The organism is Nocardioides sp. Leaf374, assembly GCF_916862475.1.
In the GTDB taxonomy this organism is placed as follows: domain Bacteria; phylum Actinomycetota; class Actinomycetes; order Propionibacteriales; family Nocardioidaceae; genus Nocardioides; species Nocardioides kribbensis.
In genome coordinates this window covers 1-56,887 of sequence record NZ_CAKASO010000015.1, presented here as the reverse complement: position 1 = coordinate 56,887, position 56,887 = coordinate 1, and the positions used below count along the sequence as shown (strand labels likewise).

Genomic DNA, 56,887 nt, shown 5'->3' with positions numbered 1-56,887 from the left:
CGACCGCGAGCAGGAAGTTGACGATCAGGCTGGAGAGGAACACCACGATCTCGTTGGACGGCAGGCCGGCGTCCTCCATCACCGAGTTGGTGATGATGCCGTAGATGCTGATCGGCGAGAACCCGCCGGCCTGCGCGCCGTGGACGACGAACATGCCCATCATCAGCGGGCTGATCCGGTAGCGACCGGCGAACCCGAGGGCGATCGGGCCGATGATGGCGCAGGCGGCCGGGCTGGCCGCGCCGATCGCGGTCAGCAGCGCGGTCACGAAGAACATCACCCACGGGATGAGCGCGACGCGCCCGCCCACGGCCCTGACCGCGCTGCGCACGATGAGGTCGACGGTGCCGTTGTTCCTCGCGATCGCGAACAGGTAGGTGACGCCGATCAGCGTGAGGATCAGGTCACCGCTGACCCCGGCCAGGATCTCCTTCTCGTCGAGCTCCAGGGCGTACATGCCCACCAACCACGCGGCGACGTAGGCCAACGCTCCCATGTTGATCGGCAGCAGCGTGCCGATCACGAACAACGCGACGAGCGCGATGATCGCTACCCATTCCGGTCCCATCAGGTCCCTCTCTCCCGAGCCCCGGCGGTCCCGGTGACCGCGATCACATCTGGCTCAGTGGCCTAGCCAATAGCCCAATGACCCATTAGTCAATACGCTGGCCGCATGTCCGACGCCGCCTTCCCGCGCCGCCTCGCCCGCACCCGGCTCTACGAGCAGGTGGCGGAGCAGATCACCGGGTGGGTGCAGGAGAACGGACTCGTGGCCGGCGATCGGCTGCCGCCCGAGCGCGAGCTCGCGACCCGGCTCGGGGTGAGCCGCGCGACGCTGAGCCAGGCCCTGGTGGCCCTCGAGGTCATCGGGGTGGTCGCGGTGCGCCACGGCGACGGCACCGTGGTGACCGGCTCCCCGGGCTCCCCGGGCGTGCCGGCCACCACCCGCATCACCGACGCGATCCGCGCCCACGCCGACCGGCTGCCCGAGATCCTCGAGACGCGCGACGCGCTCGAGACCAAGATCGCCTCGCTCGCCGCGGCGCGCCGCACCGACGACGACCTGGCGCGCATCCACGACGCCCTGGCCGCCATGGAGGCCGACATCGCCGCCGGTGGTCGCGGCGTGGAGGGCGACGAGCGCTTCCACGGCGCCGTCACCGCGGCCGCCCACTCGCTGCTGCTGGCCCGGCTGATGGGCGAGATCGGCGACCTCGTCCGCGAGTCGCGCATCGAGTCGCTCTCCCAGCCCGGGCGCCCGCGGGACTCCCTGGCCGGCCACCGCGCCATCGCCGACGCCATCGCCGCGGGCGACCCCGTCGCCGCGGCGGCGGCGATGCACCGCCACGTCGAGATGGTCAGCGACGTCGCCGTGCTGCGCGACGAGGAGCGGTGAGCGGGCTCGAGCAGCTGGCCGTGCTGGCCGCCGGCCTCGGGGCCGGCGTGCTCACCTCGACGGTGGGGGTGGCGTCGCTGCTGAGCTTCCCGGTGCTGCTCGCCGTCGGGCTGCCGCCGGTGGTGGCCAACGCCTCCAACACCGTGGGCCTCCTGCCCGGCGCCGTCAGCGGCTCGCTGGGCTACCGCGCGGAGCTGCGCGTGCACCCGCGGCTCACCTGGTCGGTGCTGCTGGCCTGCGGCACCGGCGCGGTGGCCGGGGCCTTCCTGCTGCTCTCCCTGCCGGCCGAGGTCTTCGGGGCGGTGGTGCCGTGGCTGATCCTCTTCACGTGCCTGCTGGTGGGCGTCCAGCCGCGCCTCTCGGCCCGGCTGCGGTCGCGCCACGACGGCGGGACCCCCGTGGACCGCACCGCGATGTCGCGCACCACCCGCGTCTTCTGCGCCCTCACCGGCGTGTACGGCGGCTACTTCGGCGCCGGCTCCGGGGTGATGGCGATGGCCGTGCTCGGCCTGGGACTCGACGTGGAGATGCGCGTGCTCAACGCCCTCAAGACCCTGGCGGTGATGGCCGGCAACCTCGTGGCCGGCGCGATCTTCGTCGTGGTCGCCGACCTCGACTGGACCGCGGTCGGGCTGCTCGCCCTCGGCTCGGTGGGCGGCGGCTACGTCGGCGCCCGCATCGGCCGGCGCCTGCCGCCGACCGTGCTGCGCTCCCTGGTCGTGGCCGCGGGCGTGGCCGCCGCCGTCGGGCTGCTGGTCTAGGGGCGGTCGGAGCCGCGCGCCGCGGCGGAGTCGGGGAAGCGCGCGTCGACGAGGGAGAACACCGCGTCGGAGAGCCGCGGGGCGGCGATGGTGACGATCTCGCCCAGCCGGCCCGCGAGGGTGTCGACGGTGACCGGGCGGTCCTCCAGCGCCCGCACGACCCGCGCGCCGGCCCGCTCGGGGGTCTCCCCCCGGCCGGCGTAGGCCTCGGTGGGGGCGATCATCGGGGTGCGGACCAGCGCGAAGCGCATGGCGGTGAAGGCGACGCCGTCGGCGTAGGTCTCGCGCCCGGCGATGCGGCCCCAGGTGTCGAGGGCGGTCTTGGAGGCGATGTAGGCGGAGAACTTCGGGGCCTTGACCTGCACGCCCCAGGTCACGACGTTGACCACGTGGCCGAAGCCCTGGGCCCGCATCGCGGGGAGCAGGCCCATGGTCAGCCGCACCGGGCCGAGGTAGTTGACCGCCATCGTGCGCTCCACGTCGTGCAGCCGGTCGTGGCTCAGGCGCAGCGAGCGGCGGATCGAGCGACCGGCGTTGTTGACCAGGTGGTCGACGGCGCCGTGCTCGGCCAGCACCTGCGCGACGAGGGCGTCGACGGCGTCGGGGTCGGTGAGGTCGCAGGGATAGGTCGCGGCCCGGCCGCCGGCCGCCTCGATCGTCTCCTGCACACGCGCCAGCTCCTCGGCCCGACGGGCGACGAGCAGCACCGTGGCGCCCTTGGCCGCGGCCTGCACCGCGGTGGCCTCGCCGATGCCGGAGGAGGCGCCGGTGACGAGCACGACCCGCCCGGCCAGGGGGCTGGGGAAGCCCAGCAGACGACGGACGCGGGAGACGGGCGTGGTCAGCAGCACCCGCGGAGTCTACGAGGGGGGAACGACCAGGGGCGTGCCGCCTCGAGCTGGGCGCTGAGGCTCAGCAGCGTCGGCTCGTCGTCGGTGCGGCCCACCAGCTGCACCGCCAGGGGCAGCCCGTCGGAGGCCAGCCCCGCCGGCACGGCGGCCGCGGGGTTGCCCGCGACGTTCCACAGCGCGGCGTAGGCGATCGAGGGCAGCGCCAGCAGCGAGCTGGCCACCGTGCCCCGGCCGTCGAGGACTCCGGCCCGGGCGGGACGGTGGGCCGTGGCGGGGGTGAGCAGCACGTCGACGGCGCCGTCGCCCTCGAAGACCCGGTTGGCCAGGGCCGAGACGGTGCGGGTGCGCCGCAGGGCGGCCTCCCGCACCCGCGGGGTCACCCACGCCCCCAGCCGCAGCGTCTCGCGCGTGCGACGCTCCAGCCGCTCGGGGTGCTGCACCAGCTCGGCCTCCGAGCGGATGCCGGCGAGGAACTGCGGCACGAAGGCAGCGGTCGGGTCGGGGTAGCGCGGGTCGACCTCGCGCACCTCGTGGCCCAGCTCGGCCAGCAGCCGCGCGGTGTCGTGGACGGCCGCGACGTGCTCGGGGTGCGGGCGCACGCCACGGGTGACCGGTCGCACCGACCAGCCGACCCGCAGCCGTCCCGGAGCACGGCCGGCCGCCTCCACGAAGGACCCGGCCTCCCCGGCGTGGTGGAGGTCGGAGGGCAGGCTGCCGCGCACCACGTCGTAGACCAGCGCGGCGTCCCGGACGCTGCGGGCCAGCGGGCCGGTCGTGCCCAGCGCCCACCACAGGTGCGGCTGCGGCGCCGCGGTCACCCGCCCGCGCTGCGGCTTGAGGCCGAAGAGCCCGCAGCAGGCGCTGGGGATGCGGATCGACCCGCCACCGTCGCCGCCGACGGCCACCGGCACCATGCCCGTCGCCACCGCCACCGCCGTGCCCCCGCTCGACCCGCCCGGGGTCCGCGAGGGGTCCCAGGGGTTGCGGGTCAGCCCGCGCGAGGCGCCCTCGGTGAACGGGAACGCGCCGAACTCCGGCATCGTCGTCTTGCCGACCACCACCGCGCCCGCCGCGCGCAGCCGACGCACCAGCTCCGCGTCGGCCGGCGCCGCGGCGGAGTTGGCCTCGCCGCCGTACGTCGTCACGGCGCCGGCGACGTCGAGCTCCTCCTTGACCGCCACCGGCACCCCGTGCAGCGGCCCCAGCGGCTCCCCCGCCGCCTGTGCCGCGTCGCGCGCGTCGGCCTCGGCGCGGGCCGCCTCGGCGAGCACGACCGAGAAGGCGTTGAGCGGCGGGTCGAGCCGCGCCACCCGCGCGAGACTCTCCTCGAGCACCTCCCGCGCGCTCGCCCGTCCCGAGGCGACCCGCTCGGCCACCGCCACCGCGTCGTGCTCGTCGACGCCCCTGCGCTCGTCCATGACCCGACCCTAGACCCGACCCTGGGGCCTGCTGCTTGACTCGGGCACGACCCGTCACCGCCGACCCCACCACCCCGAGGAGACCCATGCCGCTCGTCAGGATCGACGTCACCGCCGGCCGCACCCCCGAGGAGCTGCGGCGCCTCGCCGACGTCGTGCAGGAGGTGATGCTCGACGTCTTCGCCGCGCCGGCCCGCGACCGCTACCAGGTGGTGACCGAGCACCCGGCCGGGCAGATCATCGCCGAGGACACCGGGCTGGGCTACGAGCGCACCGACGGCATCGTCGTCGTGCAGGTCTTCCAGCAGGGCCGCGACGCCGAGCAGAAGCAGGCGCTCTACCGGGCGCTCGCCGACCGGCTCGAGGAGCACTGCGCGGTGCGCCCGCAGGACCTCATCGTCTCGGTGAGTGCCAACGAGAAGGAGGACTGGTCCTTCGGCGAGGGCAGGGCGCAGTTCCTCGACGGCGGCCTCTGACCCGCGCCGCGCTCAGGCCAGCGACTCCACCCAGGCGTCGTGGAGGGCGGAGTAGCGCCCGGTGCCGCCGGCGACCAGGTCGCCGGGCGCGCCGTCCTCGACGATGCGTCCGTGCTCCATCACCAGGACCCGGTCGGCGATCTCCACCGTCGAGAGCCGGTGGGCGATGATCACCGCCGTCCGGCCCGCCAGCACGGTGCGCAGCGCCTGCTGCACCAGGCGCTCGGAGGGCACGTCGAGCGAGGACGTCGCCTCGTCGAGGATGAGCACCGCGGGATCGGCCAGGAAGGCCCGGGCGAAGGCGACCAGCTGGCGCTGGCCGGCCGAGAGCCGACCGCCCTGGTTGGCGACGTCGGTGTCGTAGCCGTCGGGCATCGCGGCGATGAAGTCGTGGGCCCCCAGCGCGGTGGTCGCCTCGACCACCTGCGCCATCGTGGCCCCCGGGCGCCCGAAGCGGATGTTGTCGGCGATGGTGCCGGAGAACAGGTAGCTCTCCTGGGTGACCATGACGACGTGGTCGCGCAGGGTGTCGGAGGTCAGGTCGCGCACGTCGACCCCGTCGAGCAGCACCCGGCCGCCGGTGGGGTCGTAGAAGCGGGTCGCGAGCTTGGCCAGGGTGGTCTTGCCCGCGCCGGTCGTGCCGACCAGGGCCAGGGTCTGGCCCGCCGGCACGACGAGGTCGAGGTCGGGCAGCACCGGGCGGTCCTCGACGTAGGCGAAGCGCACGTGGTCGAAGCGCAGCTCCCCGTGGGCGGTGGGCAGCGCGACCGGTGAGGTCGGCTCCGGCACGTCGGGCTCCTCCTCCAGCACCCCGGCGAGCTTCTCCAGCGCCGCGGAGGCCGACTGGAAGGTGTTGTAGAACTGCGAGATCTCCATCATGGGCTCGAAGAACTGGCGCAGGTAGAGCAGGAAGGCGGCCAGGACGCCCACGGTCACGTCGCCGCGGTAGGCCAGCAGGGCGCCGTAGAGCAGCACGACGGCGATGGTGACGTTGCCGATGAGGCGGATGCCGGGCATGAACCACGCGACGAGACGGAACGCGACGAGGTTGGCCGCGCGGTACTGCTCGTTGACGTCGTCGAAGATCTCCTGGTTGCGCGGCTCGCGCCGGAAGGCCTGCACCGCACGGATGCCGCCCATCGACTCCACGAAGTGGACGATGACCAGCGCGACCTTCTCGCGGGTGGCGCGGTAGCTGCGGGCCGAGGCCTTGCGGAACCAGTTGGTGAGCAGCGCCAGGAACGGCCCGCACAGCAGCGCCACCAGGCCCAGCTCGACGTCGAGGAAGAGCAGGATGGCCGCGGTGCCGACCAGGGTGAGCGCCGCGGTGACGAGCCCGTCGAAGCCGGTCTCGAGCATCTCGTAGACGGCGTCGACGTCGGAGGTCTGGCGCGAGATGACCCGGCCCGAGGTGTAGCCGTCGTGGAAGGCGGGGCTGAGGTCCTGGAAGTGGCCGAAGACCCGGCGCCGCACCTGGAGCAGGACGTCCTGGCCGATGCGCCCGGAGCGCACCAGGAAGAGCTGGCGCGCGACGGCCTGGAGCAGGGTCGCGCCCAGCACGGCGCCGACCACCACCAGCAGCACCGTCAGGTCGTCGTCGCGACGGATGGGCGGGATGCCCGAGTCGATGCCGACCTTGACCAGGTAGGGGATCGCCAGGCGCGCGGCGTTCTCGACGACGACGACCGCGACGAGCAGCCACAGCGCCCGTCGGTAGGGCGCGAGCAGCTCCCCCAGCAGCCGGCGGGCGCCCCCGCCCAGCCGCGCGGCGGTCATCGCCTCGGCGGCCTCGTCGGCGTCGACCGCCGCCGCGCCGCGCCAGTCGGTCGCGGCGCTCACACCGACACCGCCGCGTCGTCGGCCCAGGCCTCGGCCGACAGCAGCCGGGCGTAGGCGGGCACGGTGGCCAGCAGCTCGCGGTGCTCGCCGACGTGGGTGATGGTGCCGTGCTCCACCAGCGCGACCCGGTCGGCCAGCATCACGGTGGAGGCACGGTGCGCGACGACGAGCCCCGTGGTCGACCCCAGGACGCGGCCCAGCGCCTCCTCGACCAGCTTCTCGGTGTGCACGTCGAGGGCCGACAGGGTGTCGTCGAGCACCAGCACGGCCGGGCGCGCCAGCACGGCACGGGCCAGGGCCAGGCGCTGCCGCTGGCCCCCGGAGAGCGAGAGCCCCTGCTCGCCGATGCGGGTGTCGAGACCCCACGGCAGGTCGTGGACGAACTGCGCCTGGCTGATCTCGAGGGCCTCGGCGACGTCGGCGTCGGAGGCGTCGGCGCGACCGAGGGTGAGGTTCTCCCGGGCGCTCATCGAGAAGAGCGTGGGGTCCTCGAAGGCGGTGGCGACCAGCGAGCGCAGGTGCACCAGGTCGAGCTCGCGCACGTCGATCCCGTCGAGCAGCACCCGTCCGCCGGTCACGTCCCACAGCCGCGGCACCAGGGCGGTCAGCGCGGTCTTGCCCGACCCGGTGGCACCGACGAGGGCCACGGTCTCCCCCGGCGCGACGTCGAGGCTGACGTCGCGCAGCACCGGCTCGTCGGGGGCGTCGGGGAAGGCGAAGTCGACGTGCTCCAGGCGCAGGTGGCCGCGGGGCCGCTCGATGCGGCGCGTGCCGCCGACGATGGCGGGCTCGGTGTCGAAGATCTCCAGGATCCGCGCGCTCGCCGTCATCGCCTCCTGGGCCATGGCGAGGATGACGCCAAGGGAGGAGATCGGCCAGACCAGCGAGAGCATCAGCGTGATGAAGGCGACCAGCTCGCCGGGCGTGAGCGCGCCGCGGCCCACGCCGATCGCACCGAGCAGCAGCACCGCCGCGACCGCGAGGTTGGGCACCGCGCCGAGGAAGGTCCAGAAGCGGGCCGAGAGACGCACCTTGTCCATGCTCGTGGCGTGCAGGGTGCGGGCGGCCGCGGCGTACTGCTCGCCGACGTGGCCGCTGCGGCCGAAGGACTTGATGACGCGGATGCCGACGGCGCCCTCCTCAGCGAGGGTGGCGAGGTCGCCCTGCTCGTCCTGCACGCGGCGCGAGACGACGACGTACTCCTTCTCGAAGCGCATGCACAGCCACACGATGGGGGCGGCGGCCGCCGCGACGACCAGGCCCAGCGGCCAGTACATGTGCAGCAGCACCGCGGTCGTGGCGACCAGCTGCACGACGTTGACCAGCAGGAAGAGCACGCCGAAGCCGCTGAAGCGGCGGATCGCGGAGAGGTCGGTGGTGGCGCGTGAGAGCAGCTGACCCGAGCCCCAGCGGCTGTGGAAGGCCATGGGCAGGCGCTGGAGGCGCTCGTAGAGGTCGTGGCGCATCGCGGTCTCGATGCCGAGCACGGCGTTGGACTGCACCCAGCGGCGCCAGAAGACCAGCACGGCCTCGAGCACGCCGAGCCCCAGCGCGAGCAGGCCGAGCGGGAGGATCGCCCCCGCGTCGCGCTCGGTGATCGGCCCGTCGATGAGGGCCTTGGTGACCAGCGGCACCGCGATCGACAGGGCCACCACCCCGAGGCTGGTCAGCAGCATGATGGTCAGGGCCACCACGTGCGGCCGCAGGTACGGCGCCAGGCGCAGCAGCGAGCGCACGTCGGCCGGCGGCGGCGCGGCGGCCCCCGCCGGGGCCTCGGCGGGGGACGGCCCGAGAACAGTTGACATCGTCAAGCAGCCTAGGCGCGGGCGCCGACAACGGGCCAATCCGTCAGCCGGCCAGCAGTCCCCGCACGACACGGAGCGCGACCGACATCCGCGCCAGGTCGGCGCTCTCGTCGGAGCAGATCTCCTGCAGCGTGGCCGCGGCCCGCGAGACCACGACCTCGTCGCCGTCCTCCCACGAGCCGATGCGGGCGGTGGCCGACTCCTCCCCCGACGTCGCGGCCAGCACCTGACCGGTGAGCTGCACGTGCACCGCGTTGAGGTCGTCGCGCAGGGCGGCCCGGGCCATGGTCTGCCACCGGTCGTGCCTCGGCAGGTCCAGGATCCGGTCGACCAGCACCGGCAGACCGAGCCGCTCGCCCAGGGCCACGTGCACCCGGGTCACCTCGACCGGGTCGAGCCCGTCGCGCAGGGCGAGGTCGACCACGCCCAGCAGCGTGTAGGCCGGCTGCAGACCGGCCACGCGCGAGGCGAGCTCCTCGTCGAGCCCGCCGCGCACCAACCGGTCACGCCGGTCCTCGAAGGCCTGCAGCTCGCGCCCGGTGAGCAGGTCGGGCAGGGCCGCCATCGTCGCCTGCACCGGATCGCGGAAGTGCTCCACCGTGGCCGAGGAGTCGAGCGGGGGGCGGCGGTTGACCACGAGCCAGCGCGAGGCCCGCTCGACCAGCGTGCGCATCTCCAGCCGGGCCCGGGTCTGCACGCCGGCGTCGATGCGGGTGTCGAGGGTCGCGAGCCGCTCGCGCAGGTCGAGGGAGCCGAAGATCTCGCGGGCCACGAAGTTGGCCCGGGTCAGCTCGGCGGCGCTCGCGCCGGTCTCCCCGCCCAGGCGGGGCCAGAAGGTCATGCCGGCGCCGTTCACCAGGTCGTTGACCACCTGCGTGACGATGATCTGGCGTCGCAGCGGGTGGTCGGCGACCTGCGCGGCGAAGCGCTCGCGCATCGGCGTCGGGAAGTAGACCTCCAGGTCGTGGGCGAGGTAGGGGTCGTCGGGCAGGTCGGACTCGAGCAGCTCCTCGGCCAGGACGATCTTGGTCCAGGCCAGCAGCACCGAGAGCTCGGGCGCCGTGAGGCCCTCCCGGGCGTCGAGGCGCCGGCGCACCTCGGCGCTCGAGGGCAGGCCCTCGATCTCGCGCACGAGCACGCCGTCGCGCTCCAGGCGGCGCATCCAGTCCTCGTGCACGTGCAGCAGCGCGGCGGCGTGGTCGGCGGCGTTGGCCAGGGCGAGGTTCTGCTCGTAGTTGTCGGCCAGCACCAACGAGGCGACCTCGTCGGTCATCTCCGCCAGCAGGGCGTTGCGCTGCTTGCCCGTGAGGTCGCCGGCGGCCACCACCCGGTCGAGCAGGATCTTGATGTTCACCTCGTGGTCGGAGGTGTCGACGCCGGCGGAGTTGTCGATGAAGTCGGTGTTGATCGCCCCGCCCGAGCCGTCGCCGCCGCGCTGGGCGTACTCGATGCGGCCGGCCTGGGTCAGGCCCAGGTTGCCGCCCTCGCCGACGCAGCGGGCGCGGACCTCGCGACCGTCGACGCGGATGGCGTCGTTGGACTTGTCGCCGGCGTCGGCGTGGGTCTCCTGCGAGCCCTTGACGTAGGTGCCGATGCCGCCGTTCCACAGCAGGTCGACGGGGGCCTGCAGGATCGCCCGCATCAGCTCGGCCGGGGTCAGCCGGTCCACGTCGTCGGGCAGTCCGAGCGCCCGCCGCACCTGGGGGCTGACCGGCACGGACTTCAGGGTCCGGGACCACACGCCCCCGCCCTCGGAGATCAGGGAGGCGTCGTAGTCCTGCCAGCTGGAGCGCGGCAGGTCGAAGAGCCGACGGCGCTCGGCGTAGGACGTCGCGGGGTCGGGGTCGGGGTCGAGGAAGACGTGGCGGTGGTCGAAGGCGGCCACCAGCCGGGTCGTGGGCGAGCAGAGCAGGCCGTTGCCGAAGACGTCGCCGCTCATGTCGCCGATGCCGACGCAGGTGAACTCCTGGGTCTGGCAGTCGATGCCGCGCTCGCGGAAGTGGCGCTGCACCGAGACCCACGCCCCGCGGGCGGTGATGCCCATGGCCTTGTGGTCGTAGCCCACCGAGCCGCCCGAGGCGAAGGCGTCGCCGAGCCAGAAGCCGTAGTCGGCCGCCACCGCGTTGGCGAGGTCGGAGAAGGTCGCCGTGCCCTTGTCGGCGGCGACCACGAGGTAGGAGTCGTCGCCGTCGTGGCGCACCACGTCGCGCGGGGGCACGGTCACGCCGTCGACCAGGTTGTCGGTGAGGTCGAGCAGACCCCGGACGAAGGTGGTGTAGGCCGCCACCCCCTCCGCCATCCAGGCCTCGCGGTCGCCCGGGTCGGGCAGCTGCTTGGCGTAGAACCCGCCCTTGGCGCCGACCGGCACGATCACGGTGTTCTTGACCATCTGGGCCTTGACCAGGCCGAGCACCTCGGTGCGGAAGTCGTCGCGGCGGTCGGACCAGCGCAGTCCGCCGCGTGCGACCGCGCCGAAGCGCAGGTGCACGCCCTCGACCCGCGGGGAGTGCACGAAGATCTCGAAGCGGGGCCGCGGCTGGGGCAGGTCGGGCACGGCCTGCGGGTCGAGCTTGAAGGACAGGTAGGCGTGGGGCTCACCGTCGACGGTCTGGAAGTAGTTGGTGCGCAGGGTGGCGCGGACCAGCGTGAGGTAGGACCGCAGGATGCGGTCGTGGTCGAGGCTGGCGACGTCCTCCAGCGCCCGACCGAAGGCCGCGACGAGGTCGTCCTCCCCGCGTGCCCCGGCGCCGGGGTGGGGATCGAAGCGGGCCTCGAAAACCGCGACCAGGAGCCGGGTGAGGTCGACGTTGTCGCGCAGTGCGCCCTCGATGGAGTCCTGGGCGAAGGGCGAGCCGGCCTGGCGCATGTACTTGGCGTAGGCGCGCAGCACCGAGGTTTGGCGCCAGGTCAGCCCGGCGCCGAGCACGAGCCCGTTGAAGCCGTCGATCTCGCTGCGTCCCTCCCAGACCGCGCGCAGCGCGTCCTGGAAGAGGCCGCGCGCCCGCTCGGGCAGGGCGCGGCCGTAGCGCAGGCCGAACTCGTAGACGTAGGACGGCCGGTCGAGGCCGTCGAGCTCGTAGGGGCGCTCGTCGACGACCTCGACCCCGAGGGAGGACAGCATGGGCAGCACCTGCGAGAGGCTCAGCGGCTCGCCGACGCGGTAGACCTTGAGCCGGGCCTCGCCGCGGCCGGCGTCGAGCTGCTCGTAGAGCGACAGGTCGATGCCCTCCTCGCCCTCGACGTCCTCGAGGCGACGCAGGTCGACCGCCGCGGTGCGCGGGGAGAAGTCCTCCTTGTAGGCCTCCGGGAAGGAGTCGACGTAGCGCCGCCCGAGGCGGGCGCCGGCCTCCTCGCCGTACTCCGCGATGACCGCGGAGGTGAAGTCGTCGCGCCAGCTGCGGCTGGCCTCCGAGAGCCGACGCTCGAGGTCGGCGGCGTCGATGTCGCCGCTCCCCCCGGCCGCGTCGGCGGAGAGGTGGACGACGAAGTGCACGCGCGCGGTGGTCGACTCGTTGATCCGCACGGTGAACTCGACCGACTCGCCGTGGAGACGGTCGAGGAGGATCTGGGAGAAGCGCTCGCGCACCGCGGTGTTGTAGCGGTCGCGCGGCAGGTAGACGAGCACCGAGACGTAGCGCCCGTAGGTGTCGCGCCGGGTGATCGTGCGCACCGCGCGCCGCTCGCGGGCGTGCATGGCCGCCTCGGCGCGCGGCGCCAGCTCGTCGACGCTGGTGTGGAAGAGCTCGTCGCGGGGGTAGGTCTCGAGGGTGTCCATGAGGGCACGTCCGGCGTAGCTGCGCGGGTCGTAGCCGCTGCGGCGCAGCACGGCGGCCGCGCGCTCGCGCAGCAGCGGGATGCGGGTGAGGCTCTCGGCGTAGGCGGTCGAGGAGAACAGCCCGAGGAAGCGACGCTCCCCGACCACGGCCCCCGAGGCGTCGAACGTCTTCACCCCGACGTAGTCGAGGTACGCCGGGCGGTGCACGGTCGCCCGGGAGTTGGCCTTGGCCAGCACCAGCAGGCTGCGCTCGCGCGCGCGGGCCTTGACCGCCTCGGGCAGGCGCGCGAAGGACTCCGACTGGTCCTGGTCGGCGCGCAGGATGCCCAGGCCCGTGCCCGGCACCGCGCGCAGCACCTCGTCCTCGGCCGAGCCCTCCGAGCCGCCGGTCGAGCCGCCGGCGGAGCCCTCGGACGGCACGGTCTCGAGGTGGTACTCGCGGTAGCCGAGGTAGGTGAAGTGGTCGTCAGCGAGCCACTCCAGCAGCTCGGCGCCCTGCCGGACCTCCTCGGGGTCCAGCGGCGGCGGGTCCTGGCGCAGCTCCTCGACGATCTCGAGCATCCGGCCGCGGGTGCGGCTCCAGTCCTCGACCGCCTCGCGGACGTCGCGCAGCACCCGCTGGACGTCGGCGACCAGGTCGCGCGCGAGCTGCTCCCCGGTCTCGCCCTGGGGCAGCCGGTCGATCTCGACGTGCATCCACGACTCGCGCACGGCCTCGCCGTCGGGCTGCAGCGCGCCGTCGTCGACGACGCCGACGAGCTGCAGGGCTCCGGTGATGTCGCGCCGCACGTCGAAGTGGGGGTGGACGACCACGTGCACGTCGTGGAGCTGCCGGGCCAGCTCCATGGTGAGGGAGTCGACCAGGAAGGGCATGTCGTCGGTGACGACCTCCACGACCGTGTGACCGGAGGCCGACCAGCCGTGCTCGGCGAGCGTCGGGGTCAGCACGCGCACCGCCGCGGTGCCCTGCGGCCGCTCCGTGGCCAGCCGGTGGTGGGAGGCGAGGGCGCCGTAGACGTCGGCCTCGCTCCGACCGGCGAGGTCCTCCGGGGCGACGTGGCGGTAGTAGGCGGCCAGCAGCGCGCCCACGTCGTCGTGGGGCGGACCGCCCGTGCCCTTCCCGGCCCGGGCCAGGTCGGTCGCCTTCGCGAGGAGGTCGGACTTGTCCAGATCATGCGTCGTCGTTGACACGGGACCGACCCTAGGACCCCCGGACGGGTGGGGCCAACGCGCCCCGCCCGGTCTCGACCACCGCGGCGCGCACGAGGTCGACGCCCTCGCCCGCCCCGAGGCTCCAGGGGTCGCGCCACAGCGCCTCCCACGTGGTCTCACCGCGGTCGACCGAGGCCGCGTGGCGCCGCTGGGCGAGCGTCCCGCCGCGCGCAGCGCGCTCCAGCGCACCGAGCACCGGCCGCGGGACACCGCGGTCGAGCTCCGCGGCGCGCCGCAGGGTGCGACCCGACCGCTCGAGCGCGGCGGCGAGGAGCCGGTCGGCCTGCGAGCCGCTCACGGCACCAGGTCGGGCAGGGAGGCGAGCAGCGCGAGCCGGTCGCCCACGTGGCGGGCCCAGACCGGCACCGTCTCCTTGAGCTCCAGCAACCGCTGGACCAGGTCGACCACGAGCCGGACGTCGTCGACGAGGTCGGTGATCGCGTCGAGCCCCTTCATCGCCACCTCGGCGGCCAGGGCGGCCCACCCGGCCGGTCCGGAGGCGCGGCTGAGCAGCGCGCGCACGAGCCGCGCCATGGCCTTGCCGAGCTCGACGACGAGGTGCTCGACCTCGACCCCGAGCCGCTCGGAGACGTCGGCGACCTCCTCCAGCACGAGCGCGCCGCGCTCCACGACGGCGCCCACCGCGCGGCCGACGAGGGCGAGCCCCTCGATCCGTGCCGCGCAGGCGGCCCCGGCCAGCCCGCTCCACCCGAGCGCGACGTGCACGGCGAGACGGTCGAGGTTGCCGGCCCAGGCGGCCCACGCCGACCCGGTGGTCACGCAGGCCGTCGCGTTCTGCCGGATCGCGGTGTAGTCGCCGCTCAACGGCAGCACGACCAGCTCCTCGAGGCTGCCGCCCGGCAGCTCGGGCAGCCCCGCGCCCACGCCGTTGAGGGCGCGCACCCCCAGGTTGATCGTGTCGCGCATGGCCGAGAAGGCGGCGTCCCACGACTCGAAGGTGGCGTCGTGGCGGCGCTGGGGGTCGCTCTCCCCGGGCGCGAGGAGCACCGGGTCGAGCAGCACCGGGCCGCTCACGCCCCCGCTCCCGCCACGTCGCGGTGCACGAGCGCGGCCGACGCCGACGCGTCGAGGTCGGCGGCCTCGAGCCCGGCCAGGGCCGACTCCACGTCGTCGACCGCGTCGGCCCAGACCGCCGCGAAGCGCCGGTCGAGCGCGTCGAAGGCGGCCGACACGAGGTCCATGGCCTCGGCCAGGGGCCGCAGCACGCACACCGGGCTCGGCTCGAAGCCGTCGCGCCGCGCCACCCACTCCCGGGCGTAGTCGCTCACCGCGCGCTCCTGCTCGGCCAGCACCGCGAGGTGACGCGGCACCCGCCACGTCTCGGCCCAGCTCGTGATCTCCGGTCCACCCGTCATGACCCACCTCCCGCTCCCCGCCGGCGCACGGTGCGCCGGCCCCCTCCAGGTGCCCGGCGGGGGCGGGCTTTGAAACGGGAGCATGATGGGGCTGTGGACAACGCGCTGCTCTTCGACGCCCGGGCGCGGGTGCTGGCCGACCTCCGGGCCCGCGACCACGCCACGCCACCCGCCGTGTCGGCGCTGGAGGACGCCGTCTCGGCGCGCTCGTGGTGGGCGGGGCAGTGGCCCGAGGGGGCGCAGTACGTCGCCGGCCTGGTCGCCCAGGACGTGCAGGACGCGCTCTTCGAGAGCACCGGTCGCTGGCCCCTGTGCGTCGGCTGCCCCGACGCGCCGGAGCACTCGCTCTACATCCAGCCCGACCTCGGGGGCCCCGACCCGCACTGGGTGTGCGAGGAGACCGGCCAGACGGTCGCCGACCTGGGCCGCCTCGGTGAGTGGCGCCCCTTCTGAGCCGACCCCTCCCAGGCGTCGTGGCCCTCAGGCGTCGTGGCCGAGCTGGACCCAGAGCGTGAAGCGGTCGGCGCGGTAGACGGTGCGCGAGACCTCGACGACCTTGTCGCCGGCCAGCGCGCGTCGCGAGTGGCGCAGCACCGGCGCGCCCTCGTCGACCTCCAGGAGGGTCGCCTCCTCGGGCGTCGCCCGGTCGGCGGTGATGGAGTCCTCGGCCCAGGTCGGGCGCAGGCCGCGGCCGTCGAGGGCGTCGTAGAGGCTGGTCGGCATGCCGCTCTGGAGGAAGCCGGGCAGGAGGACCTCGTTGAGGTAGGCGTCCTCGAGGCACATCGGCGTGCCGTCGGCGCGGCGCAGCCGCCGCCAGTGGATGACGGCGTCGCCCTCGGTCAGGCTCAGCGCACGGGCCACGCCGGGACCGGCCTGCTCACGACGCGCGAGGAGGGTCTGCGACTCGGCCAGCAGCCCGCGCCGTGACATCTCCTCGGTGTAGCCGGTGATCCGGCTGGCCGCACGCCGCGGGCGGGCGACGAAGGTGCCCCGCCCGGGGATGCGCTCGAGCAGCCCCTCGACCACGAGCGCGTCCATCGCCTGGCGCACCGTCATGCGGGCCACGCCGAACTGGTGCACGAGCTCGCGCTCGGAGGGAGCGGGCGACCCGGGAGCGCTGCCGGTCACCAGGGAGCGGACGTACTCGCGCACCGCGACGTGCTTGAGGCCACGCCCATCCGGCGCCAGAACGTCTTCCACGCCCCCCAGATTAGGGAGGCGCGCGGCGCCCTGTCCGGCGAATGCGCAACCTCGGGCGCCCCAGGGGTGAGCCCGTGCCGCGTCCCCCTCCCTACCCTCGACCCATGCACGTCGAGCGCACCTTCACCGTCCCGCGGCCCGTCGAGGCCGTCTTCGACTACCTCAGCGACTTCGCGCACACCACCGAGTGGGACCCCGGCACCGTCACCACCACCCGCACCTCCGGCGACGGCGGCGTCGGCACGACGTACGCCAACACCTCGCAGTTCATGGGCCGCACGGTCGACCTGACCTACGAGACGACGGCCTTCGAGCGGCCCTCGCGCGTGCAGTTCCGCGGCACCAACAAGTCGGCGACCGCGACCGACACGCTGAGCTTCTCCCCCGACGCCGACGGCAGCGCGACCCGCATCCACTACCGGGCCGACTTCGACTTCGGCTTCCTGCTCAACCTCGTGGCACCCATCGTGCTGCGCGGCAAGCTCGACACCCTGGCCGACGAGACCGTCGAGCAGATCACCCGCACGCTGCTGAACAAGGCCGTCTGACCGGCGGCGCGCCGGCCGGTCGGTCGAACACGCGTTCGACCGACCGGGCTAGGGTGGTCGCGTGGACTTCCAGTCGTCGCTCTTCGAGGCGCCGGTCGCGCAGGTCGGTGACCTGAGCGCCCTCGAGCGCCACCCGCTGTCGCACGGCGCGTGGGTCGACGTGCACCGCACGTGGCTCCCCGAGCCCGACGACGTGCTCGCCACCCTGGTCGCCGACGTGCCGTGGCGCGCCGAGCGACGCCAGATGTACGACCGCGTCGTCGATGTGCCGCGGCTCGTGCACACCTACCTCGTCGGCGACGCCCTGCCCCACCCGCGGCTCGCACAGGCCCGTGACGCGCTGAGCGCGCACTACGCCGACGAGCTCGGTGAGCCCTTCCGCACCGCCGGCTGCTGCTACTACCGCGACGGGCGCGACAGCGTGGCCTGGCACGGCGACACCATCGGGCGCGGCTCGACGCAGGACACGATGGTCGCGATCGTCTCCTTCGGCGACCCGCGGCGCCTGGCGCTGCGCCCCCGTGGCGGCGGGGCCTCGCTGTCCTTCGAGATGGGCCACGGGGACCTGCTCGTCATGGGCGGCTCCTGCCAGCGCACCTGGGAGCACGCCGTGCCGAAGGTCGCCTCGGCCGGGCCGCGGGTCTCGGTGCAGTTCCGCCCGCTCAACGTGTTCTGACCGCACCCACTCACCCCCTTGGGCGGAACAGCGGCCCCCCACCCGTGGTTGTGTCGAACCATGGACGCCACTGCCACCATCGGCCTGACCGGCCTCGCTGTCATGGGCCGCAACCTGGCCCGCAACATCGCCCGCAACGGGCACACCATCGCCGTGCACAACCGCACCGCCGCCAAGATGACCGCGCTCGTCGAGGAGTTCTCCGACGAGGCCCGCGAGGGCGGCGGGGAGCTGGTGGGCTCGGAGAGCCTCGAGGACTTCGTCGCCTCGATCCAGCAGCCCCGCACCATCCTGGTGATGGTGAAGGCCGGCGGGCCGACCGACGCCGTCATCGACGAGCTGGTGCCGCTGCTCGACGAGGGCGACATCGTCGTCGACGCCGGCAACGCGCACTTCACCGACACCCTGCGCCGCCAGCAGGCCCTCGAGGAGAAGGGCCTGCACTTCGTGGGCATGGGCGTCTCGGGCGGCGAGGAGGGCGCCCTCAACGGGCCCTCGATCATGGTGGGCGGCTCCGAGCACGCCTACGAGAACCTCGGCCCCGTGATGGAGTCGATCGCCGCGGTCGTCGACGGCACCCCGTGCAGCACCCACGTCGGTCCCGACGGCGCCGGGCACTTCGTCAAGATGGTGCACAACGGCATCGAGTACGCCGACATGCAGCTGATCGCGGAGTCCTTCGACCTGCTGCGCACCGTCGGCGGCCTCGAGCCCGCCGAGATCGCCGACGTCTTCGACGAGTGGAACCGCGGCGACCTCGAGTCCTTCCTCATCGAGATGACCGCCGACGTCCTGCGCCACACCGACGCCGAGACGGGCAAGCCCTTCGTCGACGTCGTGCTCGACCAGGCCGAGCAGAAGGGCACCGGCCGCTGGACCGTGCAGAGCGCCCTCGACCTCGGCGTGCCGATCACCGGCATCGCGGAGGCGACCTTCGCCCGCAGCCTCTCGGGCCACGCCGAGCAGCGCGCCGCGGCCCGCGAGATGTTCTCCACCACCTCCGAGGAGCACACCGTCGAGGTCGACCGCAACGTCTTCGTCGACCAGGTGCGCGCGGCGCTCTACGCCTCCAAGGTCGTGGCCTACGCGCAGGGCTTCGACCAGATCGCGGCCGGCGCGGAGGAGCACGGCTGGGACATCGACCTCGGCAGCATCGCCACCATCTGGCGCGGCGGCTGCATCATCCGGGCGCAGTTCCTGGACCGCATCAAGGAGGCCTACGCCGAGGAGCCCGACCTCACCACGCTGCTGACCACGCCCTACTTCGCCGACGCGGTCAAGGACGGCGTCGACGCCTGGCGCGACGTGGTGGCCACCGCGGCGCAGGCCGGCGTGCCGATCCCGGCCTTCGCCTCCTCGCTGTCGTACTTCGACGGGCTGCGGCGCGGCCGCCTGCCCGCCGCGCTCATCCAGGGCCTGCGCGACAACTTCGGCGCCCACACCTACCAGCGGGTCGACCGCGACGGCTCCTTCCACACCACGTGGGCGGGCGACCGCACCGAGCAGGAGGCCTGACATGACCGGCCCGAGCGACACCTTCCGCATCGGCGGCGACCTGCCCGTGAGCCGGTTGGGCTACGGCACGATGCAGCTCACGGGCGAGGGCGTCTGGGGGCCGCCCGAGGACCACGACGGCGCGATCGCCGTGCTCCGTCGCGCCGTCGAGCTCGGCGTCACCCTCTTCGACACCGCCGACTCCTACGGCCCCGAGGTCGCCGAGGACCTGCTCCGCGAGGCGCTGCACCCCTACGCCGACGACGTCGTCATCGCCACCAAGGCCGGCCTGACCCGCACCGGTCCCGGCCAGTGGATCCCGGTCGGTCGCCCGTCCTACCTGCGCCAGCAGTGCGAGCTGAGCCTGCGCCGCCTCGGCCTCGAGCGCATCGACCTCTTCCAGCTGCACCGCATCGACCCCGAGGTCGCGCTGGAGGACCAGGTCGGGGAGCTGGCCGCGCTGCAGCAGGAGGGCAAGATCCGCCACATCGGGCTCTCCGAGGTCAGCGTCGAGCAGACCCGGGCCGCCCGCGAGGTCGCGACCATCGCCACCGTGCAGAACCTCTACAACCTGGCCGACCGCAGCGCCGAGGAGCTCGTGGACTACTGCGAGGCGGAGGGGATCGGCTTCATCCCGTGGTTCCCCCTCGCCACCGGCGCGCTGTCGAAGGACGACGGACCGCTGGCGGCGGCGAGCCGCGAGCACGACGCCACGCCCTCGCAGCTCGCGCTGGCCTGGCTGCTGCGCCGCTCCCCTGTCATGCTGCCGATTCCGGGCACCAGGAGCCTGGACCACCTCGAGTCCAACACCGCGGCGGCCGGGATCGAGCTGAGCGACACCGAGTTCGAGGCGCTGGCCCGGGCCACGGCCTGACCCCCCTTCCCCACCACCAGGAGACGACCGATGAGCACCCAGTCCCACGAGCCCACCGCGGGCGACCGCGGCCCCGGCACCGACCCCACGCCCACCCCGACCGACACCGGCTCGAGCCGCCACGAGGACCCGCTGCGCGGCTCACGCACCAGCGGCCTCTGGGTCGCCGTCATCGCCTCGATCGTGGTGCTCGTGCTGCTGGTGGTCTTCATCATGCAGAACACCGAGCGGGTCACCGTGGCCTTCCTGCCCTGGGAGGCCGAGCTGCCCCAGGCCGCCGCCCTCCTCATCGCCGCCGCCGCGGGCATGCTGCTGGCCGGCATCGTCGGCAGCATGCGCATCCTGCAGCTGCGACGCCGCGTCAAGCGCGAGGTGAAGGTCAACCGCAAGGGCTGACCGCGGTCGATTCCGTCGTCTCCGGCGCAGGTGCGAGACTGCGCCGGAGATGAGCACCAGCACCCCCGGCAGCACCGGCACGACCGACCGCCCGACCCTCGCGTCCTTCTGGCACGACCTGCCCCGGGAGGGGCGGCTGCTGCTGTCGGTGGTGGTCCTGGAGTTCTTCGGCACCGGTCTGGTGCTGCCCTTCCAGGTCGTCTACCTCAACGAGGTCCGCGGCTTCGCCCTCGCCGACGTCGGGCTGCTGCTCGCGGTGCCCCCGCTGATCGGCTTCCTCATCGTCGGCCCCGGCGGCGCCCTCATCGACCGCATCGGGGCCCGGCGGGTGCTGCTCGCCTCGCTGCTCCTGCTGGTCGCCGGCAACGCCCTCCTCGCCTTTGCCTCGACCATGCTGCTGGCCGGGGTGGCGCTGACGCTGAACGGCGTCGCCTTCGGCGTCTCCTGGCCGGCCTCCCAGAGCTTCATCGCCGCCGTCGTGCCGGCCGCGCTGCGCCAGCGCTACTTCGGCGTCAACTTCACCCTGCTCAACCTCGGCATCGGGATCGGCGGGATCCTCGGCGGGGTGCTGGTCGACGTCGAGCAGGTCTCGACCTTCCAGGCCATCTACCTCGGCGACGCCGCGAGCTACCTGCCCGCGATCGTCCTGCTCCTCGGCCCGCTGCGCCACGTGGCCGGGCGGCCCGACCACGACACCGCGACCACCGGGCCGTCGGTCGGCTACCTCGTGGTCCTGCGCCGGCCCGCCGTGGCCTCGCTCATGGTGCTGGGCTTCGTGTCGTCCTTCGTCGGCTACTCCCAGCTCAACGCCGGGATGCCGGCCTACGCCCGCGCCGTCGGCGAGGTCTCGACCCAGGGCCTGGGCCTGGCCTTCGGCGCCAACACCCTGGTCATCGTGGTGCTCCAGCTGTTCGTGCTCCAGCGCATCGAGGGCCTGCGGCGCACCCGGGTCATCGCGGTGATGGCGGTGATCTGGTCGCTGGCCTGGCTCTGCCTCGGCGCCACCGGGCTGGTCGCCGGCACCGTCGCGGCCACCGTGCTCGTCGCCGCCTGCGCCTCCGTCTTCGCCCTCGGCGAGACCCTGCTCCAGCCGACCATCCCGGCGCTGGTCAACGACCTGGCCCCCGACCACCTGCGGGGGCGCTACAACGCGCTCAGCTCGGCCTCCTTCCAGGCCGCCGCCGTCATCGCCCCGCCGGTCTCCGGCTTCCTCATCGGCCACGCGCTGGGCGAGGTCTACATCGGGCTGCTCGTCGTCGGGTGCCTGCTCTGCGGCGCCCTGGCCGTGCTGCGCCTGGAGCCCCAGCTCGACCCCGTCACCAACGGGGTGCGGCCCCGCCCCGACCGGTCGGGCGCCGCGGTCGACTGACCCGCACGGGCACCAGCGCGCGCACCGATCCCTCCCGCAGGGCACCGGCCCACACACCGGCCCCGTAGGCCACGTCGTCGAGGCGGCGCAGGGCGGCGTACGGGACCAGGCCGAGGCGCGGGCCGGTGCGGCGGTGGTCGGCGACGGCGTCGAGCACCCCCACCACCACGACCGTACGGCGGGCCCGGCGCGAGACGACCGCGGCGAGCAGGGCCGTGGGCCACTGCTCGCGCAGCAGCACCGACCCGCTCCCCCACAGCGCCGCCACCGCCTCCTCGAGCACCACGATCGCGGCCGCCCGCACCGGGCGGGGCGACCCGTCGCGCCGCAGGCCGCGGGTGCGCCCGACGAGCGCGAGGCCCGCCGCGGCGCCGGTCACCGCCAGCGCCCGCCGCCCGAGCAGGGGCGCGCCCACGAGCCCGCCCAGCAGCGCGACGGTCCACGGCCGCAGCACCAGCGAGGCCGCCGCCTGCGGGTGGCGGGCGGCCAGCGGAGCCGCGGAGGTGCCGTAGAAGGCCTTGCGGCCGGCCCAGGCCGCCACGCCGGTCCGGTGCTCGTGACGCACGTGGGCGCCGGGCTCGTAGCGCACCCGCCAGCCCGCGGCGAGCAGGCGGCGCACCAGGTCGACGTCCTCGCCGCAGCGCAGCCGTGGGTCGAAGCCGTCGCCCAGCGCCGCGGTGCGGGCCAGGAGGCAGGCGCCGGGGAGGTAGGAGACGCGGCCGCCCGCGCGCACCGCCGCCGGCGCCGGGCCCAGGTCGAGGGAGGAGCGCGCCTGCTCGTAGCGGGCGACCGCGCCGTCGCCGGGGCGCGCGGCGGGCCCCAGCACCCGCGGCGCGACCACGGCCAGCGACGGGTCGTCCAGGTGCGGCAGCAGTCGCTCGAGCCAGCCCGGCTCCGGCACGACGTCGACGTCCACGAACGCGACGCAGGGCGTGGTCACCTCCCGCAGGCCGCTGTCACGGGCCGCGGCGGGGCCGCGGTTGCGCCGGTGCGCCACCACTCGCGCGCCGTGGGCCAGCGCCACCGCCGCGACCTCGCCCGGGGCGCGCGAGGCGTCGTCGACGACCACGACCTCCACCCCGGGTGGGAGGTCCTCGCGCAGCGCGGCGAGCAACCGGCCCAGTCGCACCGCGTCGTCGCGCACCGGCACCACCACGCTGACCTCGCGGGCGTCCACCGGCCGCGGCGTGACCAGCGGGTCGGCCAGGTCGGCGTCGAGGAGCCGGCGGGCGAGCTCGCCCCCCACCGGTCCGGCCGCGACAGCGGCGGCCTCCGCGTCGTCGAGGCGCACCAGACCGGACTCGCCGCCGCCCCCGCCCCCGAGCAGGGAGCGGCCGCCGTCGCAGACGTGGGTGCGCGGCGAGAGCGTCGCGAGGGGCTCGGTCGGTGGCCGCACCCGCTCACGCTAGGCACCGGCGCGACCCGGCGCACCCCTCCCCGGGCCGTGGCCGCCCTGTCCCGACGGGCAGGTCCCCACTGCCCCGCCGAGGTGTTTCCGCGTCCTCGTCTGTCGGTGCGGTCCGCACGCTCCTAGCGTCCGCAGGGCGAGCACCAGCCAGCGCGACCAGGAGGTCCCACATGCAAGTCGACGAGCTGCTCAAGCCCTTCCCGATCAAGGAGTTCCACCCCTTCCCCCGTGCCCTCATGGGTCCGGGCGCCCACGAGATGATCGGCCCCGAGGCCCTCAAGATGGGCTTCCGCAAGACCCTCGTGATGACGTCGGGCCTGCGCGGCACCGACATCGTGCACAAGATCGTGGAGTCGATGAAGTACCACGGCCTCGAGGTCGTCGTGTACGACAAGGTCGAGTCCAACCCCAAGGACTACAACGTCATGGACTCCGTGGCGCTCTACCAGCAGAACGAGTGCGACTCCTTCGTCTCCATCGGCGGCGGCTCCTCCCACGACGCCTGCAAGGGCGCGCGGGTCTCGGTGGCCCACGACGGGCGCAACGTCAACGAGTTCGAGGGCTTCAACATGTCCGAGAACCCGAAGAACCCGCCCCACATCGCGGTCTCGACCACGGCCGGCACCGGCTCGGAGACCTCGTGGGCCTACGTCATCACCGACACCACGACCGACCCCGACAACCCGCACAAGTACGTCGCCTTCGACGACGCCTCGGTGACGAGCCTGGCCATCGACGACCCGGTGCTCTACTTCGACTGCCCGGTCGACTACACCGCCCAGTGCGGCTTCGACGTGCTCGCCCACGCCAGCGAGCCCTACGTCTCGCGGCTGAACTTCGAGCCGTCGCTCGGCAACGCGATCCGCGCGATCAAGCTGACCTCGGAGAACCTGCGCGAGGCGGTCTGGAACGGCCAGGACCTCAAGGGCCGCGAGGGCATGATGTACGCCCAGTACATCGCCGCCCAGGCCTTCAACTCCGGCGGCCTCGGCATCATCCACTCCATCTCGCACGCCGTGTCGGCCTTCTACGACACCCACCACGGCCTCAACAACGCCATCGCGCTGCCGCGCGTGTGGGCCTTCAACATGCCCGCGCAGTACGCCCGCTTCGCCGACATCGCCGAGGCGATGGGCATCGACACCCACGGCATGACCAAGCCGCAGGCCGCCGACGCCGCGCTCGCCGCCGCCATCCGGCTGCTGCGCGACGTGGGCATCACCGAGAAGTTCACCGACGTCACTAAGGACAGCTACTCCAAGAACCGGCTCGGCGAGGGACCCACCGCGTTCTACGAGAACGCCGGGGTCATCACCGGCGACGCCGCCGACGTCGACCGCATCACCCACCACGTCCTCGGCGACGCCTGCACCCCGGGCAACGCCAAGGAGTGCACCTTCGAGACGGTGCGCCCGGTGGTCGACCACTGCATGAACGGCGACCTGGACGACCTGCTCAGCTGACGCCGCCGCGCGGCGGGCGCTCCCACGCCCGCCGCGCGCCGGTCAGGTCCCGCCCACCCCCAGAGCCCAGGAGCAGCGCGTGAGCGACGCACCCACCACCCCGTCCGACAGCGAGTTCCGCGACGTCGACGAGACCCGCGAGCGCTTCCGCGACGCCGGCTACCTCGCCGACGACCGGCTCGCCACCACCGTCTTCCTGCTCTCGCGGCTGGAGAAGCCGGTGCTGCTCGAGGGACCGGCCGGCGTCGGGAAGACCCAGCTGGCCACCAGCCTGGCCCAGGTCACCGGCCGGCGACTGATCCGGCTGCAGTGCTACGAGGGACAGGACGAGACCAAGGCCCTCTACGAGTGGGACTACGGCAAGCAGATGCTCTACACCCAGATCCTGCGCGAGAAGATCGGGCAGGTCGTCGAGGACGCCGCCACCCTCTCCGAGGCCGTGGAGCGCATCGCCGACCAGGACAGCATCTTCTTCTCCGAGCGCTTCCTCGCCGCCCGGCCGCTGCTGGAGGCCATCACCTCGGCGGAGCCCGTGGTGCTGCTCATCGACGAGGTCGACCGCGCCGACGAGGCGCTGGAGGCCGTGCTGCTGGAGCTGCTCAGCGAGTTCCAGATCTCCATCCCCGAGATCGGCACCGTGCGCGCCACCCACCTGCCCTACGTCGTGCTGACCTCCAACAACACCCGCGACCTGTCGGCCGCCCTCAAGCGACGCTGCCTGCACCTCTTCCTCGACTACCCCGAGGCGACCCGCGAGCTGGAGATCATCCGCTCCAAGGACACCGGCCTGGCCGAGGCCCTCGCGGTCCGCCTGGTCGACGTCGTGCGCGGGCTGCGCGAGCTCGACCTGCGCAAGTCGCCGAGCATCTCCGAGACCATCGACTGGGCCCGCACCCTCGCGGTGCTCGGCGTGGAGGAGCTGACCGCCGACGTGCTGTCGTCGACCCTCAGCGTGGTCGTGAAGTACGAGCGCGACCTCGACAAGGCCCGCAAGGCCCTGCCCGGCCTGGTCGACCCCAACGCCACCGTGCCCGACCACCTCGACCACGGCCACGGCCACGGGCACGGCCACGGCCACGACGCGGACGACCGCGCCGGCGGCCCCGGCGGCCCCGGCGACCCCGGTGACGGGCCCGACGGTCGCGACGTGCGTGCGGCCAAGGACCGTCCCGGGCGCCACGACGCGGCGTACGCCGGCGGCGGCCGGACCTCCAGCGAGGGCAAGCCCGCCAAGGCGGTGCCCGCCGGACAGGGCGCGCGCTCCTTCGCGGCGCGCGGCGCCCGCAAGCGTCCGGTCTGATCCCGTGGAGGGCGCGGTCCACCGGTTCATCCGGCTGCTGCGGCTGCTCGGGGTGCGCGTCAGCACCGCCGAGGCCATCGACGCCATGCACGCCGTGGCCCAGCCCGGCGTGCTGTCGGACCGCGAGGTCCTGCGCTCCGCGCTGGCGGTGAGCCTGGTCAAGGACCGGCGCGACCTGCCGACCTTCGAGCGGGTCTTCGACCGCTTCTTCGGGCTGCGGGCCGTGGTCGAGGAGGAGACCGGCCACGGGCACTCCCACGCCCACGACGACCTCACCGACGACGGCGAGCTCGAGCAGTTCACGCTCTCCGAGGAGCCCGGCGACACCCCGGAGGACGGGCACTCCCACGGCAAGCCCGACGACATCAAGGAGTTCTTCAAGCCCGAGGACATGGCCCAGCAGTACAACCTCCACCAGGAGGCCAACAAGATCGACATCGCCGCCCTGACCGACGAGATCGTGCTGTCCAACGACACCCAGGACAGCGCCGGCGAGGCCGCCCGCGTGCAGATCTCCACCCAGCGCATGCACAACCCCGGGGCGCCCGGCGACCTCGTGCGCCGACCCGGGATGACGCTCGACACCGAGCTGACGGTGGCCGAGGAGATGATGCTGCTCGGCTGGCTGGAGGAGGCGGTGCCCGACGGGCCCGACGACCCCGACGACGAGGGCCCGGCCGGCGAGGGCCTCGCCGCGCTGCGCGAGGCGCTCGCGCCCTTCCTGGCCAGCCTCCCCGAACGGCTCAAGCAGCACCTCGAGCGGCTCATGGAGCTCGAGCACGACATCGAGGAGCGTGAGATCGCGGCGGCCCGGGCCGAGAGCGTCGAGGAGCACGAGCGCGCCGACCTCGAGGAGTCGCTGCGGCGGCTGCTGCGCAGCCTGCGCGGCGCACCCCGGCCCCGCCGCAAGGCCGCCGCCAGCGGCGTCGTCGACGGCGCCCGCACGATGCGCGCCAACATGCGCTACGACGGCGTGCCCTTCCGGCCGGTGACGGTCAGCAAGGTCGAGGACCGGCCCAGGCTGCTCGTGCTGTGCGACGTGTCGCTGTCGGTGCGCTCCACCGCCCGCTTCACCCTCCACCTGGTGCACGGCCTGCAGTCGGTGGCCTCGTCGGTGCGCACCTTCGCCTTCGTCAAGGACCTCGTCGAGATCACCGACCTCTTCGCCGAGCACCGCACCGAGGACGCGCTCAGCCTGGTGATGTCGGGCCTGCCGGCCGGCGGGGTGCTCGACGTCGACGCCGACTCCGACTACGGGTCGACCTTCGAGCAGTTCCTCGAGCAGTTCGGGTCGGCCGTCACCCGCCGCACGACGCTCGTCGTGCTGGGCGACGGCCGCGGCAACGGCAAGGACCCCGGTCTCGGCGCCTTCGAGGAGCTCTGCCGCCGGGCCCGCGAGACCGTGTGGCTGACCCCCGAGCCGCGCTACTCCTGGGGCCTCGGCTCCTGCGACCTCCCCCTGTACGCCGAGCACTGCAGCCGGGTGCAGGTCGTGCGCAGCCTGCACGGCCTCGACCTGGTGTCCACCGCCGCGGCGCCATGAGCACCCCGGCGGACCACACCACCCGGGGCGAGCTCGAGCGCATCGACCCCCTGGCCCCGCTGCGCGACGGGGCCTACCGCGACACCCTCGTCGAGGTCCGCCGCGTGACGGGGGCGCGCCCGCGTCGCTCGCTGCACATGGTCCGCACCCCCCACTTCGACGTGGTCCAGGGCCCCGAGCGGGTGCAGGTCGACCACGTCGTGCCCCCCGAGCTGGTCGACGACGACCTCGCCGGGCTGCTGGCCGCGGAGCTGTTCAGCCCCGGCTGGCTGCGCGGCCCCGAGCTCTTCGAGCGGCTCCTGACCGGCGTCGTGCTGACCTCCGGCGGCAGCGCCCTGGACTGCTGGACCCGCTTCTACCGCACCACGCTGGCCCGCATCGAGGAGTCGCTGGCCGCGGGCGGGACCGGCAGCGACGCACCGGCCGGGAGCGGCAGCAGCAGCGGCCACGGCACCATCGACGGCTACGCCCCGGTCTACGCCTTCGCCGAGCAGCAGGTGGCCCCCGGGTCGGTGCTCGAGCTGGGCTGCTGCTTCGGCTTCCTCTCGCTGCGGCTCGCGGCGGCCGGCCACGACGTCCTGGCCTCCGACCTGTGCGAGGGCACCGTGGGCCTGCTCGCCGCGGTGGCGCCGCGCCTGGGTGCGACGCTCGGCACCTGCGCCGCCGACGCCGCGCGCTTCCCCGCCCCCGACGCCACCGCCGACACCGTGCTGGCGGTGCACCTGCTCGAGCACCTCGACGCCGAGCACGGCGAGCGGGTGCTGGGCGAGGCCGTGCGCCTGGCGCGACGCCGGGTCGTGGTGGCCGTGCCCGTCGAGGACGTCCCCGACGAGACCTGGGGCCACGTGCGGACGTTCACGACCGCCGACCTCGAGGCGGCCGGACGCCGCAGCGGCCTGCCGTACGCCGTGCACGAGCACCACGGCGTCTGGCTCGTGCTCGACACGGGCTGACCTCAGATCACGCCCATCTTGGAGGCCTCGTAGACCGCCTCGGCGCGGCGGGTGACGTCGAGCTTGCGCAGGATGTTGCCGACGTGGAACTTGGCGGTGGTCTCGGAGATGAAGAGCTGCGCCCCGATGTCGCGGTTGGACAGCCCCCGGGCCAGCAGCCGCAGCACCTCGCACTCGCGCGGGGTGAGGTGGCGGGCCTCCTCGGGCGGCGGGGTGTTGAGCCCGCGCACCATGGCGGCGGCGCTGCGGGCGTCGAAGGCGCTCTCGCCCCGGGCCACGTCGCGGATGGCGCGCACGAGGCCGGAGGTGTCGACGTCCTTGACGACGTAGCCCCGTGCCCCGGCCCGCACCGCACGCAGCACGAGCTGGTCGTCGAGGAAGGTGGTGAGCACGAGGATGCCCAGGCCCGGGAAGCGCCCGACGAGCGCCTCGCACAGGTCGAGGCCCTCGGTGTCGGAGGAGGTCGAGAGCTTGAGGTCGAGCAGCACCACGGCCGGGCGGGCCCGGCCGATCACGGTCATCGCCTCCGCCGCGGTGGAGGCCTCCGCCACCACCCGCAGGTCCTGCTCGCGCTCGAGGATCGAGCGCAGGCCCTGGCGCACGATCGCGTGGTCGTCGACGAGCATGATGTCGACGCCCGCCGACCGCGCGGGGCGGGTGGGCTGGGGTGGGCTCAGCGTGGCCATGGTGGCTCCTTCTGCCCGGTGCCGACCAGGCCGTGGATGACCCCCGCGTGGCGGGACGCCACGAGGGGCAGCGGCAGGCGCATCTCGACCCGCACGCCGCCGAGCCGCGCCCGGCGGAAGACGACGCTGCCGCCCAGGTCGCCGATGCGGCTCTCGATGTTGACCAGCCCGCGGTGCCGGCCGTCGACCACCGGGCCGCGCTCCAGGCGCAGGCGGCGGGCGAGCTCGGTGGGGTCGCCGGTGCCGTCGTCGGCGACACTCACGAGGATCTCCTCGGCGCGGTAGCGCAGGCGCACCACCGCCCGCGTCGCCTCGGCGTGGGTGGCGACGTTGAAGAGGGCCTCGCCCACGGCGCGGGCGATCTCGTGGTCGGCGTCGGCGGCCAGCACCTGGGCGTCGCCCTCGACCCGCACGCTCACCGACAGCTGGGGGCGGTGGTGCTCGGCGACCTCGTGGAGCAGCTCGGGCAGCGTGCCCACGGTGTCGCGGTGGGGCTGGTGGAGGGCGTAGATGGCGCGGCGCAGCTGGTCCACCGCCTCCTGGCTCAGGGCCTTGGCGGTGGCCAGCCGCTCCAGGATCGGGGCGCCGGCGGAGCCGAGGTCCTCGGCCTCGCCCCGCGCGACCTCGACGGCCATCCCGGCCGACAGGACGTACTGGGTCACGCTGTCGTGCAGCTCGCGGGCGATGCGGTGGCGCTCGTGGTCGACCAGCTCGCGCTGGTGGGCCACGACGAGACGCTCCTCGGCCTGGCGCAGCTCACGGGTGCGGTCCTCGAGGTCGCGGGCGCGGTCGGTGGCCTCGTCGTAGAGCCGCTGGGCCCGGCGGTGCAGGGCCAGGCCGGCCTGGTACTGCTCGGAGGTGTGCAGCGAGACCGCAGCCTGGTTGGCGAGGATGCGCAGCACGGACAGGTCGCGCGGCTCGGGGTCGTCGTCGAGTCCGTGGAGCCCGGCCAGGCTGCCGATGTGGCGGCCCTCCAGGCTCATCGGCACCCGCACCCAGCGCTGGTCGGCCCGGCTGCGGGTGACGTGGCCGGCCCGCACGGCGCCCAGCTCGCGCCGCACCTCGGCCGGCACGGCCGCGACCTCGTCGTGCACCCCGCCATCGGGCCCCACCAGGAGGAAGCGCGGGCGGGCGCCGGGCAGGTGACCGTCGGCGAGCGCCAGCATCGTCCAGGTCGCGTCGAGGTGGGAGCCCGCGGCCCGCACGACCTCCTCGAGCAGGCTGCGCGGCCCCTCCACCGTGCGCACGAGCGCCCGGGAGATCGAGTCCATCGCCCGCACCGCGCGCTGCATGCGCTCGTCGGAGCGGACGTAGGCGCGGTAGTAGGAGCCCTTGCCGGAGCGGACCCCGGTGAGGGTCGCGACGTCGAGGGGACGCTCGGTGCTGCTCACAGCGCGTCTCGGAAGAGCTGCTCCACCTCGGCCGCGCTCGCCGGGCGCGGGTTGGTGGTCAGGCAGGCGTCGTCGAGGGTGGTCGCCGCCAGGCGCGGCACGTCGTGCTCGCCGACCCCCAGTGCGCGCAGCCCGCGGGGGACGCCCACGTCGTCGGCCAGCCGTCGCACGTGGGCGGCGAGGAGCTCGGCCGCCTCCACCCCGGGCAGGCCGGCGACCGGGAGGCCGGCGGCGGCGGCCAGGTCGACGAAGCGGTCGGGGGTGGCGCGGGCGTTGTAGCGGATGACGTGCGGCAGCAGGACGCCGTTGACCACCCCGTGGGGCGCGTCGAGCAGCCCGCCGACCTGGTGGCTCATCGCGTGGGTGGCGCCCAGGATGGCGTTGGTGAACGCCAGCCCCGCCTGCAGGCTGGCCTGCGCCATCTTCGTGCGCGCCGCCTCCTGCCGCGGGTGGCTCATCGTCGTGCGCAGGTGGGCGCACACCAGCCCGACCGCCGCGAGGGCGTGGGTGTCGGCCAGGGGGTTGTGCGCCAGCGACACGAAGGCCTCCACGCCGTGGGTCAGCGCGTCGAGCCCGGTCGCGGCGTTGAGCTGCTCGGGCATCGTCATCAGCAGCCGCGGGTCGGTGATCGAGATGTCGGGCACCAGGGCGCGGCCCATGATGGTGATCTTCACCGAACGCTCGGTGTCGGTGACGATGCAGAACTGCGAGACGTCGGCACCCGTGCCCGAGGTGCTGGGGATGACCAGCAGCGGCGGGATCGGTGCGGTCGCCCGGTCGACGCCGGCGTAGTCGAGGATGTCGCCGCCGTTGCCGCTGAGCAGGGCCACGCCCTTGGCCGCGTCGGCGCACGAGCCGCCGCCCAGGGCGATGATGACGTCGGCGCCCTGCTCGACGTAGCGGCGGTGGGCGGCGCGGACCTCGTGGTCCTTGGGGTTGGGCGTGATCTCCGACCACACGACCGGCGTGAGGCGCGCCTCGCGCAGGTGGCCCAGCAGGGCGTCGACCCAGCCCGCCTCGATGATGCCGGGGTCGGTCACCACGAAGGGGCGCCGGGCGCCCAGCCGAGCGGCCGCGAAGCCGGCCTCGGCCAGCGACCCGATCCCGAAAACGACCTCCGGGGCGTGGAACTTCACCAGCGGCACCCGCTCGGTGGCCGGCTCCGTGCTCGGGCCCGGCGTCGGCCCGGTGACGGCGTCCGGCGCGCGTCGCGGCGAGAGCGTTGCGGACATGACGGCCTCCCCCTGCGTGACGTGGACCACACTGCCCGCCCGACGTTGTCAGAACGTTGGTCGGCGACGCGCCACGGGCCGGGTCAGCGCCCCGTCTCGGGCGAGATGGTGGAGCGGACCTCGCTGATCCGGTCGCACGGGAACCCCCCGCGGCTCGCGTGCTCCGCGATGAGGGCGGGGTCGGCGGCGTCGTAGACGCAGAACAGCTTGTCGTCGGTGACGTAGGACTCGACCCAGCTGATGTCGTCGAGGCCGGCGAGCACCTCGTTGGACCGGGCACTGAGGTCGTGCAGCGCCCGGTCGTCCAGGTCCCCGGCTCCGGGCAGGTCGCGCTCGATGACGTATCGGCTCATGGGTGACCTCCTTCACACCCCACCCTAGGAACGCCGCCCGGCGTGGCCACCGCCCGCACGGGCAGGCCCACCTGCCCGACCGGTGAGGAGCCGCGAGGGTGAGATCGTGCGTGGTGGGCCCGGCTACCGTCGGAGCCGCACGCCCCGCCTCCCGAGAGGTCAGCCATGACCGCGCCCGCCCGTCCCGACCGCCTGGCCGACGACCCGGCCGACGACCCGGCCGACGACGTCGTGCTGCTCGACGACGAGGGTCGCCCGACCGGCTCGGCGCCGCGGCTCGAGGTGCACACCACCGACACCCCGCTGCACCTCGCCTTCTCGGTGCACCTGCTCGACCCCGACGGCCGCACCCTGCTGACCCGGCGCGCCCTGGCCAAGCAGGCCTGGCCCGGCGTGTGGACCAACTCCTGCTGCGGCCACCCGCGACCGGGCGAGCCCGTCGCCGACGCCGTGCGCCGCCGCACCCGCGAGGAGCTCGGCCTCGAGCTCGGGCACGTCGACGTGGTGCTGCCCGACTTCCGCTACCGCGCCGTCGACGCCTCCGGCGTCGTCGAGCACGAGGTCTGCCCCGTGCACGTCGCCCGGGTGGAGCGCGACCCGGTGCTCGACCCGCACCCCGGCGAGGTCGCCGAGCACGCCTGGGTGCCCTGGGCCGACGTCCACGGCGCCGTCACCCGCACCCCCGCCGTCTTCAGCCCGTGGCTCGTCCTCCAGGCGCGCGCCCTGGGCCCCGACCTGACCGCACACGCCACCACCGCCCGCACCACCGCCCCCACCGACACCAGGAGCCGAGCATGAGCAGCGTCGTCGTCATCGGAGGAGGCCTCGCCGGCCTCGCCACCGCGTGCCACCTCTCCGGCAGCGGGCACGAGGTGACGGTCGTCGAGCGGGAGCCGATCCCCGGTGGCCGCGCCGGCCGCATCCACCGCGAGGGCTTCACCTTCGACACCGGCCCGACCGTGCTCACCATGCGCAACCTGCTCGACGACGTCGTCTCCGCGGCCGGCGGCGACCTCGACACGCTGCTGCCGATGCGTCGCCTCGACCCGGGCTACCGCGCCCGCTACGCCGACGGCTCCGAGATCCTGGTGAAGTTCGGCCACGACGCCATGCGCGAGGAGATCGCCCGCGTCGCCGGCGCCCACGACGCCGCCGCCTTCGACGGCTTCGTCGACTGGCTGCGCGACCTCTACGACGTCGAGATGCCCCACTTCATCGACCGCAACTTCGACTCCCCGCTCGACCTGCTCTCCTCCCCCGGCGCCGCCGCCCGGCTCGTGCGCCTCGGCGGCTTCGGCCGCCTCGGCCCCGCCATCCGCCGCCGCTTCGACGACGACCGCCTCCAGCGGCTGTTCACCTTCCAGGCGATGTACGCCGGGCTGCCGCCCTCCGACGCGCTGGCGCTCTACGCCGTCATCACCTACATGGACTGCATCGAGGGCGTGTGGTTCCCCGAGGGCGGCATGAGCCAGGTGCCGGTCGCCCTGGCCCAGGCCGCCTCCGACGGCGGCGCCGAGCTGCGCTACGGCACGACGGTGACCCGCGTGCTGCGCCGCGGTGACGGCGGGGTGGCCGGCGTCGAGCTCGAGGGCGGCGAGCAGCTGCGCGCCGACGCGGTCGTCTGCACCCTCGACCTCCCGGTGGCCTACTCCCAGCTGCTGCCCGACCTCAAGCCCCACCGCGCCGTGCGCAAGGGGGTCTACTCCCCCTCCGCCGTCGTGTGGCACGTCGGCGCGCGCGGGTCGCTGCCCGAGGGCGTGCACCACCACAACATCCACTTCGCCGACGCCTGGGACTCCTCCTTCGACGCGCTCATCAAGCGCGGCGAGATGATGCCCGACCCCTCGCGCCTGGTCACGGTGCCCTCGCTCAGCGACCCGTCGCTGGCCCCCGAGGGCGCCCACACCCTCTACGTGCTGGAGCCGGTGCCCAACCTCGACGGCGTCGTCGACTGGCGCACGCAGCGCCCGAAGATCCGCGAGTCGCTGCTGCGCTTCCTCGACCGCGAGGGCTACCCCACCGACGTCGTGGCCGAGGAGCTCGTCGACCCGGTCGACTGGCAGCGCATGGGCATGGAGCGCGGCACGCCGTTCGCGCTGGCCCACACCTTCCCGCAGACCGGCCCCTTCCGCCCGCCGAACGTGGAGAAGCGGGTGCCGGGGCTGTTCTTCGCCGGCTCCGGCACCACTCCCGGCGTGGGCGTGCCGATGGTGCTCGTCTCGGGGCGTCTCGCCGCCGAGCGGGTCACCACCTTCCTGCCCGCGGCCGGACGCAGCCGGCGACCCCAGCGGCCCGCCGCCGGTACGGTGGGCCGATGACGGCTCTGCTCCACCACGACGACGACCTCCTCACCGAGGGCTACCGCCGCTGCGCCGAGCTCACCCGCCGTCACGGCACGACGTACTTCTGGGGCGCCGCGATCCTGCCGGCCCCCCAGCGTCGCCACGTGCACGCGGTCTACGCGCTGTGCCGCCTGGCCGACGACATCGTCGACGCCGCCGGCGCCACCACCGAGGGCCACGTCGCGACCACGACCGCGGCGCTCGAGGCCTTCCGCGGCCGTTTCCAGGACGCCGTCGCCGCGGGCACCAGCGACGACCCCGTGCTCGCGGCGGTCGCGCGCACCGTGCTCGACGCGCGCATCGACCCCGAGTGCTTCGACCGGTTCTTCGGGGCCATGGCCCAGGACCTCGACACCACCCGCTACGCCCGCTGGGACGACCTGCTCGACTACATGGAGGGCTCCGCGGCCGTCATCGGCGAGATGATGCTGCCGGTGCTGCAGCCCACCAGCCCGGCCGCGCGCGAGCCGGCCCGCGCGCTGGGCCTGGCCTTCCAGCTCACCAACTTCCTGCGCGACGTCGACGAGGACCTCGACCGGGGCCGGGTCTACCTGCCCCAGGAGGACCTCGAGCGCTTCTCCGCCGACCCCGCGGCCCGGGCCGTCACGCCGGAGTGGCGCGAGCTGATGCGCTTCGAGATCGCCCGCAACCGCGAGCTCTACCGCGAGGCCGACGCCGGGCTCGCCCACCTGCCGGGCCCCTCGCAGCGCTGCGTGCGCACCGCCCGTGTCCTCTACGCCGGCATCCTCGACCGCATCGAGGCCGCCGACTACGACGTCTTCTCCTCCCGCGCCCGGGTGCCCACGTGGCGCAAGGCCGGCGTGGCCGCCCGCTCGCTGGCCCAGCGCGACCCCGAGGCCCCGCCGCGGGTGCCGCTCGCCCTGCGCCCGATGCCGAAGCGCACCGAGCTGACCCCGACCTGGCGCGAGGCCCGCCCCGCCCGGATCCGGCGCGCCCTCGACGTGGCGCTCGCCGCCGACCCGGGCGGCTGGTACGTCGTGGGCGCCAGCCGCGACCTCGGTCGGCGCTCGCTGGTGCGCTCAATCGGCGGGCGCGAGGTCGTCGTGTGGCGCACCTCCACCGGCGTCGCGGCCGGGCCGGGCTCGTGCCCCCACCTCGGGGCCCTGCTCACCGACTGCGAGGTCATGTCCGACGCCGTGGTCTGCAGGTGGCACGGCCTGGCCCTCGACCCCGCGGGCGCCCCGGGCTGGCCGGCGTACGCCGCGCACGACGACGGGGTGCTGCTGTGGGTGCGCGTCCCCACCCAGGGCGAGGTCACCGCCGACGCGCCGAGGATCACCCGGCGGCCCGACGCCGCGAGCTCGGTCGCCGCGGTGGTGGAGGTCGCCGGCACCTGCGAGCCGCGCGACATCATCGCCAACCGGCTCGACCCGTGGCACGGCTCGTGGTTCCACCCCTACGCCTTCAGCCACCTCACCGTCGACGAGGCGGCCAGCACCGACGAGGTGCTGACCGTCGACGTGACCTTCCGCGTCTCGCGCACGTGGGGCGTGCCGGTGCGTGCGGAGTTCGCCTGCCCCGACGCCCGCACGATCGTCATGACCATCACCGACGGCGAGGGCGCCGGGAGCGTCGTCGAGACCCACGCGACCCCCCTGGGGCCCGACGCCGCCGGCCGGCCGCGCACGATGATGGTCGAGGCCACCGTCGCGACCTCCGAGCGCACCGGCTTCGCGGTGGCCCGCCACCTGGCCCCGCTGCTGCGACCGGCGATGCGCTCCACCGCGCGCCGGCTGTGGGTCGACGACATGGTCTACGCCGAGCGGTCCTACCTGCTGCGCTCGCGCGGGGAGTCCTACGGCGTGTAGCCGGCCCGGTCCCGCGTCAGCGGGCGACCCGGGCCAGGCCGCGGCGCAGCGCCGGCACGACCCGGTGGCGCCCGGTGACCGGCACGCTCCAGACCCCGTGACCGGCGACCTCCCACCCGGCCAGCAGCGCGTCGGCCGCCTGCCACCCGGTGGTGGCGGCGCGCTCCATGAGCGCCACCGGCAGGGCGCAGCGCACGCCGTCGCCGGCGAGCACGACGCGGGGGTCGGGGGTGACGACGCCCGGGCGCGCGGACCACGGGTCGGTGCCGGCCATCGGGCAGTCCTCGCGCACGAGCCACTCCTCGTGCACGACCCCGGCGCCGTCGAGCTCGGGGTGCAGGCGCGAGAGCTCGGCGCGCAGCCGCGCGCGCAGGTCGGCGTCGTCGGTGCCGGCGGGCACGGCGTAGGCGTGCAGCTCGACCACGGACCCCGCGTGCCGTCGCGACCAGCGCGCGGCGCCCTCCTCGAAGAGCTCGAGCACCGAGACGTTGTCGAGGGGACCGAAACCGCTGGTGGCCAGGAAGGGCGGGCTCCCCGCGGCGACGCGGCGGTCGAGCCACAGCCGCCAGACCGCGAAGGACGGGGCCGAGGTCTGGGCGGCCAGCGCGCCGCGCCAGGTCGCGTCGCCCAGCCATCCGGCGTCGCCCACGAGGCGCTGCAGCGGAGCCCGGTCGGTGGCCAGGACGACGGCGTCGGCCGTGAGCTCCTCACCGTCGCCGGTGACCACGACGACCCGCCCGTCGGCTCCCTCGCGCAGGGCGGCGGCGGCGCAGGAGGTGCGCACGTCGACCCCGAGCCCGGCCAGGTGCCGGCCCAGGGGCGCCCACAGCGAGGTGTCGTAGTCGTCGGTCGGCACGTCGAAGAGCAGGCCCTCCGACGAGCCGAGGAAGTAGGCGTGGAACATCGCCACGAGCTCGCCGCCGGAGAAGTCGCGGGGGTCGGCGAAGAACGAGCGGGCGAAGACCTCCAGGGCGAGGTGCCGCGCGTCGTGGGGGAAGCGCAGCCGGTCGAGCACCTCGGCGGCGCTGATGCCGTCGTGCTCCACGAACGTGCGCGGGAAGGCGACGTCGAGCAGGCCCATCGCGGCGTGCACGTCGACGGCGGCGAGGTCACGCAGGCGGAAGCTCGGCGAGCGCGCGACGAAGGCCATCATGTTCAGCGGCGGGGTCCGCGGGATGTCGCTGAAGGAGTCGGTGGGCCCGTCGGCCAGCACCAGCGGGTAGTCCTCGACCGCGCGCAGCCGCTCGAGCGCGGGGTCGGCGCGGCGCAGCAGCGACCGCAGGTTGTAGTACTGGCGGAAGAAGGCGTGGAAGCCGCGGCTCATCGTGGTGGTGCCGCCCCCGGCCTCGACCGGCCAGGCCGCCACGCGTCCGCCGAGCTGCGGCGTCGACTCCAGCAGCCTCACGCGTACGCCGCGCTCGGCCAGCCCGGTCGCGGCGGCCAGGCCGGCGATGCCGCCGCCGACCACCACCACGTGGTGGCGACCCGCGTCGTCGGCGTCGTGCGGGCCGTCGACCGGCGGGTGCCACACGGCCCGAGGGTCGACGCCGGGGCGCCAGGCGCCGGTCGCGCCGCTCGCGGCGGGCACGTCAGGCCGTCCCTGCGGCGCGGGGTCGGCGTCCGTGGAACGTGTGCAGCACGTCCTTCTGCCAGCCCCCGAAGGTGCGGCTGCGGACCTGCTCGAGCCCGGCGGCGACTATGCGGCTGCGGAAGCGCTCGGCGCCGTCGAAGTCGACCACGCTGCGCCACAGGTAGCGGTAGATGCTGCTGCGGGGGGCGGTCAGCAGGCCCAGCGGCACGACCACGCCCCAGCACACGACGTCCCACTTGACCCGTCCCGAGCGGCTCTCCTCGACGCTGTACTCGTGCACCACGAGCGACCCGCCCGGCACGAGCAGGTCGCGCACCTGGGCGAGCAGCCGGTCGCGGGCGTCGACGTTGCGGAAGAGGTAGGCCGCGAAGACCCCGTCGTAGCCCTCGACCGGGGCACCGCTGGGCGCACCGGGCGCGAGCGAGGCGGGGGTCAGCGTCTCGGCGTTGCCCTGGAGGAACTGCACGGCCCCGCGCCACGGCTTGCGACGGGCCTGGGCGAGCATGCCCGCGGAGCCGTCGACGCCGAGCAGCTCGTAGTCGAGGCCGGCGTCGCGCAGCGCGGCCTCCAGGGCCGCGGTCGAGGCTCCCGAGCCGCAGCCGAGGTCGGCGACGCGCACCGGCCGGTCGAGGTCGCGGGGCAGCGCGGCGACCAGCACGTCGGCCGACGCGCGCAGGTGGGCGTGGTAGCCCGGGTTGAGCGCGACCATGAGGTCGTAGGTCGAGGCGACGCCGTCGAAGGCGTCGGGCACCGCGTCGAGGTCGACCCCGGTGGTGCGGGAGCTGGCGGCGGTCGAGGGGGTCACGGGGTCTCCTGGAGGGACGGGGTGCGGGCGCGGCGGTCCTCGCGCTCGCCGAGGCGGAGCCAGACGAGCATGGTCAGGGTGACCATGCCGAAGCCGAAGGCGAAGTCCTCGACCGGGATGTCCCACGGGAAGCGGATGCCGGTCATCTCGGCCTCCTCGTAGAGCACGATCGGGTCGGAGAGCTTGGTCAGCCAGCCGTCGACGGGCACCTGGAAGCCCAGCACGATGAGCATGGCCAGCCAGTAGCGGGCGGTGCGGAAGACGCCGGTGCGCAGCCACAGCAGCTCGACCAGGACCACGACGAGCACCGACAGCACGGCCGGCACGGTGTAGAGCAGCATCAGCGCGCACCTCCGCGGTGCACGACCAGCGCCGCCTCGCGCAGCCCGGCCCCGGCGCGCAGGGCCCGCAGGCCCGCCAGCACGTTGCCGACGGCCTCCAGGGTCAGCAGGCCGCAGATCGGGATGACCACGAAGAAGGCCAGCTCCTCCAGCGGCATCGCGAAGGGCAGCAGGATGCCGGTGGTGAAGCGCTCGCTGTAGTCCCACATGCCGCTCTCGATGGCCAGGACGTCCCAGACGGAGTAGACGACCACCACCGGCAGCAGGGTGAGCAGGAGTCGTCGGGGCCGGCGCCAGACCCGCGCGCCGAGCACGAGCTCGAGCGGGAGGGTGATCAGCAGGCAGCCGGCCAGGACGAGCAGGTACTGGTACTGGTCCACGCGCTCCCCCGGGTCAGGGCGGCCGGCGGCCGCTGCTGCGACTCTAGAGGACCGCCGGGAACGCCCCGCACGCACGACGACGCCCTCCCCGCGGGTGCGGGGAGGGCGTCGGGTCGGTCGTGACGGGTGGGTCGCGGCGGGGTGGCTCGCGGCGGGTCAGCGCCGCCCGAGGAGCCAGCGCAGGACCAGGAGCACCCCGAGGCCGGCGGCGGCCTGGCGCCAGTAGGTCCTGGCCAGGATCGGGATGACCGCGGCGCCCAGGTCGAGCGCGTCGTCCTGCGGCGGGGGCGCCGCGTGGCGCGGGACCGCCGAGACCGGCGCCGGGGCCGCGGGTGCCGCAGGCGCGCCCATGGCCGACGGGGCGCTGGTCTCCCCCGCCGGGGCCGAGGCCGCCGCCGGGTCCACGGGCGGGGCGGCCGCGGCCGACTGCGCCGCGACCTCCTCGGCCGACGGTCCGCTCAGCCGCTGCTCCAGGCAGCCCACGAACTGCCCGAGCAGCTTGTCGGAGACGTCCTGCATGACGCCACGGCCGAACTGCGCCGGCTTGCCGGTGATCGCCAGGTCGGTGAGCACCTCCACGTCGGTCGACCCCGGGGTCTGCGACGAGGCCTGCATCGAGAGCTTCACCTTGGCGCCGGCCGTGCCGTTGCCGCGCTTGTCCTTGCCCTTCGCGTCGACGACGAACCGGTGGTCGGTGTCGTCCTTCTCCACGAAGGTGCCCGAGCCGTTGTAGACCAGGGCGATCGGGCCGAGCTTGACCTTGCAGGAGCCGGTGAAGGTGCTGTCCTCGACCGAGGTGACGGTGGCGCCGGGGAAGCACTCGGCCAGCCCCTGGATGTCCTGGAAGTGCGCCCAGGTCTCCTCGACGCCGGTGGGCACGGTGAAGCGGTGGGTGAGGTCCACGGGCCTCAGGCCCCCGCTGCCGCGAGCACCGCGCGGCGGGTCAGCACCGTGGCCAGGTGGCTGCGGTACGCCGCGTCGCCGTTGAGGTCGGAGGGCGGGTTGGCGCCCTCCGTGGCGTGGGCGGCGGCCGCCCGCACGGCCTCGTCGGTGGCCGGCTGCCCGCGCAGGGCGTCCTCCACCGCACGGGCGCGCAGCGGGGTGGAGCCCATGTTGGTCATGCCGACGCGGGCCTCGGTGATCACCCCGCCCTCGGCCTTGACCGTGGCCGCGATGGCCACGATCGGCCACTGGTGGGCCACGCGGACGAACTTCTCGTAGTGCGCGCCCCAGCCGGTGTGCTTGGGCACCCGCACCGCGGTGAGGATCTCGTCCTCGCCGATGGCGGTCTCGAAGAGGTCGACGAAGAAGTCGTCGGCCTCGACGGTGCGCGAGCCGTTCGGGCCCTGGATGACGAACTGCGCCCCCAGCGCGAGCGCCGGCGCGCCCAGGTCGCCGGCGGGGTCGGCGTGGGCCAGGGCCCCACCGAAGGTGCCGCGGTGGCGGATCTGGAGGTCGGCCAGGTGCTCGACCGCGCGGTGGATGAGCAGCGCGTGCTCCTCCACCAGCGGGTCGTGCTCCACGACCGAGTGCTGGGTCATCGCGCCGATGCGGATCGCGTCGCCGTCGTCGGTGATCCCGCGCAGGGAGTCGATGCGGTTGAGGTCGATCACCATCTCGGGGGCGTTGAGCCGCATCCGCAGCACGGGGAGCAGGCTCTGGCCTCCGGCCAGGATCTTGGCGTCGTCACCGTGCTCGACGAGGGCCGCGACGGCCTCCTCGACGGTGGTGGGCGCCAGGTAGTCGAACTGTGCGGGGATCATGCGTCCGCTCCTCCGGTCGTGCGGTCGACGGTGCCTTCCATGCCGGTCGAGGGGTCGAAGTGCGGCGCGGCCGCACCGACCGTCTCGGCCTTCTGCCCACCTCGGGCGTCATTGATGGCCTTCCACACGCGCTCCGGCGTGCACGGCATGCGCACGTCGTCGACGCCCAGCGGGCGCAGCGCGTCGACCACGGCGTTGACCACGGCCGGGGTGGAGGCGATCGTGCCGGCCTCGCCCACGCCCTTGGTGCCCAGCGTGTTGGTCGTCGCCGGGGAGGTGGTGTGGTCGAGGTCGAAGCTGATCGTGTCGGCCGCCGTCGGCAGCAGGTAGTCGACGAACGAGCCGGTCACCAGCGTGCCGGCGTCGTCGTAGACCGCCTCCTCCCACAGCGCCTGGGCGATGCCCTGCACCAGGCCGCCGTGCAGCTGGCCCTCGACGATGAGCGGGTTGATGATGTTGCCGATGTCGTCGCAGGCGGCGTACTTGCGCATCGTCACCTGGCCGGTCTCGGTGTCGACCTCCATCGCGCACAGGTGCGTGCCGTGGGGGTAGTTGAAGTTCACCGGGTCGAAGGTCGCGTCGGAGTCGAGCGAGGGCTCCACGCCGTCGGGCAGGTTGTGCGCCGCGAAGGTCGCCAGCGCCACCTCGGCCATGGCCAGGCCCTGGTCGGTGCCCTTGACGCTGAAGCGTCCGCCGGAGAACTCCAGGTCGTCCTCGGAGGCCTCCAGCAGGTGGGCCGCGATGACCTTGGCCTTGTCGATGACCTTGTCGGCGGCCTTGACGATGGCCTCGCCGCCGACGACCAGCGAGCGCGAGCCGTAGGTGTCGAGGCCCTTGTGGGCCACCTGGGTGTCGCCGTGCAGGATCTCGACGTCCTCGAAGGCCACCCCGAGGCGGTCGGCCACGATCTGGCTGAAGGCCGTCTCGTGGCCCTGGCCGTGGGCGGAGGCCCCGGTGAGCACCTCGACCTTGCCGGTGGGCAGCATCCGCACGCTGGCGTGCTCCCAGCCGCCGGCGCCGTAGTCGAGGGAGCCGAGCACCCGCGAGGGCGCCAGGCCGCACATCTCGGTGAAGGTCGACACGCCGATGCCGAGCTGGACCCGGTCGCCGGAGTCGCGGCGCCGCTTCTGCTCGGCGCGCAGCTCGTCGTAGCCGAACATCGCCTTGGCGTTGGCCGTGGCGGCCTCGTAGTTGCCGGAGTCGTACTCCAGGCCGGCCACGGTCGTGAACGGGAACTCCTCGTGCTTGATCCAGTTCTTCTCGCGCAGCTCGAAGGGGTCCACGCCCAGCTCGGCGGCGAGGTCGTCCATGATCCGCTCGATGCCGAAGGTGGCCTCCGGGCGCCCGGCGCCGCGGTAGGCGTCGGTCCAGGTCTTGTTGGTCAGCACGGTCTGACAGTTGAACTGGTAGGCCGGGAACTTGTAGATCGCGTTGAACATGAAGGCGCCGAGCACGGGCACGCCGCCGCCGATCAGCGAGACGTGCGAGCCCAGGTCGGCCAGCAGCTCGACCTTGAGCCCGGTGACGGTGCCGTCCTTCTCGGCCGAGATGGTGAGCTTCTGCCACTGGTCGCGCCCGTGGTGGGCGGCCATCAGCGACTCCGAGCGGGTCTCGGTGTACTTGACCGGCTTGCCCAGACGCCGCGCCAGCAGGAAGGTGATGAACTCCTCCGGCGTCGTCTGCAGCTTGCCGCCGAAGCCGCCGCCCACGTCGGGGGCGATCACGCGGATCTTCGACTCCGAGACGCCGGTGACGGCGGCGAGCAGGAACTTCAGGATGTGCGGGATCTGGGTGGCCGACCACATGGTGATCTGCTCGCCCGTGGGGTCGACGACCGTCGAGCGCGGCTCCATGAAGGCCGGGATGAGGCGCTGCTGGCGGTACTCCCGCTCGAGCACGACGCCGTCGGCGCGCGCCTTGGCGATGGCCTCGTCGACGTTGCCACCCGTGCCGGCCTCGGCGGAGTCGAACTTCCAGAACGCCGACTTGTTGGTGCCCAGGTCGGGGTGCGCGAGCGCGCCGCCGTTCTCCGGGGTCGCCTCGGCGGCGGCCTTGAGCTCGAGGGCGGCGGGCAGCTCGTCGTAGTCGACGTCGACCAGCTCGGCGGCGTCGCGCGCCTCGGCGGCGCTGCGGGCCACGACGACGGCCACGATCTCGCCGGCGAAGACGACCCGGTCGACGGCGATGGGCGGGTGGGCCGGCGCGACCTGGTCGGGGGTGATGGGCCAGGCGTTGGGCAGTGCGCCCTGCACGTCGGCGACGTCGGCGCCCGTGATCACGCTGACCACGTTGGGCGAGGCCTCGGCCGCGGACTTGTCGATGCCGGTGATCCTCGCGTGGGCGAAGGGGCTGCGGACCATGGCCACGTGGACCATGCCGGGCAGCACGATGTTGTCGGTCCACCGGGTGCGCCCGGTGATGAGGCGCTGGTCCTCCTTGCGGCGGCGGTCGCGCCCGATCTCCTTGGCGGCCTCGGCGGGACGCTCCTGGGTGGCGGTCACTGGGCACCTCCGGCGGCCTGGGTGACGGCGGAGCCGCCCGCGGCGCCCTGCGAGGCCGCGTGCTGCACCGACTTCACGATGTTGTGGTAGCCCGTGCACCGGCAGAGGTTGCCCTCGAGCCCGAGGCGGATCTCCTCCTCGCTCGGGTCGGGGTTGTCCTTGAGCAGGTCGACGCTCTGCATGATCATGCCCGGGGTGCAGAAGCCGCACTGGAGGCCGTGGCACTCGCGGAAGGCCTCCTGCACGGGGTGCAGCCGGCCGTCCTGGGCCAGGCCCTCGATCGTGGTGACCTCCGAGCCGTCGGCCTGCACGGCCAGGACGTTGCAGGACTTCACGCTGGTGCCGTCGAGGTGCACGGTGCAGGCGCCGCAGTTGCTGGTGTCGCAGCCGATGACGGTGCCGGTCTTGCCGAGCTTCTCGCGGAGGTACTGCACGAGCAGCATGCGCGGCTCGACGTCGTCGGCGACCGTGGCGCCGTCGACGGTGAGGTTGATCCGGGTCATGGACTCTCCCTGAGGGTGACTGTGGTGCGCATCACGCTAGGTCGGTCTGGTTGGTGCTGGGTTGGCCTCCGGCGGGCCGTCTCATCCGGGAGGGATCAGCCGTCGGCGGCGGCGAGGCGGCCCTTCAGCAGCGGCAGCGCGGGGTGGGGGCCGGGCTGCGCCGACAGCGCCGCCACGCAGCGCTCGACCACCTCGGTGTCGTAGGGCGCGAGCTCGCCGTAGCGCAGCACCGCGTCGGGCTGGGGGTCGGCCAGGAGGGCCTCGCGCAGGGCGACCGCGACGTACTCCCCCAGCTCGCTGAGGGCCGGGGAGTTGGTGCCGGGCAGCAGGTCGCCGCCGTAGGCGTCGACGGCGGCGCGGACCTGGCCGCGGCGCAGCAGCGCGAGCACCTGCTCGACGTCGGTGGCCACCGGCATCAGCAGCCGGTAGGGCCGCGAGGAGAGCTGCCCGCCCAGGGCGGCGCGCAGGTGGGAGACCTCCGCCTTGAGCGTGGAGAAGGTGACGGCCTGGTCGCCGTAGACCATCGCGTGCAGCTGCTCCAGCGACAGCCCACCGGGGTGCAGCGCCAGCAGCGCCAGCACCTCGGTCTGGCGGCGGTTGAGCAGCAGGCGCTGGCCGTCGAGGCGCGACTCGGCCGTGCCGAGCAGGGTCATCACCAGCCCGGGGTCGCCGGTCTCCTCCAGCAGTGCCGCGGCGGGGTCGTGGTGGGTGTGGGGCATCGCGCCCTCGATGAGGCGCGCCATGACGCGCGCCGTGGCCATGCCGATCGGGTGGGTGCGGTCCCAGGTGGTGGAGAGGTCGAGCACGCCGAGCTGGCGCCCGGTCACCGGGTCGTGCAGCGGGGCGGCCCAGCAGACCCAGTTGTGCACGATCGAGGCGTAGTGCTCGGCGCTGAAGACCATGCTGGGGGCGTCGAGGCGGTTGGCCAGGTCGAGGGCGTTGGTGCCGGCCGAGCGGTCGTCCCAGCGGGCGCCGGCGACGAAGTTGACGCTCTCGGCCTTGCGGCGCATCACCCGCCCGCCGTAGGTCCACAGGATCCGGGTCTCGGGATCGGTGACCGCGACGACCAGGTCGCCGTCCTCGGCGGTGCGGCGCAGCTCGGACTCCACCCGCTCGACGGCGACGGCCAGCGGCGACTCGCGCCAGTAGGCCTCGGTCTCGCCCTCGTCGGCCAGGGGCGCCTCGGTGAGGTCCTTCGAGACCGCACGCGACGAGCGGGTCCAGCTGGTGAGGATCTCCGGGCGCACGAGGGCCTCGGCCTCGTCACCACGCTCGACGAAGGAGGTCCAGGCGCGGACCGCGTCGTACCTGCGCGCCTGGAGGTCGCTGCCCGTCATGCCCACCCCTGACCTCTCCGCCCGGCACGAGCCGGCATCCCGCCTGGTCTGGGCCCAACGTAGCACCGGGCGGGTGATCGCGGTCACACCTGTTCACCTCGTCGTGACGGCCCCGGGCGCCGCCCCGGCCCGGGGGTCAGACCCCCAGCGCGGGCCGGTCGTGGTGGTGGATCCGGCCGTCGGTGCTCGCGAGCCGCTCGCCGCTGCCGCCCCAGCGCCCGGCGATGATCTCGGCGGCGATGCTGATCGCGGTCTCCTCGGGGGTGCGGGCGCCCAGGTCGAGCCCGATCGGGCTGGAGAGCCGGGCGATCTCGGCCTCGGTGAGCCCCACCTCGCGCAGCCGCGCGAGGCGGTCGTCGTGGGTGCGGCGCGAGCCCATCGCCCCGACGTAGGCGACCTCGGGCAGGCGCAGGGCCACCTCGAGCAGCGGCACGTCGAACTTGGGGTCGTGGGTCAGCACGGCGAGCACGGTGCGCCCGTCGACGCGACCCGCCTCGTGCTCGGCGGTGAGGTAGCGGTGGGGCCAGTCGACGACGACCTCGTCGGCCTCGGGGAAGCGGCTGGCCGTGGCGAAGACGGGCCGGGCGTCGCAGACGGTGACGTGGTAGCCGAGGAACGCCCCGACCCGGGCCACGGCCGCGGCGAAGTCGATGGCGCCGAAGACGAGCATCCGCGGCTTGGGCGCGAAGGCCCACACGAAGACCCGCATGCCCTCGCCGCGGCGCTCCCCGTCGGGGCCGTAGCCGAGGACGGCGCTGGTGCCGGTGGCGAGCAGGCCGAGGGCGTCGTCGCGCACCGCGTCGTCGGCGCGCGGCGAGCCGATGCTGCCCGCGGCCAGTCCCTCGGTCTCGGGGCGCACCACGACGCGGCGCCCGCGCCACGCGGGGTCGGGGTGCTCGATGACGGTGGCCACGGCCACCGGACGCCCCTGCGCGATGTCGTCGGCGATCTCGGCCAGCTCGGGGAAGGTCTCGCGGCTGACCTTCTCGACGTAGACGTCGAGGATGCCGCCGCAGGTCAGCCCGACGGCGAAGGCGTCGTCGTCGGAGACGCCGTAGCGCTCGAGCTGCGGGGTGCCCGAGCCGACCACCTCCTGGGCCAGCTCGTAGACCGCGCCCTCGACGCAGCCGCCGGAGACCGAGCCCACCGCCGAGGCGTCGGGGCCCACCAGCATCGAGGCGCCGGGCGGGCGCGGCGCCGACTGGAAGGTCGCGACGACGGTGGCCACGCCGACGGTCTCGCCGGCCTCCCACCACTCCATCAGCTCGGGCAGCACCTCACGCACGACCGATCACCTCGCACAGCTCCGTGTAGGTCGCCAGCGAGTGGCCGGCGACGAAGTCGTCGACGTGCGGCAGCACGGCCAGCACGCCCTGTTGCACCGGCGCGTAGCCGGCCTTGCCGCGGTGAGGGTTGACCCACACCACGCGGTGGGCGACGCGGTGCAGCCGCTCCACCTGCTCGGCCAGCAGCGCGGGGTCGCCGCGCTCCCAGCCGTCGCTGAAGACGACCACGACGGCCCCGCGGGCCATGCCGCGCTGGCCCCAGCGGTCGAGGAAGAGCCGCAGCGACTCCCCCAGCCGGGTGCCGCCCGACCAGTCGGGCACCGTCTCGCCGGCGGCGACCAGCGCCCGCTCGGGGTCGCGCAGCCGCATGGCCCGGGTCAGGTGGGTCAGTCGGGTGCCGACGGTGAAGGTCTCGACCGACCCCGCGCGCCCGGCCGCGTCGGCGGTGGCCAGGGTGATGCGGTGGGCCAGGCGCAGCAGCGCGTCGGCGTAGCCGCTCATCGACCCCGACACGTCGACCAGCAGCACCACGCGCCGCGGGCGGGTGGCGCGGCGGCGCCACGCGATCTCCGAGGGCTCCCCCATGCGGCGCAGGCTGGCGCGCAGCGTGCGGGCCGCGTCGACGTCGCCGCGGTGCCACCCCTGGTGCCGTGGCGTACGCCGCCGCGGCGGGCGCACCCGCAGCGTCGCGAACATCGCCGCGAGCCGGGCCTTCTCGTGGTGGGTCATGCCGGCCACGTCGCGCTGGCGGAGCACCTCGGTGTCGCTGGCCATCGCCCGGACCAGGTCGGCGTCGGCCTCGGAGCCCGCCCCGCCCGCGGCGTCGGACTCCGGCAGCTGCGACGCGGTCGGGGCGCTCGGCGGGGTGGGCACGGTGCGGGGCAGGCCGTCGCGGGCGTTGAACCACGCCTCGAAGACCTGGTCGAAGCGCACCAGGTCGTCGGGGCCGGCGCACAGCGTGGCCCGGCCGGCCCACCGGGTGGCGTCGACGTCGTCGAGCCCGACCACCGACGCGGCGGCGAGGAAGGTCTGGGCGCGGTCGGAGGTGACCCCGACCCCCGCGGCGCGCAGCGCCCGGGTGAAGGCCAGCAGGATCTCGTCGGCCCCGTGACCGGCCCCGTGACCGGCCTCGTCGGGGGCCTCCCGGGTGTCGGTCGGCACGCTCACGCCGTGAGCACCCGGTCGAGCGCGTGGCGCACGCGCTCGGCGTCCTCGCGGTACTTCACCAGGGCGCCCAGCGTGCGGGCGGCGGTCTCCAGGTCGAGGTGCTCGGCACCGAGGTGCTCCAGCGCGCGCGCCCAGTCGAGGGTCTCCGCGACGCCCGGCGGCTTCTGCAGCGAGCCGCCCTCGCGCAGCTGCTGCACCAGGGTCACCACCTGGCGGGCCAGGGTCTCCGACACCTCGGGCGCGCGGGAGCGCACGATCTCCACCTCGCGCTCCAGGCCCGGGTGGTCGATCCAGTGGTAGAGGCAGCGCCGCTTGAGGGCGTCGTGGAGCTCGCGGGTGCGGTTGGAGGTGAGCACCACGATCGGCGGGGTCGCCGCCGCGACGGTGCCGAGCTCGGGGATCGAGACCTGGTAGGTCGAGAGCACCTCGAGCAGGAAGGCCTCGAACTCGTCGTCGGCGCGGTCGACCTCGTCGACCAGCAGCACGGCCGGGCTCTGCTGGAGGGCCGCGAGCACGGGGCGGGCGAGCAGGAAGCGCTCGTCGTACAGGCTCTTCTCGGCCTCCTCGGCGTCGGCGCCGCCGGCGGCCTCGAGGGCGCGCAGGTGGAGGATCTGGCGGGGGAAGTCCCAGTCGTAGAGCGCCTGGGTGGCGTCGATGCCCTCGTAGCACTGCAGCCGCACGAGGGGCAGGTCGAGGGTCTGCGCGAGCGCCTCGGCCAGCGCGGTCTTGCCCGTGCCGGGCTCGCCCTCGAGCAGCAGCGGGCGCTCCATGCGCAGGGCGAGGAAGGCGACGGTGGCGAGGTCGTCGTCGCAGAGGTAGCCCGTCGAGCCCAGCAGCGTCGCGACGTCGGACGGGCTCGCGGGAGGGGTCGGCTGCATCGGCCCACCGTAGACGGGGCGGTGTTGGTCCCGGGTTGGCCGGTGGAGGCAGACTCGGGGCGTGAGCGTGCCCGAGCCCAAGACCTGCGCGTCGTGCGGGCGCACCATCGAGTGGCGCAAGAAGTGGGAGCGCGACTGGGACTCGGTGAAGTACTGCTCCACCTCGTGCCGCCGTCACGGCGTCACCGACACCGACCGCCGGCTCGAGGCCGCCATCCTCGACCTGCTCGCCGCCCGCGCCCGCACGTCGACGATCTGCCCCTCCGACGCCGCCCGGGCCGTCGGGCCGGCCGAGGACGAGGGCTGGCGCGAGCTGATGGAGCCGGCGCGGCGCGCGGCCCGGCGGCTCGTGGCGGCCGGCGAGGTCGAGATCACCCAGGGCGGCCGCGTCGTCGACCCCTCCACCGCCAAGGGCGCGATCCGGATCCGCCGGGCCCGCTGAGCCGGTCAGTCGACCAGCGCGCGGGCGGAGTCGAGGAAGCGCCCACCCAGCGTGTCGGCGCCGAAGGAGAGCACGTAGAGCCCCGTGGAGACCCGCTCGAGGTAGCCCCAGTCCCAGACCGCGTCGGCGTCGTGACCGGTCGCGTCGGCGAGCCTGGCGGCGTAGTCGCGCAGCACCCCGCGCGGGTCGGGGCCGACCAGCCGCGAGGTCCAGTCGCGCAGCGCGACCCCGAGGTCGTGGGCGGGGTCGCCGCGCACCCCGTCGGGGTCGACGAGCACCCACCCCGCAGGGGCGCCGGGTCGCGGGGTGCGCACGCGCAGCGCGTTGGCCGGGTGGGGGTCGCCGTGCAGCACCACGTGGCGGGCGGGGTCGTCGGCCCCGGCGCGCCGCTCGGCGGCGTCGAGGGCGGCGGTCAGCACGCGGGGGTCGCAGGGCCGGCCGAGGTCGGCGTCGCGGCGGCGCAGCAGTGCGGCCAGCGCGAGGGCGCGCTCCCCCGGGGGTGGGGGCGGACCCTCGGGCAGCGGCACGGTCCAGGCCTCGCGCAGGGTGGCCGCCAGCACCGCGAGGGCGTCGTACGGCGCGAGGGACGACTGCTCCAGCGACCCGCCCAGCGCCTCGAGCAGCAGCGCGTCGTGGCGCTCGTCGTGGTCGTGCAGCAGCACGTGGCCGCGGCCGTCGGCCCGTCGCAGGGCACCGGCCTCGTCGGCCAGCGCGGGGTCGGGCAGGCGCAGCTTCAGCACCCGCTCCTCGCCGCGGGCGGTCCTCGCGCCCACGACGTACGACGCGCTGCCGCCGGGCAGCCTGCGCCCCGGTGTCAGCCCCCAGCGCGCGCAGAGCTCGGCGAGCACGGCGGGCAGGCCGGCGGCCCAGGCGCGGGCCGGCTCGCCGAGGTCGGCGACCCGCGCGCGCGTGAGCGGCTGCAGCCGCACGGGGGCGGTCGGTGCGGGGGGCACGGGGTCCACCGGGGCCACGCTCAGCGGCTGTCGACGTCGCGGCCGGTGGCGAGGTCGGAGCAGTCGACGAGCTCGACGGGGTGGCTGCGCAGGTAGTCGCGGGCCCCACGGTCGCCGGTGGCCCCGGCGCGCACCCCCGCCCAGTGGTCGCGTCCGAGCAGCACCGGGTGGCCGGGTCCCTCGGCGTAGGAGGCCCGGGCGAGGGTGGCGGCACCGCGGGGCTCGGCCAGCAGCCGCCGCAGCACCGCGGGACCCACGTCGGGCAGGTCGACCAGGCTGACGACGGCGACCTCGGGCGGCCCGCCCCCGTCACACCCGTCGCGCCCGTCACTCCCGAGGGCGGCGAGACCGGCGGCCAGCGACGCCGACATGCCGCGGTGCCAGTCCTGCGCCACCACGTGGACGGCGCCGGTGCCCTCGAGCCTGGCCACGGCCTCCTCCACGGCGGCGCCGAGCACCACGGTCACGGTGTCGCAGCCGCCGTCGCGCAGCGTGGCGACCCCGCGCACCAGCCAGTCGTCGACGAGCGCCTTCGGCGTACCCATCCGCCGACCGGCGCCGGCGGCCAGCAGCAGGCCGGCGACGGTCACGGTCGTGCGCTCACCGGTTGAAGGCCTCGGCGTAGAGCTGCTCCTGGGCCGGGGTGGCCAGGTCGCTGAAGCCGCAGACCATCACCTGGGCGCCGTCGGCGGCCACGAGGTAGCGCTCGCCGACCTGGAAGTCGACCGCGGAGACGAGGGCCTGGAGGTCCTCGCTCGGCGCGGTCACCTCGACGGTGTCGGTGGAGCGGCCGGCGAAGAACTCCGAGGGCTCGAGCACCGCCGTGCCGTCGACCAGCTCGGTCACGGTGCCCTCGAAGGCCAGCGAGGCGCCCGCCAGGACCTCGGGGGTCGGCACCATGCAGCGACCGGCCGGGGCGTCGGCGACCTCGAGGCGGGTGACGCTGGGCTCCGCGTCGCCGGAGACGGCGGGGGCGTCGCCGGCGGTGGGCACGTCGTCCTCGTCGTCGGCGCCGAGCAGGGCGCCCACCCCGAGCACGCCGATGAGGGCCACCGCGGCCGCGGCGACCAGCCAGGTCAGCGGGCTGCGGCCGCGGGTGCCGCTGTCGCGGTTCTCGCCGGTGGTGGTCGAGACGTCCTCACCGTGACGGGGCTTGCTCATGACGTCCTCCAGGAGTCGGGCCACCCGCGCGGGGTCGGCCGGCGGCAGGGAGGCGGCCGGGTCGGCGCCGCGCAGGAGCGCGCGCAGCTCGAGGTCGTGCTCCGCGTCGTGCTCCGCGTCGTGGTGCGGGTCGTGCTGCGGGTCGTCGGTCATCGGCTGCTCCTCCCTCTCGTCCCCTCATGTCCGGCAGCGCGCTCGTCCTTTCGGGCGGCGAGCTCCTCGCGCAGCCGGCCGCGGGCGCGGTAGAGACGGATGCTCGCGGCGTTGGCGCTGATGTCGAGCACGACGGCGAGCTCGGCGGGCGTGAGCTGCTCCCACGCCCACAGCCGCAGCAGCTCGGCCTCCTCCTCCCGCAGCGCGGCGAGGGCGGCGTCGAGGTCGGCGGCGAGGTCGGGGTCGGTGACGGCGTCGTGCCCCGGCCCCGCGGTGCTGGCCCGCGGCGGGTCGACCACGGCGATGCGCGCGGCCACGCGCTGCTGGCGACGGCGGCCCCGCTCGGCGTTGGCCAGGCAGTTGCGCGCGACGCCGTAGGCCCAGGGCAGCGGCTCGTCGGGCAGCTGGTCGGCGCGGCGCCAGCAGACCAGCAGCGTGTCGGCCAGCACGTCCTCGGCGGTGTCGGCGTCGGTGCGGCGGGCGAGGAAGCGACGCAGCGGCTCGACGAGGGTGGGTGCGAGCTCCTCGAAGCGCGCGCGGTCGCGGGCGTCCTGCTCGGCGGGGTCCACCACTCCAGCCAAGCACAGCAGGGCCCCCGCCGGAGCGGGGGCCCTGCCGGTGGTGCGGGTGCTACGGGTGCTGCGGGTCGTGCGGGGCGGGACTCAGAAGTCCATGCCGCCCATGCCGCCGGAGGGGTCGCCACCCATGGGGGCGGCCTTCTCGGGCTTGTCGGCCACGACGGCCTCGGTGGTGAGGAAGAGCGCCGCGATGGAGGCGGCGTTCTGCAGCGCGCTGCGGGTCACCTTGGCGGGGTCGATGATGCCGGAGGCCAGCATGTCGACGTACTCGCCGGTCGCGGCGTTGAGGCCGTGGCCCGGGGTCAGGTTGCGCACCTTCTCCGCCACGACGCCGCCCTCGAGGCCGGCGTTGACCGCGATCTGCTTGAGCGGGGCCTCGGTGGCGTAGCGCACGATGTTGGCGCCGGTGGCCTCGTCGCCCTCGAGCTCGAGCTTGTCGAACGCGGTGGCCGACGCCTGCACCAGGGCCACGCCGCCGCCGGCGACGATGCCCTCCTCGACGGCCGCCTTGGCGTTGCGCACGGCGTCCTCGATGCGGTGCTTGCGCTCCTTGAGCTCGACCTCGGTGGCCGCGCCGACCTTGATGACGGCCACGCCGCCGGCCAGCTTGGCGAGGCGCTCCTGGAGCTTCTCGCGGTCGTAGTCGGAGTCGGACTTCTCGATCTCGGCGCGGATCTGGTTGACCCGGCCCTCGATCTGGGCGGCGTCGCCGGCGCCCTCGACGATCGTGGTCTCGTCCTTGGTGATGACGACCTTGCGGGCCTGGCCGAGCAGCTCGATGCCGGTCGACTCCAGCTTCAGGCCGACCTCCTCGGAGATGACCTGGCCGCCGGTGAGGATCGCGATGTCCTGCAGCATGGCCTTGCGGCGGTCGCCGAAGCCCGGGGCCTTAACGGCGACGGACTTGAAGGTGCCGCGGATCTTGTTGACGACCAGGGTCGACAGGGCCTCGCCGTCGGTGTCCTCGGCGATGATCAGCAGGGGCTTGCCCGACTGCATGACCTTCTCGAGGATCGGCAGCAGGTCCTTGACGCTGGAGACCTTCTGGTTGGCGATGAGGACGTAGGGGTCCTCGAGCACGGCCTCCATGCGCTCCATGTCGGTCGCGAAGTACGCCGAGATGTAGCCCTTGTCGAAGCGCATGCCCTCCGTCAGCTCGAGGTCGAGCCCGAAGGTGTTCGACTCCTCGACCGTGATGACGCCTTCCTTGCCGACCTTGTCCATCGCCTCGGCGATGATCTCGCCGACGGTGGTGTCAGCGGCGGAGATCGACGCAGTGGCGGCGATCTGCTCCTTGGTCTCGATCTCGGTGGCCATCGAGAGCAGCTGCTCCGAGACGGCGGCCACCGCGGCCTCGATGCCGCGCTTGAGACCCATCGGGTTCGCGCCCGCGGCCACGTTGCGCAGGCCCTCGCGGACCATCGCCTGGGCGAGGACGGTGGCGGTGGTGGTGCCGTCGCCGGCGACGTCGTCGGTCTTCTTGGCGACCTCCTTGACGAGCTCGGCACCGATCTTCTCGTAGGGGTCCTCGAGCTCGATCTCCTTGGCGATGGAGACACCGTCGTTGGTGATCGTGGGTGCGCCCCACTTCTTCTCGAGGACGACGTTGCGCCCCTTGGGGCCGAGGGTCACCTTGACGGCGTCCGCGAGCGTGTTCATGCCACGCTCGAGGCCGCGTCGGGCCTCCTCGTTGAAAGCAATCAGCTTCGACATAACTCCTGCGATCCTTCGCATGGGACGTGCGTGGACGGACCGGCTCGTTGCCCGCGACGGACGATCTGGCCGATCCGGCGGACCCTTCCCGCCGACGCTGCAGACCTCAACCCGCCGGTCCTGATGTCTTGGCAGTCTCCAGAGGAGAGTGCCAGCATCATGTTTAGCACTCGCCCTGGGCGAGTGCAAGAAATCAGGGGGCGGTCGACGCCGCGCCGAGGGCGCCGACGACGACGTCGGCGAACGCCTCGGCGTTGCCCGGCACGAGGTCGAGGTAGAGCCCGGGCTCGATCAGCTCGACCTCGCTCACCGCCAGGGCGCCGTCGACCTCGAGGAGGTCGACGCGGGCGTAGGGCAGCGGGCGGCCGAAGCGCTCGCCCAGCCAGGCGGTCGCGCGCTCCGCGAGGTCGACCGCCGCGGGGTCGAGGGGCACCGGACGCGAGCTCCCGCCGTACTGCGGGTGGACGCGGAGGTCGTCGGAGGGAGCCACCTTGTCCACCTGCGAGACCACGGCGCCGTCGAGCACGAACAGCGAGCGCTCCCCCGTCGTGCGCACCGACGCCACGACCGGCTGCAGCAGCCAGGGCCCGGCGCCGAGGTCGGCCAGCCGGGGGTCGTCGGTGCGGGCGGCCACCACCAGGCCCACGCCGCCGGCACCCGTGCGCGGCTTGAGGACGACCTCGCCGTGCTCGGCCAGGGCCGCGGCCAGCGCGACGGCGAGGTCGGTGTCGTCGACGAGCCGGGACGGCACGACGGGCAGGTCGGCCGCGAGGTCGAGCAGGTAGGCCTTGTCGGCGTTCCAGGCGAAGACGTCGGCCCCGTTGAGCAGCGGCGCCTGCCGGCCCACGCGCTCGGCCCAGGCCAGGAACTCCGGGAGCCGGCGGTGGTAGTCCCAGGTCGACCGCACGGCGACCAGGTCGGCCCCTGCCCAGTCGACGGTGTCGTCGGACCAGGAGACCCACCGGGCGTCGACGCCGCGCCGGGCCAGGGCGGGCGGGAGCAGGTCGCCCCCGCGCTCGCCGTCGGGCAGGAGGTCGAAGGTGGCCAGCAGCACGGTCGTCACACCACGAGCCTGCCGCACCCGCGGGCTCAGCCCGGCGGCAGGGCCGGGGCGCGGTGACCGAACGGCACCTGCTCCGCGACGCCCAGGGCGGCGAGCACCGAGGGCAGCATCGCCTTGGCGGTGCGCTTGTAGCCCAGGGCGCTGGGGTGGAAGCGGTCGAGGCTGAACATCTCGTCGGGGTTGGTGATGAAGAACGGGCCCACGCAGTGCGCCAGCGACACCGCATGGGCCCCGGCGGCCACCGCCGCCGTCATCTGGGCGGCGGCCAGCTGGCGCGAGGCGCGCGAGCCCAGCGCCCGCAGCGGCTGCGGCACCGGCCGCAGCAGCCCGAGGTCGGGGCACGTGCCGACCACCACCGCCGTGCCGCGCTCGCGCAGCAGCGCGATCGCCTCCTCGAGGTGCTTCACGCTGTCGGCCACGGGCACGCGGTGGGTCACGTCGTTGCCGCCGACGACGATGACGGCCACGTCGGCGCGGTACGACGCGGGCAGCCCGGCCAGCTGCGCGGTGAGCATCGAGCTCTCCGACCCGACGACCGCCCCCGTGCGCAGCCGCACCGACCGGTGGGTCGCCCTGGCCAGCCCCTTGGCCAGCCGGCCGCCGAGGGTCTCCTTGGGCCGGTCGGCGCCCAGACCTGCTGCGATCGAGTCGCCGAGCAGCAGCAGCTGCACGGGGTCGCCGTAGGACTTCTTCCACGTGCGGTCGGCGTCGGGCGCCACCTCGCCCAGGGGCTTCCCGATCAGCCGGCGCGCGTGGTCGGCCTGGCGGTGGAGCAGCTCGCGCGCGCCGATCCCGAGCCCCCCGGTGGCCGCGCCGACCGCCGCGGCGGCCACGCCGACCGCGACGAGCCGATTGCGCGTCGAGCGGGCGTGGGTCGTGGAGGGGTCGTGGGGCATGGGGACGTTCAACCAGGTGCTCCTGAACGGGCGGTGTCGTGGGCGTGGAGACGACGTGTCGCCCAGCCGGACCCCTCGACCCGGACCCCGACCGCACCACGGTCGCAGACACCCCCGCATCGGGCCGCTTCCCCAGGGGCCGCACATCGGCGGTGGCGGGCCGACAGGGCTCAGCCGACAGGGCTCAGCCGACGCGGACCAGCGTGGTCCATCCGTGGGGGTTGGTCCAGGCGTACGTGCCGTCTGGGGCGCGGTGGTAGCTCCAGGGTGGGCTGCCCTCGGAGCCGGTGGTCTTCAGCCGGTGGTGGTGGCGGCACAGCGGCGCGAGATTGGAGGGGTGGGTCTGGCCGGGGCGTCCGCCGTGGTCGAGGGATCGGTAGGGGGTGATGTGGTCGAGGTCGCAGCGTCGTGAGGGCACGCTGCAGCCGGGGAACACGCAGCGTGGGTCGCGGATGACCACGTGTTCGCGCATCCAGGGTGGTGGGTCGTGCCGGTCGACGGCGCCGACGGTGGTGGGGTCGAGGTCGATGACGGGTCTCACGAAGACCTTGGTGCCGTGGAGCCAGCGGCGCAGGGTGGTGGTGGAGACAACGCCGAGGCCCTCGACGACCGCGGTGCCGGGTGGTGGTCCGGTGCGGTCGATCTGGGACAGATGGCTGGTCTCGTGGTGGCGATGGACCGCTGTGGGGCGCAGGTCGGGACCGGTGGTGCGGTACGGGTCGCCCGCAGGCTGCTCGTCGGCGGGCTGCTCGTTCGCGGGCTGTTCGTCGGTGGCCGGGGCTTGGCTTCGAGACGCTCGCTGCGCTCGCTCCTCAGCCACCGGGGCCGTGGCCTGTCCGGCGGTGGCCTCGGGGGCTTTGCCTGCGGCGGGGCTTCGAGACGCTAGCTGCGCTCGCTCCTCAGCCACCGGGGCCGGGGCCTGTTCGGCGGGTGTGGTCTCGGGGTCGCCGCCGGCGGAGGCCTGGCTTCGAGACGCTCGCTGCGCTCGCTCCTCAGCCACCGGGGCCATGGCCTGTCCCGCGGGGACGGTCTCGTGGTCGGCGGGGGCGGGGAGGTCCCGGGGGTCGGGTGGGGGCTCTTCCGCCGGGGCCTCGACGGGTGGCGGGAGATCCTCGGGTGCCGGGGGCCCCTCTCCACTCATGCGGGTGGCGTCGAGGGCGGCGAGGGTCTCAGCACGCTCGAGGTCCTCGGGACGCAGGTGGACGTAGACCACCCGCTCCTTCGCAGTCGTCGGCTCCACCGAGTCCAACGCCGTCAACCCCTGGGCGCGGTCGGTGATGACGCCGATGGCGCGGGCCTTGCGAACCTCCAGCGACTCCACCACCGCCCCGGACGAGGTCTGGTGGCGGCCGAGCTCGGCGGCGGTGGCGCAGATCAGGTCGTGGAAGCGGGTGAGGTCTTGGGTGTCGC

The 56,887-nt window shown here is 74.4% G+C and carries 52 protein-coding genes and 1 pseudogene (1 of these 53 cut by a window edge); 18 read left to right on the top strand and 35 right to left on the bottom strand.

Features of this window, described 5'->3' with window-relative positions; all coding sequences use genetic code 11:
- Positions 1–568: the 5' end (the start) of an SLC13 family permease gene (locus LPA27_RS09325; RefSeq protein ID WP_056903486.1), read on the bottom strand. The gene continues 761 nt to the left of window position 1, outside the view; 568 of the gene's 1,329 nt are visible here — the first part of the coding sequence; it begins with the start codon at positions 566–568; the stop codon falls past the left edge of the window.
- Between the two features lie 105 nt (positions 569–673).
- Between LPA27_RS09325 and LPA27_RS09320 the strand changes: the two genes are divergently transcribed.
- Together LPA27_RS09320 and LPA27_RS09315 are read left to right on the top strand one after the other, a co-directional pair.
- Positions 674–1,396 carry a FadR/GntR family transcriptional regulator gene (locus LPA27_RS09320; RefSeq protein WP_056865872.1) on the top strand — a complete coding sequence of 241 codons (723 nt, stop codon included), beginning with the start codon at positions 674–676 and terminating at the stop codon, positions 1,394–1,396.
- The gene (locus LPA27_RS09315) at positions 1,393–2,157 is read left to right on the top strand and encodes a sulfite exporter TauE/SafE family protein (RefSeq protein WP_228942249.1); all 765 of its coding nucleotides are present in this window, start codon (positions 1,393–1,395) and stop codon (positions 2,155–2,157) included. Before LPA27_RS09320 ends, LPA27_RS09315 begins: the two co-directional genes overlap by 4 nt.
- On the opposite strand, the gene LPA27_RS09310 is transcribed toward LPA27_RS09315, so the two are convergent.
- Both LPA27_RS09310 and LPA27_RS09305 read right to left on the bottom strand, forming a co-directional pair.
- Positions 2,154–3,008 carry an SDR family NAD(P)-dependent oxidoreductase gene (locus LPA27_RS09310; protein ID WP_193666166.1) on the bottom strand — a complete coding sequence of 285 codons (855 nt, stop codon included), beginning with the start codon at positions 3,006–3,008 and terminating at the stop codon, positions 2,154–2,156. The two genes, LPA27_RS09315 and LPA27_RS09310, sit on opposite strands and share 4 nt — an antisense overlap.
- A complete protein-coding gene (locus tag LPA27_RS09305) occupies positions 2,999–4,426 on the bottom strand; it encodes an amidase (protein WP_228942248.1) in 1,428 nt (475 codons plus the stop codon). The genes LPA27_RS09310 and LPA27_RS09305 overlap by 10 nt, the downstream gene beginning before the upstream one ends.
- A gap of 86 nt (positions 4,427–4,512) precedes the next feature.
- Here LPA27_RS09305 and LPA27_RS09300 point away from each other — a divergent pair, with 86 nt between their 5' ends.
- On the top strand, positions 4,513–4,902 hold the full coding sequence (locus LPA27_RS09300; protein ID WP_056865868.1) for a tautomerase family protein: 390 nt from the start codon (positions 4,513–4,515) through the stop codon (positions 4,900–4,902).
- 12 nt (positions 4,903–4,914) lie between these two features.
- Here the strand turns inward: LPA27_RS09300 and LPA27_RS09295 are convergent, their stop codons facing one another.
- From LPA27_RS09295 to LPA27_RS09270, 6 genes are read right to left on the bottom strand one after another with little or no spacing between them, the layout of a single operon-like run.
- A complete protein-coding gene (locus LPA27_RS09295) occupies positions 4,915–6,741 on the bottom strand; it encodes an ABC transporter ATP-binding protein (RefSeq protein ID WP_228942247.1) in 1,827 nt (608 codons plus the stop codon).
- On the bottom strand, positions 6,738–8,546 hold the full coding sequence (locus LPA27_RS09290; protein ID WP_228942246.1) for an ABC transporter ATP-binding protein: 1,809 nt from the start codon (positions 8,544–8,546) through the stop codon (positions 6,738–6,740). The genes LPA27_RS09295 and LPA27_RS09290 overlap by 4 nt, the downstream gene beginning before the upstream one ends.
- Positions 8,547–8,589: 43 nt before the next feature.
- Positions 8,590–13,512, bottom strand: a complete 4,923-nt coding sequence (locus LPA27_RS09285) for an NAD-glutamate dehydrogenase (RefSeq protein ID WP_228942245.1) — start codon at positions 13,510–13,512, stop codon at positions 8,590–8,592.
- Positions 13,513–13,522: 10 nt separating this feature from the next.
- Positions 13,523–13,831 carry a hypothetical protein gene (locus LPA27_RS09280; RefSeq protein WP_228942244.1) on the bottom strand — a complete coding sequence of 103 codons (309 nt, stop codon included), beginning with the start codon at positions 13,829–13,831 and terminating at the stop codon, positions 13,523–13,525.
- Entirely contained in the window at positions 13,828–14,568 is a 741-nt protein-coding gene (locus LPA27_RS09275; RefSeq protein ID WP_228942243.1) for a hypothetical protein, read from the bottom strand. Before LPA27_RS09275 ends, LPA27_RS09280 begins: the two co-directional genes overlap by 4 nt.
- Positions 14,565–14,909 (bottom strand): hypothetical protein, encoded by a 345-nt coding sequence (locus tag LPA27_RS09270; RefSeq protein WP_056865862.1) that lies wholly within the window; start codon positions 14,907–14,909, stop codon positions 14,565–14,567. The genes LPA27_RS09275 and LPA27_RS09270 overlap by 4 nt, the downstream gene beginning before the upstream one ends.
- Positions 14,910–15,002: 93 nt before the next feature.
- Here LPA27_RS09270 and LPA27_RS09265 point away from each other — a divergent pair, with 93 nt between their 5' ends.
- On the top strand, positions 15,003–15,362 hold the full coding sequence (locus LPA27_RS09265) for a hypothetical protein (RefSeq protein ID WP_228942242.1): 360 nt from the start codon (positions 15,003–15,005) through the stop codon (positions 15,360–15,362).
- A 27-nt stretch (positions 15,363–15,389) separates the two neighbouring features.
- Here the strand turns inward: LPA27_RS09265 and LPA27_RS09260 are convergent, their stop codons facing one another.
- Positions 15,390–16,109 carry a GntR family transcriptional regulator gene (locus LPA27_RS09260; protein WP_056865860.1) on the bottom strand — a complete coding sequence of 240 codons (720 nt, stop codon included), beginning with the start codon at positions 16,107–16,109 and terminating at the stop codon, positions 15,390–15,392.
- Between the two features lie 104 nt (positions 16,110–16,213).
- On the opposite strand from LPA27_RS09260, the gene LPA27_RS09255 reads away from it, so the two are divergent.
- From LPA27_RS09255 to LPA27_RS09230, 6 genes are all read left to right on the top strand, one after another.
- Positions 16,214–16,657: an SRPBCC family protein gene (locus tag LPA27_RS09255; protein ID WP_228942241.1), complete on the top strand. Its 444-nt coding sequence runs from the start codon at positions 16,214–16,216 to the stop codon at positions 16,655–16,657.
- A 61-nt stretch (positions 16,658–16,718) separates the two neighbouring features.
- A complete protein-coding gene (locus LPA27_RS09250; RefSeq protein WP_228942240.1) occupies positions 16,719–17,333 on the top strand; it encodes an alpha-ketoglutarate-dependent dioxygenase AlkB in 615 nt (204 codons plus the stop codon).
- A gap of 60 nt (positions 17,334–17,393) precedes the next feature.
- Positions 17,394–18,848, top strand: coding sequence for an NADP-dependent phosphogluconate dehydrogenase (gndA, locus tag LPA27_RS09245; RefSeq protein WP_228942239.1), 1,455 nt, complete (start codon positions 17,394–17,396; stop codon positions 18,846–18,848).
- Between the two features lies 1 nt (position 18,849).
- A complete protein-coding gene (locus LPA27_RS09240) occupies positions 18,850–19,701 on the top strand; it encodes an aldo/keto reductase (protein ID WP_228942238.1) in 852 nt (283 codons plus the stop codon).
- Between the two features lie 30 nt (positions 19,702–19,731).
- On the top strand, positions 19,732–20,097 hold the full coding sequence (locus LPA27_RS09235) for a lipopolysaccharide assembly protein LapA domain-containing protein (protein ID WP_056865855.1): 366 nt from the start codon (positions 19,732–19,734) through the stop codon (positions 20,095–20,097).
- 49 nt (positions 20,098–20,146) lie between these two features.
- On the top strand, positions 20,147–21,466 hold the full coding sequence (locus tag LPA27_RS09230) for an MFS transporter (RefSeq protein ID WP_056903472.1): 1,320 nt from the start codon (positions 20,147–20,149) through the stop codon (positions 21,464–21,466).
- Here the strand turns inward: LPA27_RS09230 and mftF are convergent.
- On the bottom strand, positions 21,414–22,862 hold the full coding sequence (mftF, locus tag LPA27_RS09225) for a mycofactocin biosynthesis glycosyltransferase MftF (RefSeq protein WP_228942237.1): 1,449 nt from the start codon (positions 22,860–22,862) through the stop codon (positions 21,414–21,416). The genes LPA27_RS09230 and mftF overlap by 53 nt on opposite strands.
- 182 nt (positions 22,863–23,044) lie before the next feature.
- Here mftF and mdo point away from each other — a divergent pair, with 182 nt between their 5' ends.
- The 4 genes from mdo to mftM all read left to right on the top strand — a co-directional run bounded on the left by mdo (position 23,045) and on the right by mftM (position 28,133).
- Positions 23,045–24,337, top strand: a complete 1,293-nt coding sequence (gene mdo / locus LPA27_RS09220; RefSeq protein WP_056865852.1) for an NDMA-dependent methanol dehydrogenase — start codon at positions 23,045–23,047, stop codon at positions 24,335–24,337.
- A 79-nt stretch (positions 24,338–24,416) separates the two neighbouring features.
- Complete coding sequence (locus LPA27_RS09215) at positions 24,417–25,637, top strand: AAA family ATPase (protein WP_082503007.1); 1,221 nt, start codon at positions 24,417–24,419, stop codon at positions 25,635–25,637.
- A gap of 4 nt (positions 25,638–25,641) precedes the next feature.
- On the top strand, positions 25,642–27,180 hold the full coding sequence (locus tag LPA27_RS09210) for a VWA domain-containing protein (RefSeq protein ID WP_228942236.1): 1,539 nt from the start codon (positions 25,642–25,644) through the stop codon (positions 27,178–27,180).
- Complete coding sequence (gene mftM / locus LPA27_RS09205) at positions 27,177–28,133, top strand: mycofactocin oligosaccharide methyltransferase MftM (RefSeq protein WP_228942235.1); 957 nt, start codon at positions 27,177–27,179, stop codon at positions 28,131–28,133. The genes LPA27_RS09210 and mftM overlap by 4 nt, the downstream gene beginning before the upstream one ends.
- 2 nt (positions 28,134–28,135) lie before the next feature.
- Here the strand turns inward: mftM and LPA27_RS09200 are convergent, their stop codons facing one another.
- The 4 genes from LPA27_RS09200 to LPA27_RS09185 all read right to left on the bottom strand — a co-directional run bounded on the left by LPA27_RS09200 (position 28,136) and on the right by LPA27_RS09185 (position 31,795).
- Entirely contained in the window at positions 28,136–28,819 is a 684-nt protein-coding gene (locus tag LPA27_RS09200) for a MadR family response regulator transcription factor (protein WP_228942234.1), read from the bottom strand.
- Positions 28,807–30,210 carry a MadS family sensor histidine kinase gene (locus tag LPA27_RS09195; RefSeq protein WP_228942233.1) on the bottom strand — a complete coding sequence of 468 codons (1,404 nt, stop codon included), beginning with the start codon at positions 30,208–30,210 and terminating at the stop codon, positions 28,807–28,809. The genes LPA27_RS09200 and LPA27_RS09195 overlap by 13 nt, the downstream gene beginning before the upstream one ends.
- Complete coding sequence (locus LPA27_RS09190) at positions 30,207–31,442, bottom strand: iron-containing alcohol dehydrogenase (protein ID WP_056865846.1); 1,236 nt, start codon at positions 31,440–31,442, stop codon at positions 30,207–30,209. Before LPA27_RS09190 ends, LPA27_RS09195 begins: the two co-directional genes overlap by 4 nt.
- A gap of 83 nt (positions 31,443–31,525) precedes the next feature.
- Positions 31,526–31,795 carry a DUF4242 domain-containing protein gene (locus LPA27_RS09185; RefSeq protein ID WP_056903467.1) on the bottom strand — a complete coding sequence of 90 codons (270 nt, stop codon included), beginning with the start codon at positions 31,793–31,795 and terminating at the stop codon, positions 31,526–31,528.
- A 165-nt stretch (positions 31,796–31,960) separates the two neighbouring features.
- Between LPA27_RS09185 and idi the strand changes: the two genes are divergently transcribed.
- From idi to LPA27_RS09170, 3 genes are read left to right on the top strand one after another with little or no spacing between them, the layout of a single operon-like run.
- A complete protein-coding gene (gene idi, locus LPA27_RS09180) occupies positions 31,961–32,593 on the top strand; it encodes an isopentenyl-diphosphate Delta-isomerase (RefSeq protein ID WP_228942232.1) in 633 nt (210 codons plus the stop codon).
- Positions 32,590–34,113 (top strand): phytoene desaturase family protein, encoded by a 1,524-nt coding sequence (locus LPA27_RS09175; protein WP_228942231.1) that lies wholly within the window; start codon positions 32,590–32,592, stop codon positions 34,111–34,113. The genes idi and LPA27_RS09175 overlap by 4 nt, the downstream gene beginning before the upstream one ends.
- Positions 34,110–35,966 (top strand): DUF5914 domain-containing protein, encoded by a 1,857-nt coding sequence (locus tag LPA27_RS09170; protein ID WP_228942230.1) that lies wholly within the window; start codon positions 34,110–34,112, stop codon positions 35,964–35,966. Before LPA27_RS09175 ends, LPA27_RS09170 begins: the two co-directional genes overlap by 4 nt.
- Positions 35,967–35,982: 16 nt before the next feature.
- Here LPA27_RS09170 and LPA27_RS09165 read toward each other — a convergent pair whose 3' ends face one another.
- The 12 genes from LPA27_RS09165 to LPA27_RS09110 all read right to left on the bottom strand — a co-directional run bounded on the left by LPA27_RS09165 (position 35,983) and on the right by LPA27_RS09110 (position 48,518).
- Positions 35,983–37,497, bottom strand: coding sequence for an FAD-dependent oxidoreductase (locus LPA27_RS09165; protein WP_056865889.1), 1,515 nt, complete (start codon positions 37,495–37,497; stop codon positions 35,983–35,985).
- Positions 37,498–37,555: 58 nt separating this feature from the next.
- The gene (locus tag LPA27_RS09160; RefSeq protein WP_228942229.1) at positions 37,556–38,362 is read right to left on the bottom strand and encodes a class I SAM-dependent methyltransferase; all 807 of its coding nucleotides are present in this window, start codon (positions 38,360–38,362) and stop codon (positions 37,556–37,558) included.
- Positions 38,359–38,703 (bottom strand): lycopene cyclase domain-containing protein, encoded by a 345-nt coding sequence (locus LPA27_RS09155; RefSeq protein WP_056865841.1) that lies wholly within the window; start codon positions 38,701–38,703, stop codon positions 38,359–38,361. The genes LPA27_RS09160 and LPA27_RS09155 overlap by 4 nt, the downstream gene beginning before the upstream one ends.
- The gene (locus LPA27_RS09150) at positions 38,703–39,083 is read right to left on the bottom strand and encodes a lycopene cyclase domain-containing protein (RefSeq protein ID WP_056865840.1); all 381 of its coding nucleotides are present in this window, start codon (positions 39,081–39,083) and stop codon (positions 38,703–38,705) included. Before LPA27_RS09150 ends, LPA27_RS09155 begins: the two co-directional genes overlap by 1 nt.
- A gap of 156 nt (positions 39,084–39,239) precedes the next feature.
- A complete protein-coding gene (locus tag LPA27_RS09145; RefSeq protein ID WP_056903463.1) occupies positions 39,240–39,986 on the bottom strand; it encodes an SRPBCC family protein in 747 nt (248 codons plus the stop codon).
- Positions 39,987–39,991: 5 nt separating this feature from the next.
- The gene (locus LPA27_RS09140) at positions 39,992–40,846 is read right to left on the bottom strand and encodes an FAD binding domain-containing protein (RefSeq protein WP_056865838.1); all 855 of its coding nucleotides are present in this window, start codon (positions 40,844–40,846) and stop codon (positions 39,992–39,994) included.
- Positions 40,843–43,347: a xanthine dehydrogenase family protein molybdopterin-binding subunit gene (locus LPA27_RS09135; RefSeq protein WP_056903462.1), complete on the bottom strand. Its 2,505-nt coding sequence runs from the start codon at positions 43,345–43,347 to the stop codon at positions 40,843–40,845. Before LPA27_RS09135 ends, LPA27_RS09140 begins: the two co-directional genes overlap by 4 nt.
- Positions 43,344–43,850 carry a (2Fe-2S)-binding protein gene (locus tag LPA27_RS09130; RefSeq protein ID WP_056865836.1) on the bottom strand — a complete coding sequence of 169 codons (507 nt, stop codon included), beginning with the start codon at positions 43,848–43,850 and terminating at the stop codon, positions 43,344–43,346. The genes LPA27_RS09135 and LPA27_RS09130 overlap by 4 nt, the downstream gene beginning before the upstream one ends.
- Positions 43,851–43,945: 95 nt before the next feature.
- A complete protein-coding gene (locus LPA27_RS09125) occupies positions 43,946–45,187 on the bottom strand; it encodes a transcriptional regulator (protein WP_228942228.1) in 1,242 nt (413 codons plus the stop codon).
- Positions 45,188–45,323: 136 nt separating this feature from the next.
- Positions 45,324–46,472, bottom strand: a complete 1,149-nt coding sequence (locus LPA27_RS09120; RefSeq protein WP_056865835.1) for an XdhC family protein — start codon at positions 46,470–46,472, stop codon at positions 45,324–45,326.
- A complete protein-coding gene (locus LPA27_RS09115; RefSeq protein WP_228942227.1) occupies positions 46,465–47,640 on the bottom strand; it encodes a vWA domain-containing protein in 1,176 nt (391 codons plus the stop codon). The genes LPA27_RS09120 and LPA27_RS09115 overlap by 8 nt, the downstream gene beginning before the upstream one ends.
- Positions 47,637–48,518 (bottom strand): AAA family ATPase, encoded by an 882-nt coding sequence (locus LPA27_RS09110; protein ID WP_056865834.1) that lies wholly within the window; start codon positions 48,516–48,518, stop codon positions 47,637–47,639. Before LPA27_RS09110 ends, LPA27_RS09115 begins: the two co-directional genes overlap by 4 nt.
- Positions 48,519–48,579: 61 nt before the next feature.
- On the opposite strand from LPA27_RS09110, the gene LPA27_RS09105 reads away from it, so the two are divergent.
- Complete coding sequence (locus LPA27_RS09105) at positions 48,580–48,960, top strand: DUF2256 and DUF3253 domain-containing protein (RefSeq protein WP_193666202.1); 381 nt, start codon at positions 48,580–48,582, stop codon at positions 48,958–48,960.
- A gap of 5 nt (positions 48,961–48,965) precedes the next feature.
- Here the strand turns inward: LPA27_RS09105 and LPA27_RS09100 are convergent, their stop codons facing one another.
- From LPA27_RS09100 to LPA27_RS09065, 8 genes and pseudogenes are all read right to left on the bottom strand, one after another.
- Positions 48,966–49,922 carry an aminoglycoside phosphotransferase family protein gene (locus LPA27_RS09100; protein WP_228942226.1) on the bottom strand — a complete coding sequence of 319 codons (957 nt, stop codon included), beginning with the start codon at positions 49,920–49,922 and terminating at the stop codon, positions 48,966–48,968.
- Between the two features lie 11 nt (positions 49,923–49,933).
- Positions 49,934–50,503, bottom strand: a complete 570-nt coding sequence (locus tag LPA27_RS09095; RefSeq protein ID WP_228942225.1) for a nucleotidyltransferase family protein — start codon at positions 50,501–50,503, stop codon at positions 49,934–49,936.
- Between the two features lie 10 nt (positions 50,504–50,513).
- Positions 50,514–51,227 (bottom strand): hypothetical protein, encoded by a 714-nt coding sequence (locus LPA27_RS09090; RefSeq protein ID WP_228942224.1) that lies wholly within the window; start codon positions 51,225–51,227, stop codon positions 50,514–50,516.
- Positions 51,224–51,796 carry an RNA polymerase sigma factor gene (locus LPA27_RS09085; RefSeq protein WP_228942223.1) on the bottom strand — a complete coding sequence of 191 codons (573 nt, stop codon included), beginning with the start codon at positions 51,794–51,796 and terminating at the stop codon, positions 51,224–51,226. The genes LPA27_RS09090 and LPA27_RS09085 overlap by 4 nt, the downstream gene beginning before the upstream one ends.
- 93 nt (positions 51,797–51,889) lie before the next feature.
- The gene (gene groL / locus LPA27_RS09080; protein ID WP_056865829.1) at positions 51,890–53,518 is read right to left on the bottom strand and encodes a chaperonin GroEL; all 1,629 of its coding nucleotides are present in this window, start codon (positions 53,516–53,518) and stop codon (positions 51,890–51,892) included.
- Positions 53,519–53,711: 193 nt separating this feature from the next.
- Complete coding sequence (locus tag LPA27_RS09075) at positions 53,712–54,581, bottom strand: ATP-grasp domain-containing protein (protein ID WP_056903457.1); 870 nt, start codon at positions 54,579–54,581, stop codon at positions 53,712–53,714.
- A 26-nt stretch (positions 54,582–54,607) separates the two neighbouring features.
- On the bottom strand, positions 54,608–55,477 hold the full coding sequence (locus LPA27_RS09070; protein ID WP_228942222.1) for an SGNH/GDSL hydrolase family protein: 870 nt from the start codon (positions 55,475–55,477) through the stop codon (positions 54,608–54,610).
- 184 nt (positions 55,478–55,661) lie between these two features.
- A pseudogene (locus LPA27_RS09065) lies at positions 55,662–56,887 on the bottom strand (hypothetical protein); the annotation flags it as partial.

Bases quoted from the DNA above. Each gene is read 5' to 3' on its own strand.
- LPA27_RS09130 (WP_056865836.1), bottom strand. From the start codon at position 43,850: ATGACCCGGATCAACCTCACCGTCGACGGCGCCACGGTCGCCGACGAC.
- LPA27_RS09190 (WP_056865846.1), bottom strand. From the start codon at position 31,442: ATGTCCGCAACGCTCTCGCCGCGACGCGCGCCGGACGCCGTCACCGGG.
- LPA27_RS09200 (WP_228942234.1), bottom strand. From the start codon at position 28,819: ATGGCCACGCTGAGCCCACCCCAGCCCACCCGCCCCGCGCGGTCGGCG.
- gndA (WP_228942239.1), top strand. From the start codon at position 17,394: ATGGACGCCACTGCCACCATCGGCCTGACCGGCCTCGCTGTCATGGGC.
- LPA27_RS09255 (WP_228942241.1), top strand. From the start codon at position 16,214: ATGCACGTCGAGCGCACCTTCACCGTCCCGCGGCCCGTCGAGGCCGTC.
- LPA27_RS09300 (WP_056865868.1), top strand. From the start codon at position 4,513: ATGCCGCTCGTCAGGATCGACGTCACCGCCGGCCGCACCCCCGAGGAG.
- LPA27_RS09320 (WP_056865872.1), top strand. From the start codon at position 674: ATGTCCGACGCCGCCTTCCCGCGCCGCCTCGCCCGCACCCGGCTCTAC.
- LPA27_RS09170 (WP_228942230.1), top strand. From the start codon at position 34,110: ATGACGGCTCTGCTCCACCACGACGACGACCTCCTCACCGAGGGCTAC.
- LPA27_RS09305 (WP_228942248.1), bottom strand. From the start codon at position 4,426: ATGGACGAGCGCAGGGGCGTCGACGAGCACGACGCGGTGGCGGTGGCC.
- LPA27_RS09290 (WP_228942246.1), bottom strand. From the start codon at position 8,546: ATGTCAACTGTTCTCGGGCCGTCCCCCGCCGAGGCCCCGGCGGGGGCC.
- LPA27_RS09140 (WP_056865838.1), bottom strand. From the start codon at position 40,846: ATGATCCCCGCACAGTTCGACTACCTGGCGCCCACCACCGTCGAGGAG.
- LPA27_RS09070 (WP_228942222.1), bottom strand. From the start codon at position 55,477: ATGCCCCACGACCCCTCCACGACCCACGCCCGCTCGACGCGCAATCGG.
- LPA27_RS09155 (WP_056865841.1), bottom strand. From the start codon at position 38,703: ATGCTGCTCTACACCGTGCCGGCCGTGCTGTCGGTGCTCGTCGTGGTC.
- mdo (WP_056865852.1), top strand. From the start codon at position 23,045: ATGCAAGTCGACGAGCTGCTCAAGCCCTTCCCGATCAAGGAGTTCCAC.
- LPA27_RS09090 (WP_228942224.1), bottom strand. From the start codon at position 51,227: ATGACCGACGACCCGCAGCACGACCCGCACCACGACGCGGAGCACGAC.
- LPA27_RS09240 (WP_228942238.1), top strand. From the start codon at position 18,850: ATGACCGGCCCGAGCGACACCTTCCGCATCGGCGGCGACCTGCCCGTG.
- idi (WP_228942232.1), top strand. From the start codon at position 31,961: ATGACCGCGCCCGCCCGTCCCGACCGCCTGGCCGACGACCCGGCCGAC.
- LPA27_RS09110 (WP_056865834.1), bottom strand. From the start codon at position 48,518: ATGCAGCCGACCCCTCCCGCGAGCCCGTCCGACGTCGCGACGCTGCTG.
- LPA27_RS09230 (WP_056903472.1), top strand. From the start codon at position 20,147: ATGAGCACCAGCACCCCCGGCAGCACCGGCACGACCGACCGCCCGACC.
- LPA27_RS09270 (WP_056865862.1), bottom strand. From the start codon at position 14,909: ATGACGGGTGGACCGGAGATCACGAGCTGGGCCGAGACGTGGCGGGTG.
- LPA27_RS09185 (WP_056903467.1), bottom strand. From the start codon at position 31,795: ATGAGCCGATACGTCATCGAGCGCGACCTGCCCGGAGCCGGGGACCTG.
- LPA27_RS09125 (WP_228942228.1), bottom strand. From the start codon at position 45,187: ATGACGGGCAGCGACCTCCAGGCGCGCAGGTACGACGCGGTCCGCGCC.
- LPA27_RS09175 (WP_228942231.1), top strand. From the start codon at position 32,590: ATGAGCAGCGTCGTCGTCATCGGAGGAGGCCTCGCCGGCCTCGCCACC.
- LPA27_RS09235 (WP_056865855.1), top strand. From the start codon at position 19,732: ATGAGCACCCAGTCCCACGAGCCCACCGCGGGCGACCGCGGCCCCGGC.
- groL (WP_056865829.1), bottom strand. From the start codon at position 53,518: ATGTCGAAGCTGATTGCTTTCAACGAGGAGGCCCGACGCGGCCTCGAG.
- mftM (WP_228942235.1), top strand. From the start codon at position 27,177: ATGAGCACCCCGGCGGACCACACCACCCGGGGCGAGCTCGAGCGCATC.